This window comes from Algibacter sp., from assembly GCF_039977455.1.
In the GTDB taxonomy this organism is placed as follows: Bacteria; Bacteroidota; Bacteroidia; order Flavobacteriales; family Flavobacteriaceae; genus Algibacter_B.
Genome location: NZ_JBDWDG010000030.1, coordinates 1 through 57,671, shown reverse-complemented (window position 1 = coordinate 57,671; position 57,671 = coordinate 1). Strand labels below are relative to the sequence as shown.

The following is a 57,671-nucleotide window of genomic DNA, read 5'->3' as shown; positions in this document are numbered from 1 at the left end:
ATCATTTACTACATCAAAAATATTACTATCATTAAAGGTATCTAATAAAGGTAAGCCTAATGCATTCGTTTTAAAGGCATTTACCATGTTGTGACTTGCTAAGTGGAAACCACAACACCCGTATAAACCTGTTCCGTGAGGAGAGTTTAAACCTGTTACAAAACTTACTCGACCTACTGTTGTTCCATCATTTATAGAAAACTGTGCAGCCCAAATAGATTCTGAACCATTATCAAATCCATCCAAATAATTATTACCGTAATCTGCTTCTAATGCACCAGTAACATCATCTGCATAATCTACCACTTCTTGTAAACGAGACATGTTAATATTGGTAACTTGATGAGTTTCATTTTGCTCGTAAGCTTGATACAATCGTAGTTTAGCTAAATATGCAGCAGCTGCATTTCTATCTGCTCTACCAACTTGGTCTTGTGCTGGTGGCAAATTATTGTATGCAAATAAGAAATCGTCAGCTATAGTGTTCCATAAAGCATCATTATCTAAACGGTTATCAATTTCTAAAATTTCTTCCTGTGATAAACCCTCAGTGATATATGGAATTTTTTTGAATAACGTTTTTAAAACAAAATGAGAGTGAGCTCTTAAGAATCTAAGCTCAGCTTGTCTTGTTGTTTTATCTGCATAATCGGCATCTGGTATCTGGTTGATGACATCCAAAGCAAAATTAGCTCTAGAAATAGCAGCGTAATAGTTTGTCCAGGTTCTTGGTGCCATCCAATCTAAAGGATCATCAGCAACCGTTAAGTTATATTGCTCGTATCTATCCACAACATCAACATCACCACGTCCGCCGCCGCCTTTATAAGCGTCATCAGAACGTACACTTCCATATACCCACATACTAGTTAATGGTCCAACCATATCATCATTAGCAATTCCTGCATAAGCGGCTACCACTAAGGCTTCAGCATTTTCGGCAGTTGCTACATTTTCATTAGATAAAACACCTTCTGGTTCGTATTCTAAAAAATCTTCGGAACAAGCAAACAAAACCAATGTTGCCATAATTCCTGTTATTATTGTTTTTATATATTTTTTCATGTTTACCATTTTTAAAAGTTAATATTAAGTCCTAATGAAAGCGTTGTAGGAACTGGGATTCTATTTACATCTGTACGTTCTGGGTCGGCACCTATATAATCACTTGGAGTAAACCAGAAAAGATTTTCTCCTTGAAAATAAACTCTACAGCTAGTCATTCCACCTAATTTATTTGCTAATTCTTCAGAAAGAGAATAGCCAAATTGAAGGTTTCTTAATTTGAAATAAGAGTTATTTCTAAATAAATAATCAGAAATTCTTGTGTCGTTATTTGCTAGTGTTAAAGATGGAATACTTGAATTCGTGTTGGTTGGTGACCATGCATCTAAAACACCAAGCCCTGCATTTTCTCTACCTTGAACAAAATTATTCCAGAAAATATAAGGGTCTTGTCCTATTCTTCCTGTTACGCCAGAGCCAAACAATGATAAGTCAAAGTTTTTGTAGGCCATGTCAATTCTAATACCATACTCTAGATCTGGTAAGGTGGTTCCTAGGAAATCTCTATCTTCAACACCTATACTACCATTACCATCTAAATCTTTAAATTTAATTCCTCCTGGTCTTCCTGCCGGAACTTGAGTTGGACTAGAATCTACATCTGCTTGACTTTGGAATAATCCATCAGATTTATAACCAAAAATTGAAAATTGTGAGTGACCGATAATAGAATTATCAACAGTTCCAGGAAAAGCAGATACGACTTCTGCAGGTAATTCGGTAATCTCGTCCTTAAATGAGCCAAAGTTAGTTGCCACTGTAAACGATAAACCGTTATCCAATGTTTTAGAATACCCTAGAGATAATTCCCAACCTTTAACTTGGGTAGTTGCTCCATTTAAAGTTCTTAATTGACCTTCACCAATTGCCGATGCAATTGGAGGTATAGTTAAAATATCTGAGGTTTCTCTTGTGAAATAGTCAAAAGACCCAACAACATTATTATTAAATAATGTAAAATCTAGACCTAAGTTAATTTCTTTAGTAGTCTCCCATTTTAACCCAGCATTTGCTGCTTGAATAGATACAAATCCAGAAGGTAAATTACCTGTGTTATTTCCATTTAAATCGTACGCAGTACCAACATTGTAGAATGTATTAAAAAAGAATGTATCTCCTGTTGCTTGTAACTGATTTGCGCCATATCTAGATTCAAATAACCCAAAACGTGCAACATCGCCAATAGTTTGGTTTCCTACTTCTCCGTATCCCGCTCTAAACTTTAATGAATTTACAATGTCATTGTCATTCCAAAACTCTTCATTACTAATTCTCCAACCTACTGTTGCAGCAGGAAAAATACCGTATCTATTTTCTGGTCCAAATCTAGAAGACCCATCACGACGTAAAGTAAAAGAAGCTAAGTACCTGTCGTCGTATCCATAATTAATTTTACCAAACTGAGATAGTAAACGACTTCCTGTTGAAGATCCTGTGTTTGTTCTAGCTCCAGATGCAGCATCTAGTTGAAAGAACGATTCTGACTCTACGGCAAAACCATCTGCTTGAGCTGTAAAATTTTGAGAATCATCTGATATAGATTCTGTTCCTAATAAAACACCAAATTTATGTTTTTCGTTAAGTTCTAATTGGTAGCTTAATGTATTTGTAAAAACCAAACTTGTAAACTTGCTGTTTCCTTGTATTAGTCTATTATTACCTCTTGTAATAAATCCATTATTAACTTTAGTTTCAATATCTCTTCTGTTAAAATCACTATAATCTAAACCTAAACTTGTTCTAAAAGTTAAATTTTCAATAATATCAAATTCACCCCAAATATTTCCAAAGAAAGTTGTTCTGTCGGTGTTGTCCCAACGGTTTAAATATTGCATTAAAACAGGGTTGTTTCTGTCTGAATACCCCGAACCTAAAGGACCAGCAAAATCGCCATTAGCATCATAAACTGGTAAGGTTGGTGCTAAAGTAATAGCTAAACCTGGCGTTGGTGCGCTACCAACATCTGGAGATGCCAATGTTTCATCAGATGTAAACATTTGAGTATTAACACCTACTCTTAACCTATTATTAAATAGATTAAAATTAGAATTTAATTTTGCAGAAATTCTTTCGTAACCCGTGTATTTCAAAATCCCCGTGTTTCTTAAATGTCCGATATTAAGTAAATGAAAAGAATTATCAGTACCTCCAGAAACAGAAATTTCATTGTTATAAACATAACCAGTTTTATAGCTTTCATCTTGCCAATCTGTATCTCCAGCAGGAACGTTGGTGTCGCCTCCTACAAAAGGTTGTACAGTTACTCCGTTTAAAACAGGGTTGTTAAAATCTCCATTCCAATCGAAATTATATATTTCGCCATATCCACTATTGGGATCTGAACCATCATTAACCGAAGCTTGCCACAGTGCTTGTCCTCTTTGTTGGGCATTAAGCATGTCATACCGCTGTTGCTTTTCAGAAAGCACCGAAATATTTGAATTTATGCTTACTTTAAATTTTTCGCCTCCAGCTGCTTTTGCGCTGTTTTTAGTAGTGACAATAATTACACCATTACCAGCACGAGCACCATAAAGAGAGGATGCCGAAGCATCTTTAAGCACTTGTACAGATTCTATAGTACTTGGATTAATACTAGAGAAAACATCTTGCCTTACTGTAGGAACGCCATCAATAACAAATAAAGGATCATTATTACCTAAGGTTGTAGCACCACGAATTAAAATATTGCTACTAGCTCCTGTAGGGTCGCCAGATTTTTCAATAAATACTCCAGGAACTCTTCCTTGTAAACCTTGTATAGCACTACCGGAACTCATGCTAGCACCTTCAGTAGGTCCAAGCTCAACAACGGTGATTGCTCCTGTTACGTCTACCTTTCTTTCTCTTGCATATCCAGTAACAATAATTTCGTCAAGCGAAGCTGCATCTTCAGTTAGCACAACATCAATTACAGAACGTCCATTAATTTGAATTTCTTGAGTTTTATAGCCTACGTAACTAAAAACTAATGTCGCATTTGTATCGATACCATCCAAAACATAGTTTCCGTCAAAATCTGTGGCCGCACCTTGAGTTGTACCACTTACAATTACAGATACACCTGGCAAAGGCATACCATCTTCTAACGAGGTAACAGTTCCTGTAACCTGTGCTTGCACCCATAAGCTCATTAAAGCAAATACAGGTATAAAAAATAGTTGTTTTAATTTCATCATAATTTAATTTAGTTAATACTTAGTTTAGTTAATACTTAGGTTAGTTAAAGTTTAATTGGTGCACTTCAATGTTGTCAAGAATAAATTCTTGATTTTTGGCTTCAAGACTTAATTTTGTATAAGGTGTATTTGGAAAGAAAATTTCGGTTAATACCGTTTCACCATTATCATAAAATAATTCAATTGAAGTTTTGTCTAATAAAATAGTTCCTGATAAATTATTATTAGTTGAAGTTCTTCCAGCTAGAGTTTTTCTATGAGCAAATTTTTCAGAAAAGTTTGTTTTTCCTGATTTTTTTCTATCTATAAAAAACTCTTTTTTTGTGTTATCATACCCAAATAACAATTCCTCTCCTTTTTTGTTAGAGAGCTTAAATGTGTATATGGTTTCTTTTAAGTTTGAAATATTGAATTGAATTTCTGCGCTAGCCAAATCAATAGATGTAGCATCTATAATTTTTGTGTCACCTTTAATTGTTGTATTTTCTTTTTTATATTTCGTACTTCTGTAGTTTGTTAATTCTTCTACCGGGTTAGATAATAATCTATAGCCAGTTTCGTTTTTTTGAAGTTGTACTTTTCTAGCTATAGTCATAGCACTTCTCCAAGTTTCAGTTGGTACTTTCTGAGCGTAATCCCAATTAGACATCCAACCTAACATAAGTTTACTGCCGTCTTTTCTTGTAGCATTAGACCATGTCACACCTGCATAATTATCTCTTCCAAAATCTATCCAGTAATCATGTTTTTTACTAATTGCTGTTTCAAATTCTTCGTCCATAGTAAATGTAGTTCCATCAAAATCTCCTATAAAATATTGGGTAGCACTACCTCCATTTGGGCCGCCAGGATTAATACTTACAAAAAGTACCCATTTAGATTCATCGGTTCCAATAACTGGTAGTTTAAAGAGATCTGGACATTCCCATACACCGCCATGAGCACCAATACCTTGTCCGAATTCTGAAAGTAATTTCCAGTTTTTTAAGTCTTTGGATTCGTAAAACATGATTTTATCTCCAGCAGCAAGAGACATTATCCATTTATTTCTTTCATCATCCCAGGTAACTTTTGGGTCTCTAAAATCTTTTATTGTATTATTATCTATTACCGGATTATTCTCGTATTTAGTAAAGGTTTTACCCTCGTCATTACTGTATGCAATACTTTGGGTTTGTTTCCAATTATCATTTCCATCTAATTTTTTTGAACTGGTATATATGGCAACAATGGGTATTGCTTCATTTACTTCTCCTAAACCAGAACTGTTGCTAAAATCAACTACGGCGCTCCCTGAAAAAATAGTCCCTAATTCATCTGGATAAATGGCTATGGGCTGTTCGGTCCATGAAATCATATCTGTACTTATAGCGTGCCCCCAATGCATTGGGCCCCAAACATTACTATCTGGATGATACTGAAAGTATAAATGATAATATCCATTATAATAGAACATACCATTAGGGTCGTTCATCCAAGCTTTTTTTGGTGTAAAATGAAAGTTAGGGCGGTATAGATCTTCTTCTGAATAATTTTCATTTGTTAATTCATCAACATTTTGATTGGTTTCACTTTTACCTTTACATCCAATAATGAAGGTTAAAACCAAAAACATCAGAACTAAATTTGCTTTTTTTACTGTTTTCATATTGTTTATCTTACTTAATTAGTTTTTTACTTAACTCCTCTAAGGTTATTCCCTTGGTTTCTGGCATCATAAAAATTACAAATAGTAACTGAAACCCCATCATAATTGCAAAGAATAGAAAAACCATGCCCGCTCCTATTGTAGAGAATAATACAGGTACTAAAGAGGGGACAATAGCAGCCAGAATCCAGTGTACCGAACTTCCAAATGATTGCCCAGAACCTCTTAAATGATTCGGGAAAATCTCAGAAATAAATACCCATATTACTGTGCCTTGACCAATAGCATGTGCCGCTATAAACATGAATAGAAAAATGGGCATTACACTGCCTTCCCAGCTAAAAAAGAAGGCGGCAGAAACTAAACTTAATGAGATTATATAGCCAAAAGAACATATGTACATAAGTTGCTTTCGTCCTAATCTATCAATTAAATAAATACCTAAAAGGGTAAATAATAGGTTTGTTATACCTACGCCTATGCTGCTTAAAAGTGCAGAGCTTTCTTCAAGGCCTGCTTCTGCTAAAATTCTAGGAGCATAATAAAGCAGTGCGTTAATTCCTGATAATTGATTGAAAAAGGCAATTAAAAATGCTAGAGTTAATGGGAATCTATACTTCTTTAAGAAGATGTTTTCATTGGGTACCGTATTCTCCATTTCATCCTTAATTTCCATCATCAACTTTTCTGGATTCTGATCTGGATTAATAATTTTTAGGACACCTAAAGCTTCGCTAATTCTAAATTTAGTTAATAACCATCTAGGGCTTTTTGGAACAGTTAATACAAAAAGTGTATAAATAGCTGCGGGAATTGCTTCAACACCTACCATCCATCGCCAAGCATTTTCTCCTATGTTATTTAGCAAGTAATTGGATAGGAAGGCGACAAGGATTCCGAATACTATGTTAAATTGATACAAGCCAACTAGTTTTCCTCGGTCTTTGGCTGGTGCTATTTCAGAGATATACGCTGGAGCTGCTATTGTTGATGCTCCAACTCCTAAACCTCCAATAAACCTAAAAACCGCAAAAGTTATAGGGTCGTTAGCTAGAGCAGAGCCTAGTGCTGAGATTGTATATAAAACACCAATCCATACTAAGGTGCTTTTACGTCCTAATTTATTGGTGGGAATACCACCAAAAAAAGCACCTATTACTGTTCCCCAAAGTGCCATTCCAATTACTACAACGCCATGGAACATATCTGAAGAACCCCATAGTAATTGTAGTTTTTTTTCTGCGCCTGAGATAACTACAGTATCAAATCCAAAAAGGAAACCAGCCAAAGCTGCTGTAATAGACCAAATTAGTATCTTCTTATTCATGTGGTGGTGTTTAGTTAGTTCTAGTATGTGCAAATTACACGGAAAGGCATTTTTGTAGTGTTACATTTGTTTCAATATGTATTGAAATTGTATAGCTAGAATTTAATGATGTATAAATCGTTGTAATACAGCTAGTTGCGTGTATGTGTTTCTGGTGATAAAAAACTAAACTCTAATATTGTTACATAATTATTTCAAAATGGATACTTGTTTAGAAGTTTTTGAAATGAGAATTTGATAAAAATTACCCCTATATTTTGTTATTATCATTAATAACAGCTGTAAAGCTGTTGAATTACATAAAAAAAAGTGCGCTTTGTTTTAATAAAGCATTAAGTTGATAACATAAAAAAATTGAGGAGTATTAAGGTTATTAAGACGCTCTGTAAGCTTTGGGTGAATTATCGAATTTGTTCTTAAAACTTGTAGAAAAGTAATTAGGAGAAGAAAAGCCTGTTGCATAGGCTATTTCTGAAATTGTTAATTGGGTTTCTTGTAGAAGCGTTTTTGCTCTTTCAAGGCGTATATTTTGAATATAATCACTAATAGAAACGCCTAAAATAGCTTTGGTTTTTCGGTATAACTGTACTCTAGAGATGTTTAGTGTATTAGCTAAGTTTTCAACTGAAAATTTAGAATTATCTAAATTTTTGTTTATTATTTTGTTTATATTAGATAAGAACTCCTGTTCTATAGAGCCAAAACTATTATCTGTATTTATTTTGTGGATGTTGTTTACAAAGTAATAACGAAGCTTTTCTCTATTATAAATCACCGTTTTGATAGACTGTTGAAGAACAGCAAAGCTAAACGGTTTGGTTAGATATAAATCTGCGCCAGATTCCAATCCTTTTAAATAGGATTCTTTGTTGTTTAAAGCAGTAAGCATAATTAATGGAATATGAGATGATCTTAAGTCCTTTTTCAAAATTTCACATATTTCAAAACCAGTTTTGTCGGGTAAATTAATATCACAAATAATTATGTCTGGTACTATTTCATAAGCTTTTTCAATACCATCAGTCCCGTCAGACACATGTACGTGATACTCACTTATAAGTTTATTTCTTAAATATTTAATTAAGTCTGAATTATCTTCAATTATAAGTATAGAATATTGTTCTTTATCTTTTAGAGTATCAAGCTCTACAAACTCATTTTCTTCTATATCTGTATTAAAATTTAAAACAGAATTATCTATTAAATCGGGTTCGTAAACAATCTCATCGGAACTTAAATGTGCATTTCCTTTATAGAGTGTTAAAGTAAATTCTGTGCCATGTTTGCTTGATACATCAAGGGTTCCTTTATGCATTTCTACAAATTCTTTTGATAAATGCAAACCAATACCTGAGCTTACTTTGTTGTTGTTTGATGCCTGAAAAAATGCTTTAAAAACACTCTGTAGATCTTTTTTAGGTATGCCAATTCCGCTGTCTTTAAAATAGATTTTTACAAAGTTACTATCAGCTTCATTTACAATTTTAATGTGTATACTCCCATTATCTGGTGTAAACTTAAATGCATTGGATAATAAATTAAAATATACTTTATCCATTAAGTTTCTGTCAATGTATATTTTTAAATTTTCATCGTTAGTTTTAATTAAGAAATCGATATTTCGTTTTTGCGCTTCTCGCTCAAAATCTTTAAAAATTCCAGTTGAAAACTCATAAAGATTGGTTTCTGATGCTTTTAAAATAAATTTTCTGTCTTCAATTTTTCTAAAATCTAGTAGTTGGTTTATTAATCGTAATAGGCGTTTAGAATTATTATAAATCAGCCCGATTTCTCTTAAAAGTTTGTTGTCCTTAATCGTGTTATCTTCACTTAAAGATTCAATTGAAGATAAAATAAGTGTTATTGGTGTTTTAAATTCGTGTGATAACCCTGTAAAGAAATTTGTTTTGGCATTGTTACTTGCTTTTACTTCTTCGGCAAATTTCTTGATTTGATTACGCTGAGTAGTTATTTTTTTATTTTGAATTTCCAGCTTGCGTTTTTTCTTTTTAATGCTATAGGCTGAGTATATACTATAGGTTGCTAAAAGTAAACTTGTAATTAGAAAGCCTAATAGTACCCTTAGTATGTTCTTTTGGGTTGAAAATGTTTCTTCTTGTTTTCTTATTTTTTCTTGTTGTTCTTCTATTTCATTTTGATGTTTATTAATTTTATCATACTGGTTTTTCATTATCTCAGCATTTCTATAATCAATAACAGTCGTGTTTAATATGTTGTTTTTGGAAACGGTTTCATTTCGCAATAGTTTCATGGCAATTTTTATGGCTTCATCACCTCCCGTTGGATATAATATGGTGGCAGCCAACACCCCGTTTTGCACTAACTGAATGCCGTTATTTGGCCCATATAAACCATCAACACCAATAAATTTAATAGATTCCTCAACGCCCTTTGCTTTTGCAATTTTCCAAGTTCTATAGGCAATATCATCATTAAAGGCGTACACAAGGTTAATTGGTTTAATAGGTAACGAATCTAAAATTTGTGGTATTCTATATTCAATATCTTCATCGTTAATTGTGTATTCAACAGATATATTGGGTTCATTATTTATAATTTCATGAAACCCTAAATGACGTTCTATAACAGGTGAAGAATTATCACTTCCGCTAATTTCTAAAATCTTGGATTGTTTTTCATTTAAAGACGCAATATAATTGGCGGCATTGCGACCAACATCTAGGTTATTGGCACCAATAAATGCTGTGAATTTTTGGGAATTAATTTTTCGGTCAATAATAATGACTGGAATACCCTTATCATAAGCTTTTTCAATTACTGAAACTAATGGTTCTGGTCTTAATGGAGAAACTATAATCACATCAAACCCATTGTTTATCATAGATTCAATATGCAATTTTTGAAGTTCGATATCCTCGTTAGCCTGGAAAATAGTTAAGTCAATTTCTTCATTCAATGAAGCTTCAACTTCCATTTCATAATCCATGGCTTTTCTCCAATCATCTTTACTAATACACTGAGAAAAACCAATTTTGTGTTTTTTAGTTTCTCCGGTATTGGAACACCCAAAAATCACAAATAAACATATAAGAATAATTGATTTTAGAGTATTGGATTTAAGAATCTCCATAATTTATTAAGGTATTGGCAATAGTTTTAGAAACACAACTAGAACTTAAATATTAAACCAGTTTAGAGTGAAGTAGTTCTTGAGCTTAAATATACTAAAATTTTAACAAATAAAAATTGATTTAATGTGCTGAAAATCAGGTAATTAGAACGAATTTAATGTTGGGGTAAAATAAAATATGTGAAATCAATTAAGTCTCTTTTATATGGTGCTAAATAAAATAAAAAAACCCGCAAATAGTTGATTTACAGGTTTTTGTGTAATTTTATGATTATCTAGTACTCAAGGCGGGAATTGAAACCCTTAAATATGGTTGGTTGATTAACCCCAGTATAATAACGATTTGTGCTGTTAAATGTATATTTACAAAGGTTTTAAAGGTTTTTGTGAAATCTATAGTAATTTAATATTGTTTAAATCGGTTGACTAAATGCTGACTAATGGTTGACTAGTATCTGTATAATTAATATATTTGAGTGTTCAAATATTCTACATTATGGCAACTATTAAATTTTTACTTCAAAGTAAGTCTGACAATGCACCAATTTACTTAAGATTGTCTGTTAATCGAAAATTAGTAATTAAACGTAAAACGGGTTTATTTATAAATCCTAAAAATTGGAGTTTAGATAAATCACTACCAAAGCAAACAAGTGTTATTAATAAAAATCTTTCTACTGATTTAAAAGATTTGTCAAATGGCATAATTAAAAGGCTTAATGATGCAAATGCTAATGGTATTTCAATAAATGGTAATTGGTTGCAAGATGCTATTGATTTACATTTTAAACGTATAACCGAATACAAACAAAGTGATTTATTAACCGATGCTATTCAAGATATTATTGATAATGCAGAGGTTCGTAAAAACGCAAAAAAAGAACTCGGTTTGTCTAAAAGCCGAATTAACGCGTATAATTCTTTATTAAGTAAAATACTAGAATATCAAGGCAACCAGTCAATAAAAGTAAAGGAGGTTAATGTAAAATTCGCAAAAGACTTTTTAAAATATTTACTTAAAACAAAAGGTTATCAAAAAAGTACTGCCTTAAAAATTATTGCAGACTTGAAAACGGTTTGTTATGATGCAGATATAAATGGTATTGAAGTAAATGCCCAACTTAAAAGGATTGAAAGTACAAAGCCTAGTAATGATAATATTATTTATTTAACCCCCTCAGAACTCGAAAAAATAGAAAAAACGGAGTTATTATCGGATGCACTTAAAAACGCTAGAAAATGGCTTTTATTAGGTTGTAATATAGGGCAACGAGTAAGTGATTTATTGAAAATTGATAAAAGTAATTTTATAATCTTAGATGGTTTAGAAGTAATTGAACTTATTCAACAGAAGACAGGTAAAAAAGTTACGATACCAGTATTAGGTACAACAAGAAAAATTTTAGCAAATGGATTGCCTTATAAAATTTCAAGTCAAAAATTCAATAAGCATATTAAAGAGATTTGTAAACTTGCTGAGATTGACGAATTGATAAAAGGAAAAAAACTTAAAGTCTTAGAAAAGGGCAAAGGCAACAAACTAAAAAGAAAAATTGAGGGGGTTTATCCTAAACATGAATTAGTCGGTTCTCACGTTTGCAGACGCTCGTTTGCATCGAACTTATATGGAAAACTGCCAACGGCATTAATAATGCAAATAACGGCTCATAGTACCGAAAAAATGCTACTTAACTACATTGGTAAAGATAGTTTAGATTATGCCCAACAAATTGCAGATTATTACAAGTTACAGGTGCAAAAAGAGAAAAAAGAAACCAATCTAACAATAGTTAAAAAAGCTTCAAATCAAATTTAATTGAAAAAACAATTAAGAGGTTTCACAAAAGAAACCATAATAATAGTAGTAAAGCCAAGAAACATCTAGGTATCTAAAGTTGCGAAAAACAATACAAAACACTAGTAGTCAAGGCGTTAAATCGTGTTTAAATCTTTTACTTTCAATGGTTTTGTTCAAAACAATTGAAAAGTCAAATGGTAATTTAAAGTTTTGTCTGTTAAATCATATTAAATTTGTTTCAATAAAAAAAGGCAAAAGACTACCAATGTAAAATCTAATGCCCTTTGTAATGTAGGAGTTACAAAAGTACAAAAATTTACGGTAGTTCTTAAGTCTATTTAATAATCTTAAAATTATCGGAAATGAAACAAATTCAATTTGTACAAGTAACACCTGAACAACTTCAGAACGCTATTATTGAGGGCGTAAAAACTCAACTACAAGACCTTAAAAAGCATTTTCAACCCAAAGAGCCTAACGAGTATTTAACCCGAGTTGAAGTTGCCAAATTGCTTAAAATCGACCTTTCGAGTGTTCATAATTGGACTAAAAAAGAAATACTAACTTCTTATCAAATTGGTGGTCGCGTATATTATAAGCGCGCTGAGGTTGAAAATGCAATTGTTCAACTTAAAAAGTAGGTTTTAGTATGGCAACGATTAAACCTATTACTCACATTTTTTCAGAAATTAATGTGGGTAAATATAAGTGCGTTAAACATTACGAACTTACAGAAGTAATTAACGGAACTACTCAGTTTTCTGAACTAATAAACATTAGTAAAAATCAGCATTTTGCAAAGTCAATGCCTGTATATTGGTTTAAAGAAAGAAACGGTAACAAGTGGCAAAAGTTTTGTACTACTGGTCTTTTTAAAAGTGGCTTAACAAACATCTTTAAAGGTGATAAAGACCATAAAAAACACCTCATCGTTTTTAAATTTTCAGAAAATGCCAAAATTTTAAAGGCATACTTCTTTAAAGACTTTTATACAAAGGACTTAAGCAACGTTTTACAAACAATCAACCTCTAACATTGGAACAAAAAAGAGAGCCTTTAAAACGGCTCTCTTTTGATTTGTTCAAATGGTATTACGGCAACGTATTACCTATATCCAAATATAAGCATTTTAAAGGAAACCTCCTTCATATAATTATACTCATATAAGTATTAAAAATTAATACCAACCTAAAGAAATTGACTCAATTAGATACAATAGAATTTACAACTAAAACCGACTTTCTACAAAGTAGGGATTTGAAAAAATTCAATGTATCTAAAATTATTAAGCCTAATAAATTAAAAATTAAAAACTATACATTAATCGATCGAAGATTAGGCGTAAACAAAATAACTATTAATAAAACTTTTGGAACAATTAAAATAAATGTTAGTAGTAAGATTTTAAAAGACAATTATGCCAAAGGCATAAATATAAATACATTAGAACAATTACAATATGAAATAAATAATTCTGGTATTGAATTACATAAAGATTTTATTAATGACTGTCAAGTAATTAAGGCTGATGTAAAAAACGATTTGAAACTGAATAGTAGTGTAGATGATTATATTAACTCTCTTAATCAATTAATTGCACCGAAATTTACAAAAACTAAATACGATACTGGTATTGTCTTCAATGAAAAAATTAAAGCACAACCAATTAGGCTTACTGGTTATTCAAAAGAATATGAATTAAAACAAAACAAAAAATTCTATAGAGAATTGCCACACCTTTTAAATTTTTTCGATAATGTATTGAGATTGGAAAGCAGGCTACCAACAAAAGCCACAGTAAGTAAATATTTTAAAAGTAATAACTTAATTGAAATTCTAAATGCATCAAATATAAACTACCATATTTTAGATAAGGTAATAGACAAACAAACAAACTTTAAACCCTATATTAACACGAAGAAAATGACTAATAGTGAGGAAAAGAACTTTGCTCAAATATTTTATTTAAATGACTATTATAATGGTGATTTTGAAAACATTATGAAACACATTAAAAGCAAATTAGGTAAAAACACTAAAGCGACTTATCAAAGAAATATAGTAAGGAAATATTTATCTATGATAAACAATGCAGATAGTGATTACAATATTGAAAGGATTAAGGAGGTAAGACAGGCATTAAAAAGTAATTAATATTCATTTATTAAAAGAATCACTTCATCAAAATAGTCCTTTGAAAATTTACTTTTATTTAACTCGTACCCCCCCCCTTAGACAAAATAACACTTTAGTAGTTTAACACCGCACAATAATTTTTTTGAAACCTTGAAAATAAACAATAATTTTGTAAGTATTTGAATTTCAGTTTTTTAAATATTCTTAATTATTAAAACACACATAAATACACATAAAAAACATTAAAGTCTAAGAAAGGTGTAGAAGTAAATAAATTAAGCCTCAACTTATAATTATAGTTTTTTTCTTACTGCAAATAATATTACCTTTATTGTAAATTACAATAAACATGAGAGTTATAGCATTTTTTTTACTGATTAGTTTTTGTTCATATAGTCAAGATTTTAAAGATGAATTTGGTGTTTTTCATTATAAAGATATTGTCGAGGTTGATAAAAGTAAGGATGACATAAGAAAGATAATCAATAAGGCAGTAGCAATTAATTTCAAGGACTCTAATCATGTTGTCAAATTAGATACTGAAAATAATTTAATCGTAAAGTCTAACCTTAATACAAGAAAGGGGTTACTTGATTTTATAATGGACATTGAATACAAAGAAGGGAAGTATAAAATAGAATTTTATCAATTTCCGATAATAAAAACTGATTATAATTTAGATTCACCAATTGTGGATTCAACCACTTTCACAAAGGAGTTTTTAAGAAAAATTTGCGCAAATAAAATTGAGCAATCTAGAGAATCAATCAAAAAAATAATGACTAAGAGACTTGAGAGAGAGAGTTACTTTAATACAATGTACAAAAGGACAAAAAAAGAAGTTTCTTTGGTATATAGTCATGTTAAGCTTACAGTATCTGATTTAGCAAGTAAGATTAAGAATGAGGTGTTAAAAAAAGAAGTGAGCGACTGGTAAAGGTTAATGTTTGATATTATTAACAATCTTAAACCGATTCAGTTAACTGATTTTTACTGATTAATTATTTTATTCTGTAAGATTGATTAATCAATGTTTTTCAATAATTTTTATTTACTAGAATTAAAAGTAAACCAATACGCGCGCGCGCAAATGTTCAATTCTGTAAAGTGTTATTAGTTGAAGATAGTATTCTTTAGAACTCAGAATGTACACGCAATAAAAGTTTTTAATTAATGGAAAATGATTTTAAGAAATACAAACATAAACAGGATAAGCCATATTGGTATATAATAGAAAACTTAAAGTTTGGGTTTATATTACTAGTTTTTGGTTTTGTTGGTTATGGAGTATATAAACTTATTACGTGGATATTTTCATAAATTATGACACTATACGAGTTTAATATATTAGAACTAAACGAACGTATGAAAGCCGTAAACCAAAACGGTATATTTTTAGATAATCATGTTACAGAAAGAGAAAAATGCAACTTATATGCAATAGGGCTGTTTTTTGTAGAGGTGGTTTATAATTCTAAAAACAACGTCATTTCTGAAATAAGAAGTTTTAAAACTGGTGAATTACTAAATAAATATACTTTTGATTTTAGCAAAGGACTTTAAATTAAAATCCTTTTGAGGATTGCAAGTTTTATTAATTTTATATCTTTGAAATATGTAAGTATTTCTTACAAGTAATTATTCTAATAAATGAGTAAAACAATAATTTTTTCTGTTTATAGATATCAAATTCTGCCTATTTCAAATAATTTACAAACGAGAATTGATTTTAATTTCAATTCAATAGATGAGTTAATAAGTGAAAAGAATAATATTTTTAGAGAAGTTATTCTTAATCCTAAAACCAAATTTAGAGGAAAAGGATATAATGTGTTATCAAAATTTGAAGAGTCCTTTGATGATACATATTTTCTTAGAATGGGTGTTGAAAAAAAAGTAAATATTAGGGATAAAGACTTTGTCTCAAAAACAGAAAATGATTATCCAAACTCATTAGTTTATATCGACAATGCAAATGATAAACAATACTTATTAATAGAACATCAATCAGATGCTTTTTATAAGACTAGTGTTTTAAAAAATATTATAGAAAAGTCCATGCAGAATTACCTATATGAATACGGCCTAAGTGTTTATATTTCTAAAGTAACTTCAATTTCTGATTTTTGGGAAACAATTATGGAATACAAAGGGAGAATTAAATCTTTAAGATTTAATTTTATTAGGCCAAATATGAGTAATATATCAGGTAAAGCTGTTGAGGCAATAAAAATCCTTAAAAATGAATCTAACAGTCATAAAACTTTATTAGAACTTAATGCGCCTAAGAACGGAGTTTTAGAAAATTTAACCCCTGATAATCAAGACATAGAGGGTTTGGCAGAATATTGTTCTGATGGAGGAGGTACACCATCTATTAAAATCACTGGAGTCAGAAAAAGAATTAAAACGAATAAAAAAGAAATTACAATTGAATTAGACGAAGTTAATTTTAACAATCAACCATTGAAAAAAGTGCATAAATTTTTGGATTTATTTTTAAACAATTTAGATGACTAATACTATTAAAACATTATTTGCCAGTTTTGGTATTGCCACTTTATTGATAGCATTAGAGTATTTTTTAAAAAGTTCGTTTCTTTCAATATTTTTAAAAGATAATTTAGTAGGGTTGTTATTGACTTTACTTGCAATAAATACGGCTACTAGTACCGTTATCTCATCTAAATTAGAAGATATATCAGAACGAACAGGTGCGAATTTTGAAGATGTTATTAAAGAGGTCAGAGGCTCATTGATTGAGCAAATAGTTCTTATAGGTTTATCAGTTGTCTTATTAATTGTTTTGCATAGTAAATTGCTGGACTTAGGTACTTATTACATTGATATTATAATTAATATATTTTTAACTACTATTTTGGTGTATGCTATTGACATATTAAGAGATACAGGAGTTGCAATTTTTAATATAGTTATAGAATTAAATAGAAAGAGTTGATAAGAATTAAAATTTTATTGCTTATTTAAAAATTCAATATCAGATTTTATTTGGTGTGCTAATTCGGATGCAGAACTTAAGGCTAAAAGGATTTTTTTATTACCTAGCGTAATGTAAATTTTATTAGTGCTTGTATATGAAACCTCGATAACTTCTTCAAAATTTTCATTTTCTGTTTTAATTCCCTTGATTATGGTTTTTTTTGACATAATAATATATTTTAATGCTTAGTTTGATGCACTCATAGTTTTGATAAGCATTTTTAAGTTTGAATTTACTTTAGAAAGATATAAATATCTAGCAATCTACTAAAATGTAAATGAAAATTGTTTTTACATTGTTGTAAGAATAAAACAGTCTTTTTTTTCAAATAGTTGACTAAATGTTGACTAAATATAAAAAACAAAAACCGTAAAACTTTAACAATAAAGTAATTACGGTTTTTTAAAGTACTCAAGGCGGGAATCGAACCCGCACTCCGAAGAATCGGATTTTGAATCCGACGTGTCTACCAATTCCACCACTTGAGCAGTAATAGGACTGCAAAAATATAGTTTTTTTCGATATTATGTGCAAAAATACTAGTCATTATACATTTTAGATTAAAATAAATGCATAAATTTGCACCTCGTTAAAAATCAGCTAGTGTTTCCGCACTCTAAAACAACAAGTTAACTATGCCAATTGTAATTACAGAAGCCAAAATTTTTGCATGTACACAAAGTAAAGTACTAGGTGAAAAAATAGCCAAAGCATTTGGTGCTGAATTAGGTAATGTTATAACATCAACATATAGTGATGGTGAGTTTCAGCCTTCTTATGAAGAATCTATTCGAGGAACTCGTATTTTTATTATAGGTTCTACCAATCCTGGGCCAGAAAATTTAATGGAAATGTTGTTAATGATTGATGCGGCAAAACGAGCATCAGCAAGACATATTACTGCTGTGTTGCCTTATTTTGGTTGGGCAAGACAAGATAGAAAAGATAAGCCTCGTGTGCCTATTGCAGCAAAATTAGTTGCAAAAATGATAGAAGCGGCAGGTGCTACACGTATTATTACCATGGATTTACATGCAGATCAAATTCAAGGATTTTTCGAAAAACCTGTAGATCATTTATTTGCATCAACAATCTTTTTGCCTTATTTACAAAGCCTTAATTTGGATAATTTAACAATTGCATCACCAGATATGGGAGGTTCTAAAAGAGCTTATGCCTATTCTAAAGCCTTAAAAAGCGATGTTGTAATTTGTTATAAGCAACGCGCCAAAGCCAATGTCATTTCACACATGGAACTTATTGGTAATGTAGAAGGGAAGAATGTGGTATTAGTTGATGATATGGTTGATACAGCCGGAACATTAACAAAAGCAGCCGATTTAATGATGGAACGTGGTGCACTTAGTGTAAGAGCAATTTGTACACATCCTATTTTATCTGGTAAAGCTTACGATAACATTAACAATTCAAAATTAGAAGAACTTATAGTAACAGACTCTATTCCTGTAAAACCCTTAAGTAATAAAGTAAAGGTTTTAAGTTGTGCCGATTTATTTGCACAGGTTATGGAGAAAGTACATAATAACCAATCTATTAGTTCAAAATTTGTAATGTAACATTGCCGCAAAATCAAAGATTCACAATTTCAATTGAAATGAAATCAATGAGTATAGCGCCATAAACAAGAATATTAATTATTAAATTTAAATATAGAAAATGAAATCAATTACAATTAACGGATCTCAAAGAGAAAGCGTGGGCAAAAAAGCAACAAAAGCCTTACGTAATGCTGGTCAGGTTCCTTGCGTATTATACGGAGGAGATAAGCCAGTGCATTTCTCTGCACCAGAATTAGCTTTCTCTAAACTTGTATACACGCCTAATGCGCATACAGTTGTGATTAATTTAGAAAGTGGTGAGGTATTAAAAGCAGTACTTCAAGACATTCAATTTCACCCAGTAACAGACAGAATCTTACACGTAGATTTCTATCAGTTATTTGATGATAAAGAAATAGCTTTAGATATTCCTGTTCAACTTGTAGGTAACTCTAGAGGTGTTAAAAACGGTGGTGTTTTAAGAAGAAACAACCGTAAACTTCGTATTAAAGCTTTACCAGCTAACTTACCAGATTTTATAGAGATTGATATTACACCTCTTAAAATTGGAGATAAAGTTGCTATTGGCGATTTACCAAGTGGAGATTACACATTCTTACATTCAGATAATACAGTAGTATGTCAAGTAAGAACATCTAGAACAGCTGTTTTAGATGATGAGGATGATGAAGAAGAAGGAGCAGAAGGAGCAGAAGCACCAGCAGAAGCAGCTCAAGAATAAACATATTCTCAATAAAATAATAAAAGCATTCTGGATTTATTCAGGATGCTTTTTTATTGTTATTAATAAAGCCTATAAGTTTTGGGCGTTACCGCAAGGGTCGGGCTATTCAATACAAGTCCGCGCTCCTCCTACGTCGGGCTGTGGGCTTTCCTTTACTATCCTTAACGCGGTTAATTTGTTGAGTATAGTAAATATTGAAGGCTTCTTAACAGGACCATTACAAACTGTATAGTCACAATTGCCTAACATACGGTTTTAAAAAATCTTTATTTTTGGCATGTTTAATGTATTTTAGCTTCAAAAAATATGTGGCAATCTTTCTTAAATTTATTTAAAAAGAAAAATTATATAGAAGAACAAAATCCTATGAAAAAATTTTTAATCGTTGGTTTAGGGAATATTGGCGAAAAGTATGAAAACACACGTCATAATATTGGCTTTAAAGTATTAGATCACTTTGCAAGTCTTGAAAACCTAACCTTCGAAACCCAAAAACTAGGCGATGTAACTACCTATAAATTAAAAGGAAGAACCTTTTTACTATTAAAACCTAGTACCTACATGAATTTAAGCGGAAAAGCGATTCAGTATTGGTTAACAAAAGAAAAAATTCCTTTAGAAAACCTTTTAGTTATCACAGACGATTTAAACCTTCCCTTTGGTAGTATTCGTGTAAAAACAAAAGGAAGTGATGGCGGTCATAACGGTTTAAAAGACACTCAAAACACCTTAAACACCAATAAATATAATCGTTTCAGGTTTGGTATTAGCGATGCCTTTAGTAAAGGCAGACAAGTGGATTACGTGTTAGGAGAATGGACACCAGAAGAAACAGCAAAGCTTAAAGAGCGCTTAGATAAAGCATCCGAATTAATTAAATCTTTCGCATTGGCAGGTATAAATAATACTATGAATGCTTTTAATGGTAAATAAAAAAAGGAAGGTTTAAAACCTTCCTTTTTTTATTATTCTATAATTATTTTTTTAGTTGCTTGCCTTACCCCATCACTAATATTTAATATATACATGCCGGATTTTACATTGGTTAATTTTAAAGTTTCTTCAAAATTACCAACAGCGCTGTATAAATTGTTATAAATAACACGACCTCGTAAGTCTACAAGGTTTACATTTATACTATTTGATGAGTCTGAATTAAGTTTAATAGTAAACTCGCCTTTATTTGGGTTTGGGTAAACGACCAAGTTGTTAAACTCGAAGCTTGTAGTATGCAGCGGAATTAATTCTAAGGTACACACCTCTATAGACCAACTGTTTAAAGTGCCAATATCCGCTGCCCCCGAGTCGCCTAGGCCTAATATCCAATTTCCAGTAGCAGTTTCTCCATTCCATCCGCTAAGCGATGTCGATGGCGATTTCATCGTTAAGCCATCGCCAGTAAAATTACAGTTAAAATCGGAGCCATTATCATCAAAAGTAACCACTAAGTTACTGTCTTCACCTTGGCAAGGCGTATAAGATTCTAAAACGGTTATTAAATTATCTTCTGGACTTTGTAGGCCTAATAAAATGTCGCCAGGCCAGTTATGTGATATATCTACTGTAAGTTTAACGCCAGAAACAGTTCCTGTTGCAGGTACATTTACATAAGAGGTTTCGGAAAAATTACTCGTATTATCGGTTATGGTTATAGGTAAATTAGGGTCTGTAGAATTATATACCGTACACGTCTCTACAATACTATAACCAATAGCAAAGTCTTCGGTGTTTATTGCGAAAAATATATTGCCTTCTGCTTCCACCATTACCCTGCAAAAAGCCGATAATACATTAGGAACAACAATGTCGTGAGAGCCATCATTAGCTACATTGCTTGCCAAAACGGTATCGTAATTTAAACCGCCGTCTGTTGATAGTAATATGTTTACATTGGCAGTATTAACACCATTTGCTGTAGTGCCAGCTACATCCCAAGTTATGGTTTCGGTAGAGCCTTCAGTCCAACTAATATTTGTTGTGTTTTGCGAGGTCACTAAAAATGGACCAGCGGTTGTTGTGGTGGTAACCGTCATGCCATCTGTTGCTGTTTGTCCGCCATCCTCATTATTATCTCTTACGGTTAATTGGAAATTCATAGTTCTGTCAACCGATGCTAATTTCTCCCAAGTTGTTGATCCGGCACTCGTTTTTAGGTCTTGTAAATTAGGTATAAATCGTGTTTTATTTGTGGTGCCTTCAAAAGATCGCACCAAAGGCCCTGTAGTGTTAGTTTCTGCAGGTAAACCAGCATTTCCTAAATCGTATTGTTCCCAAGTGTAAGTATGTGATGTTGTACCATCGGTATCTGTTGATGCTCCTGTTAATTTATAAGGCGTAGAAATAGGAATGGTATAATTTGCTCCAGCATTGGCTGTAGGAGTATTGTTTTCTAAAACTGTTTCCTCACCACAAGTACTTGCACCGGCGGTAATATTATCCCAAATCATTTGAATACTTTTTTGATGAAAATAAGCATCACTTTGTGATTGTATATTTTGTGGCGAGCACAAACCAGCATAAGCCATTATTGTGCTACCGCTTCCTGGTTCATAGGCGCTACTTGCCTCCCTGTTACCTGAACAGTTATTCGTATTACCATTAAATGTATGTGAGGCTCCAAATTGGTGTCCCATTTCATGGGCTACAAAATCTATATCGTAAGCGTCTCCAACTGGTTGTGAAGACCCTGTAATACCCTTAGCTTTACTAGATGGTACGCACGGCGAGTTTGTAGAAGCTAAACCACCACCACCAGTGCTAAATGTATGTCCTATATCATAATCTGCAGATAAAATAGCATTGTCTATTTCCACTTGACTTTCATCAATTAAAAGTTCTGCATCGTCATTGGTAAAGTTATCAGAATCAATAAAAATAAGATCTGTATTATCAACCATAACCATTTTTACAGCTAAATCTTTTTGAAAAAGGGCGTTAACACGATTCATGGTAGTAACCATCGCTTGCAAAACAGCTTCTTTTTTCTGCTCTAAAGGATCGGTAGCGGTTAATCCTGCAGCTTGCCAATGAAATTCAGAATATTCAATGGTAGAAGCTAACGCTAATCTAAAAGTTCTTAGTTTACTATCGTTAGCATTAAGTAATTTTGCGCTAGTATGGGTTTCTTTTTCAAGCATTAAATTATCTGGTACGAAGCATTCAAACCCTTGTTTTAAAGCTGGTAAATCACCTTTTTTATAAGCTATGTACGTGTTGTTTTTAGTATAAGGATCAAGAAATTGAGTCCCCTTTCCTGTGCATAGTGTCATGGCGTGCAACCCTTGCGGAGTTACGCTAAAACTTATTGTCGATGATGGGTTTTTAATATTTTTGCCAATATAAGTTCTTATGTCTGGGTGTTTTTCTTGAAACGCTGGTTCTAAAATAGAAGACTCTTTAATACTGTATGCATCAAATCCACCTTCACTATTTGGGAATTCAATTATTTGATTTTCTGTTATTTTACCAGAACCGTTTTTTGAAGTAAGATTTAACTTGTTTTTCAGCTGGACAAGATCTAAAGAATAGTAAATCGATTTTTTAGGTTCGGTTTTTCTAATTATCTTTTTTCCGGTCGAAGCGTCCTTTTTAGAAATTTTAAACCACATATCACTAGTGTTTTGTGCAAAAACAGAAGTCGATAAAAGGGTGAAAAGTAGTAGGTGCAAACAATTTTTAAGGTAAAAATGCTTCATAATAGTTGAAATTAGATTTTTTACGGGGTGTTAAAAGTAGGATGTAAAAGTATCATTTGCAAAAAATTAACTCTCATTTTAAAATAACATATATTTGTTTATGAATTATTTATACGTGTTTTGTGTACTATTTGGCTTAGTATCCTGTAAAGCTAAAAGCAGTCTTAATACAGCTATAGCAGGCACGGTAGAGCGTGATATTTGTCCTGAAAATGGTGTTTGTACTTATGATATTATTGAAGATAAAGCACTTAAGGTTAAAATAGATAACCTAGGTAGTACTTATGTAGAAATGGTAGATAGTAACCGTTTTATAGTAAAATTTGAATACAAAAAGAACCAAAGCAGCAAGTATCAAGACAGTGGTTATAGGGAAGAGGTTTTTATAGAGCTGGATAAAAATAATCTTGAATTTGAAACCAATAATTTAAAATTTAAAAAGCTTTTTTTTGCTCGCTGGTGTTATTGCAAAGGCGAAACAGGATATTACAGAATTAATCAAGGAAAGTTAAGTATAATTAAGATTGATAAAAACAATTTTAAACTTCATTTAACTTTTACGGTAAATGAAGTTCCTCAAATTATAAATGAAATAAATCACACCTTTAGTTTACAATAGCTGCTTATAAATTTGATTTGAATGGCATTATAACTAGTTTTGTAGAAAAGAAAAAGCTTGAAAACAAGGCGTAATTTAAATTCCTTACCAAATAAATCAACAGTTGTAACTATTGGTACCTTTGATGGTGTTCATATTGGTCATCAAAAAATAATAAAGCGTTTAATTAAAACCGGAGAAGCAGAAGGCTTACAATCTGTAATACTTACCTTTTTTCCGCATCCGCGAATGGTATTGCAAAAAGACTCCAATATTAAATTAATTAATACTATTGATGAGCGCCATGATATTTTAGAGGATTCCGGACTAGATTTCTTGGTGATTAAAACCTTTACTCATGAGTTTTCTAGACTCTCAGCCGAAGATTTTGTAAAGCAAATTTTAGTTGAAAAATTAAATGCTAAAAAAGTTATTATTGGTTACGATCATAGGTTTGGCAGAAATAGAAATGCCGATATCAATAATTTAAAAGAATTTGGGGAAACCTATGGCTTTGAAGTCGAAGAAATTTCTGCTCAGGATATTGACGATGTATCGGTTAGTTCTACCAAAATACGAACTGCGCTAATAGAAGGCGATGTAGAACGTGCCAATACCTATTTAGGTTACCCATTTATGCTTACGGGTGCCGTAACAAAAGGGAAAGGATTGGGTAAACAATTAGGATTTCCTACGGCCAATATACAAATTAAAGAAGATTATAAACTTATACCTAAACAAGGGGCTTACATTGTTAGTTCTTTTATTAATGATATTGAGGTTTATGGTATGATGAATATAGGTATGAACCCAACAGTAAGCGGTAGTACACAAACCATTGAAGTCCACTTTTTTGATTTTGAAGCCGATATTTACAGCCAAACCATTAAAATAAATTTGCTAGATAGAATTCGTGATGAACAAAAATTTGATTCGGTTGAAGCCTTAAAACATCAATTAGCAATTGATAAGGCTACGGCACTGGCCTACTTTTCCAATAAGCATGCTAAATAATTGGCTATTTAAACATATAGATAATTCTGCTTTAATAGTGTTCAGAATTATTTTTGGTTTGCTTTGTTTTCTGGAATCTGTGGGGGCTATTTTTACAGGTTGGGTTAAACGTACCTTAGTTGACCCTAATTTTACATTTAATTTTATAGGTTTCGAGTTTTTACAACCCTTACCAGGAAATGGCATGTTTTATTACTATGCCATAATGGGCGTTTTTGGGTTGTTTGTTATGGTTGGTTATAAATACCGATTTAGTATTTTGGCCTTTACTTTAATGTGGTCGGCAACATACTTGATGCAAAAATCGTCATATAATAATCATTATTATTTATTGATGCTATTAAGTAGTATTATGGTGTTTTTACCAGCCAATACCTATGCCTCGGTCGATGCTAAATTGAATTCGAAAATTACCAGTTATTCCATGCCACAATGGTGTCGTTGGGTAATTATACTACAGCTTTTTATTGTATACACTTATGCGTCTGTTGCTAAATTATATCCCGATTGGTTAGATACCACCTTTATCGAGTTATTGATGAAGGGCAAAAGAGAGTATTGGTTAGTAGGTGAGTTTCTGCAGCAAAAATGGTTGCATTATGTATTGGCTTACGGCGGTATTTTATTTGATGGGTTAATTATTCCGTTGTTATTATTTAAACCAACACGAAAATATGCTTTTGTGGTTTCTATTTTCTTTCATTTATTTAATTCAATAATATTTCAAATAGGTATTTTTCCATATTTATCGCTATCGTTTTCATTGTTCTTTTTTTCATCCGAAAACATTCAAAAGATTTTTCTTAAAAAGAAACCCTATTATACTGCTGAAGCTATAACCATTCCGAAGTTAAAAACTACGTGGTTACTTGTGTTTTTAGTCTATTTTGTTATTCAAATGGGGTTACCATTAAGGCATCATTTTATTGAGGATAATGTGCTTTGGACAGAAGAAGGGCATCGATTATCATGGCGTATGATGCTGAGGTCGAAAAGCGGAAAAACTAATTATTGGGTAGAAAATAAAGATACAGGGCAACGTCATGTGGTTAATTTAAAACGTTATCTATCTAAAAAACAAATTAGGGCTGCAAGTTCTAAACCAGACGTAATGTGGCAGTTTGCTAAACACTTAAAGCAGAAATTTAAAGAAGATGGCGTAGATGTGGCAGTGTATATTGAGAGCAAAGTTAGTATTAACGGAAAACCTTATAAAACCTTTATAAATCCAGCTGTTGATATTGCAAATGTGGAGTGGGAGGTTTTTAAACATAGCGATTGGATTTTACCATTAAAGTAGAGTGATTATATATTCATTTTATTAAATTTGTCGCTTAAATTTTCATGTCATGTTACAAGTTGCTTTTATTAGAGAAAACAAAGGATTAGTAGTTGAAGGCTTAGCAAAACGAAATATAAATGCCGTCCAAATGATTAGTGACGTCATTACCTTGGATGACGATAGAAAACGTCTTCAAGCAGAATTAGATAATACTTTGGCTGAATCTAATAGTTTATCAAAAGAAATTGGAAATTTATTTAAGTCTGGTGCCGTTAAAGAAGCTAATGCTTTAAAGGAAAAAACAAGCGTTTTAAAAGAGTCTTCAAAAGATCTTTCAGACTTGCTCAATGCTAAGGTAGAAGCTTTAAATGAATTGCTTTATAAAATTCCAAACGTACCGCATAGCTCTGTTCCAAAAGGAAACTCTGAAGACGATAACGAAGAAATTTATAAAGAAGGAGATATTCCAACATTACATGATGGCGCCTTACCGCATTGGGAATTAGCAAAAAAATATGATATTATAGATTTCGAGCTTGGTAACAAAATTACAGGAGCAGGATTTCCAGTTTATAAAGGTAAAGGAGCACGATTACAGCGCGCATTAATTGCTTATTTTTTAGATAAAAATACTGCGGCTGGATATACAGAATATCAATTACCACTTATGGTAAACGAGGCGTCTGGTTTTGGTACAGGACAATTGCCAGATAAAGAAGGGCAAATGTACCATGTTACAGAAGATAACCTATATTTAATACCAACAGCCGAAGTGCCAGGAACTAACATTTTTAGAGATGTCGTTTTAAGCGAAAGTGAACTTCCGGTTGGTGTTACAGGGTACACACCATGTTTTCGTCGTGAAGCAGGAAGCTACGGTGCGCATGTAAGAGGTTTAAATAGACTGCATCAATTTGATAAAGTTGAAATTATACGTGTGGAACACCCAAGTCAATCCTACAAAGCTTTCGATGGTATGGTTGACCATGTAAAGGATATTTTAAAAGAATTAAAATTACCTTACAGAATTTTACGTTTATGCGGTGGCGATACATCTTTTGCTGCGGCTTTAACTTTCGATTTTGAAGTGTTTTCTACGGCTCAAGATAGATGGTTGGAAATTTCTTCAGTTTCAAACTTCGAAACTTTTCAGGCCAATCGATTAAAGTTGCGATATAAAAATACTGAAGGTAAAAATGAATTAGCGCATACACTAAATGGAAGTTCTTTAGCGTTACCTCGAGTTTTAGCCGGAATACTTGAAAATTACCAAACTGAAGAGGGGATTGTGGTTCCAGAAGTACTTCAGCCATATACTGGTTTTAAAATCATAAATTAAAGTAAAGGACTACATTTTTTAAGGTGTTAATAAGTTTTTATCGATAAAATGCATATTATTCATGCTGTTTAACGATTTTAGTGCGCTTTATTTCATTTTTAAAGGAATATTTTGCAAGTTCGCTTAACCTAATCTTATTAACCTACTGATTATGAAGAATTTTAAGCGTATTGTCCTACTAGTTACTTTAATTTTTGCAGCAGCTCAAGTATTATCTTCAGATTTCGAATTGTTTGAATCCGAAGATGCTTCAACAGTAATTGCAAGCAAATAGAAATTTAATTAAAAGTAATATTTTAAAAAAATAGTCGTTCTAATTAAATCAAATAAAAAGTTGTTAAGCTATTTTGTTTGTTATAAAGAATTTAAGACTGTCCCCAATCCGAGTATTTAGTTGACTAGTAGTTAATAGAAAATTATTTTTGATTGGTAAGTGCTCGATTTATCGGGCACTTTTTTGTTTTAACCCTAATCTACAGAGTTTTTCGAAGTAAAATAAATGAGTTGAATTAACGCCAAGTTCTATTTAGTAGCTAATTAATAACTCGATTATAGTACAATTTCAAAACATTACTTTTATTATATTTACCGTATGCGATATTTTTTAATTTTTTGCTTTTTTATTTCGGGTGTCTTGTATTCACAAAATGCTACGATAGCTAAAAATTATTTTGAAAAAGGAGAATTTGAAAAAGCATTAATTGAGTATAAAAAGCTGTATGCAAGATCATCTTCTAATATTTCTTATATTAATCAAATCATAAGTTCTTATCAGCAATTAGAACAGTATGATGCAGCCGAGAATTTTATTTTAGAATTAATGCAACGCGTTAAATATCCCGCTTTTATGGTAGAGTTAGGATATAATTATCAATTAAAAAATAATTTAGAAAAAGCTAATAAGTATTATAAAGAAGCCCTTTCTAAAATTGACGAAAAAGCAACTAATGTGTATGCGGTAGCCAGTAGTTTTCAAAGCCATTCGCTTTTAAACGAAGCCGTAATAGCTTATGAGAAAGCCATAATTTTAAATCCGGAATTTAATTTTAATGTTCAGTTGGCTCAAATTTATGGCGAGCTAGGAAATATTGAAAAAATGTTTAATAGTTATTTAAATTTTGCCGAATCTAATCCGATTGTTTTAAGAGATATTAAACGTGCTTTAAACGATTTTATTAGTGAAGATAGTTCCAATGCCAACAATGTGTTGTTACGCAAATTATTGCTTAAAAAAATGCAACAACAACCCAATACCCTTTGGAATGATTTGTTAAGTTGGCTTTTTATTCAACAAAAGGATTTAAAAAAGGCATTTGCTCAAGAAAAGGCTATTTATAAAAGGCAACCAGAAAGTTTAAGTCGGATTGAAGAATTGGCATTAATCGCAGCAAGCGATAATGAAAATGACGTGGCTCAAGATGTTTTTAATTATATAATTGAAACGGCTCCAGATGCTAAAACCAAGTTAAGGGCACATCAAAACTTAATTAAAATAGATTTAAAATCGGAGGCCAATTATGACGCTATCAAAAACAAATATTTAGAGCTGTTACACACTTATGGAGAACAACCAGAAACATTACAACTACAAATTGCTTATGGTCATTTTTTAGCGTTCTATTTAAACGAAACTAAGGCGGCTACCAAATTTTTAGAGTCCACTTTAAAGTTGCCTTTATCAACCTTAGAAAAAGCTCAAGTAAAGCTGGAGTTAGGTGATATTTTAGTTTTACAAGAAAAATTTAATAAGGCCTTAATTTATTATACTCAAATTCAGCGAAATCTTAAAAATAGTACCATTTCCCAACAAGCACGTTTTAAAGTCGCTAAAGCAAGTTATTATAAAGGCGATTTTAAATGGGCAGAATCGCAACTTAAAATATTAAAAGCATCAACATCTCAACTTATAGCTAATGATGCGCTCGACTTAAAACTTTTAATTTCTGATAATAAATATGAAGATTCCCTTCAAACCGCATTAAAGCTATATGCAAAAGCAGATTTATTAGCGTTTCAAAATAGAAATGATGAAGCCATAACATTGCTAGATAATATTTTAGAAGCACATAAAACGGAACCTATTATCGCCAAAGCCTTATATAAACAAGCCCAATTATTCGAATTAAAAGCACAGTACGACAAGGCGGTTGTAAATTATCAAGCTATAATAGATAATTATAAGGACGGTATTTTAATGGACGATGCACTTTTTCACTTAGCAGAAATATATCAAAAGCAATTGGACTTACCCGAAAAAGCAAAGGAGTTATACGAGCAAATTATTTTTAATCATGCCGATAGTATTTACTTTGTAGATGCCAGAAAACGTTACCGAACCTTGCGTGGCGACGCCATAAATTAATATGATAGTTGCAGAAACCAACAGGCTTCTTATTTTAAAATTCACCTTAAAAGACGCGCCTTTTTTTTTAGAACTTGTTAACTCGCCAAATTGGATAAAATATATTGGTGACCAAAACACTAAAACAGTAAAGGATGCTGAAGAAAGAATACGAGAAGGGCACCTTAAAAGTTATAAATCTACTGGGTTTGGCTTCTATAAGTTATTGCTTAAAGCGGAAAACAATAAACCTATTGGTACTTGTGGTCTCATAAAACGAGACACTTTAGATGATGTCGATATGGGTTTTGCAATGCTTCCACATTATGAAGGTATTGGTATTGGTTACGAAGCTTCAAAGGAAGTGATAAAACTAGCTAAACAGCGATTTAATTTAAAAAGACTTGTAGCTATAACAAATCCAGATAATAAAAATTCTATTAAATTAGTTGAAAAATTAGGCTTTACCTTTGAAAAGTGCGTAAAACCTTTTGCAGATGATGAAGAACTCCTGTTATTTGCAAAAAAAATATAAAACCATGATTATATATAACGTAACCGTAAATATTGACGAATCTATTCACCAAGAGTGGCTTATTTGGATAAAGGAACACATTCCAAAAGTTTTAGGAACAGGAAAATTTGAAAAAGCAACCTTAACCCAAGTTTTAGTAGATGAAGAAATGGGAGGGGTTACCTATTCTGTACAATACCGTTCATATTCTCGGGAAGCCTTAGATGCTTACTATAAAGAAGATGCCGATAGATTACAGCAAGAAGGATTAAAAAAATTCGCCGATAAAATGTTAGCATTTAGAACAGAACTTCAAATAGTGGACGAATACACGGTAAATTTTAAATAGCCTTCTACAATGATTTTTAGAAAAGCTACTCTAAACGATTTGCCAGAAATTATTGCCATGTATGCCGATGATGAACTTGGTAAAACTAGAGAGAAATTTCAAATACCATTACCCAAGGAATATCTTGAAGCCTTTAAAAACATAAGTGAAGATAAAAACCAAGAACTTATTGTAGTTGTTAACGAAACAAACGCCATAATTGGCACCTTACAACTTACATTTTTGCAATATTTAAACCGCTTAGGAAGCTTAAGAGCTCAAATAGAATCTGTAGTTATAAAGAGAGCATACCGCGGAAAAGGTTTTGGGAAATCCATGTTTACCTGGGCTATTAATAGAGCTAAAGAAAAAAATGCAGTAATAATTCAACTAACTTCAGATAAAAAACGGCCCGAAGCTATTAAGTTTTACGAAAACCTTGGGTTTACACCATCGCACGAAGGTTTTAAATTGCAGTTTTAAAAGTTTTGGCCAGCTTAAGCTTAGTCGAAAAGGTCTTTTGTATCTTTGTAAACTAAAAGGCAAACTCTGTGGCATACCATCCAAACAATAATCAAGTAAAAGCAAAAAAGCATTTAGGTCAACATTTTTTAAATGATGAGACTGTAGCCCAAAGAATTGCAGATACACTTTTATTAAAAAATTATAAAAATGTTTTGGAGATTGGTCCAGGAATGGGCGTGCTTACTAAATATTTGCTTAAAAAAGAATGTACTACTTTCGTTATTGAAATTGATACCGAATCGGTAGAGTATCTTCAAGCCAATTATTTAAACCTGGCACCGCGTATTATAGAAAAAGACTTTCTTAAATACGATTTAAACGAGGTTTTTAATCAAGAGCCGTTCGCTATTATTGGCAATTTTCCTTATAATATTTCAACACAAATCGTGTTTAAAACGCTAGAAATGCGCGATCAAATCCCCGAATTTTCAGGGATGTTTCAAAAAGAAGTTGCACAACGTATTTGCTCAAAAGAGGGTAGTAAGGTGTATGGTATTTTATCGGTATTAACACAAGCCTTTTATGATGCCGAATATTTATTTACAGTACCACCAAATGTTTTTAATCCTCCACCCAAGGTAGATTCTGGCGTTCTAAGACTTACTAGGAAAGCAGATTATACCTTACCATGCGATGAGAAATTCTTTTTTAAGGTGGTTAAAGCCGCATTTCAACAACGAAGGAAAACACTTCGTAACAGTTTAAAAACATTCAATTTATCCGATAATTTAAAAGCAAATAGTATATTTGGCAAACGTCCAGAACAATTAAGCGTTCAGGCCTTTATTGAGCTTACACAATTAATTGAAGCCGACGCATAAATTTTTTAAATCCTTCCATTTGTCAGAAGAAAACGAAAACATACAATTTCAATTAACTGATGAAATTATTGAGCAAGTCGAGCTTTTTATCGAAAAAGAAAGCGATAAAGAACTCAAAAAGTTCTTAGATGAGTTTCATTACGCTGATATTGCTGAAATTTTAGATGAGTTAAATCTAGAACAGGCTATGTATGTTATAAAGCTTCTAGATTCTGAAACTACTTCAGATATTTTAATGGAGCTGGATGAAGACAATCGAGAAAAAGTATTAAAAAACCTTTCAGCAAAGGAAATTGCAGAAGAAGTTGAAGAGCTCGATACCGATGATGCTGCCGATATTATTGCAGAATTATCAGAATCACGTCAAAAAGATGTTATTGCTCAAATTGAAGACGAAGAGCACAGAGCAGAAATCACCGAGCTTTTAGCTTATGATGAAGATACTGCCGGTGGACTCATGGCTAAAGAACTTGTAAAAGTTTACGAAACTTGGACTGTGGCAGGCTGTATGCGCAGAATTCGCGGTCAAGCTAAAGAAGTTACCCGTGTTCATTCTATTTACGTGGTTAATAAAGAAGAAAAGCTTATTGGTCGCCTGTCGTTAAAAGATTTAATAGTAGCTAAAAGCGACCAGAAAATTTCAGAAATAGTAAAAGTAAACGTGGACTATGTCAACGTAAACGAAGACGTCGAGGAAGTGGCCAGAATTATGGCAAAGTACGATTTAGAAGCCATTCCAGTTATTCAAAGCGACGATAATAAAATTCTTTTAGGTCGTATTACTATCGATGATATTGTAGATGTTTTAAAAGAAGAAGCCGACAAAGATTACCAAATGGCAGCTGGTATTACAGGCGATGTCGAGGCAGATGATAGTATTCTAGAACTTACCAGAGCGCGCTTACCATGGCTGTTTTTAGGATTATTAGGTGGTATCGGTGCCTTTTTAATCATGGAAGGATTTCAAAGCCTTTTTACAGGTGAAGCAGTCATACTTTTCTTTTTTACGCCATTAATAGCGGCTATGGCAGGAAATGTAGGCGTACAATCTAGCGCAATTATTGTGCAAGGATTGGCTAACGACGATGTTCGAGGTAGTGTAAATAGTCGTTTAATTAAAGAAATGCTTTTAGCAGCTCTAAATGGTTTTATACTAGCTGTATTTTTGTTTTTATTCGTTTGGGCAGTAAAAGGTGAAATTCTAGTTGCTTTTGCCGTTTCAGTATCACTAGTTGCAGTTATAATTATTGCAGGGCTTATTGGTACCTTTGTACCTTTGTTTTTAAATAAACGTGGTATCGACCCAGCCATAGCAACAGGGCCATTTATAACAACAAGTAACGATATTTTAGGGATTCTACTTTATTTCCTAATTGCTAAATCAATTCTAGGTATTTAATTAAAAGAACACCTTGTTATTATAGGAATCTAGTTACGCACTAATGCCTTTACTTGATTTAAGGAAAGGTGGATTTCAATTTTATTAAATTGAAAGTCGGAAGGGTTAAAAAACTTTGTAATTTTACAATATGAAAATACTACACCTCGATAGTAATCACGATTTATTAATCCATCAATTAAATGGTATAGGGTTCACTAATCATGAGGATTATAAGTCCTCAAAAGCACTAGTTGAAGCCACAATACATGAGTATGATGGCATCGTTATAAGAAGTCGGTTTTCCATAGATAAACAATTCTTAGATGCCGCAAAAAATCTAAAATTTATAGGTCGAGTAGGAGCAGGATTGGAAAATATAGATTGTGATTATGCCCAATCAAAAGGTATATATTTAATCTCAGCACCCGAAGGTAATAGAAATGCAGTTGGGGAGCATACACTTGGTATGCTTTTATCGCTCTTTAATAAATTAAACGAGGCCGATGCCCAAGTAAGACAAGGTAAATGGTTGCGCGAAGATAACCGTGGTATCGAGTTGGATGGGAGAACTGTAGGACTTATAGGTTATGGAAACATGGGGAAAGCCTTCGCTAAAAAACTTAAGGGTTTCGATGTTGAAGTGCTTTGTTACGATATTAAAAACAATGTTGGAGATGCTAATGCCAAACAAGTACCGCTTAGCGAATTTCAAGAAAAAGTTGAGGTTTTAAGTATGCACACGCCGCAAACGCCACTTACGTTAAACATGATTAATGCCGCGTTTATAAACCAATTTAAAAATCCATTTTGGTTTTTAAATACAGCAAGAGGTAAAAGCGTGGTAACAAACGATTTGGTTTCAGCATTAAAATCTAATAAAATTTTAGGCGCAGGATTAGATGTTTTAGAGTACGAAAAAGCATCTTTTGAAAGTTTGTTTTCTTCCAAAATGCCCGAGGCTTTTCAATATTTAATCAAGTCCGAAAAGGTTTTATTAACACCGCATGTTGCAGGTTGGACGGTTGAAAGTAAAGAAAAATTAGCACAAACTATTGTAGATAAAATTAAAGCTAAATTTTATTAACTTTATATACTTTCTAAATTTAGTATATATGCAGTCAAAAGCAACATCTGTACAACAGTATCTTGATGAATTACCAGAAGATCGCAAAGAGCCTCTTTCTAAATTAAGACTACAAATTTTAAAAAACCTTCCGGAAGGTGTCAAAGAGACTATAAATTACGGTATGTTAGGTTATGTAATTCCACATTCGGTATACCCAGATGGTTACCATTGTAACCCTAAATTGCCATTACCTTTCATGAGTTTGGCTTCTCAAAAAAATTTTATTGCCGTTTATAGTATGGTAATATATTCAAAAAAAGAAGTGATGGATTGGTTTGTTACAGAATATACTAAACGTTGTAAGTATAAGTTGGATATGGGGAAGAGTTGTATACGTTTTAAAAAAATGGACGATATTCCTTTCGATTTAATAGGCGAACTAACTGCAAAAGTAGGAGTCGATGAATGGATTGATATTTATGAGAGTGCGGTAAAAAAGAAATAATATTGCCCTTTTTTGAAGGGATGAAAAAATAAAGTTTATTATGAAAAAACGTGTAACAGGAATTGGTGGCTTATTTTTTAAAACTAAAGACCCTAAGGCAGCAAAAGATTGGTATAAAAAACATTTAGGCTTTAATACCGACGATTATGGTTGTACGTTTTGGTGGAAAGATGAAAACGGTAAAAAATGTTCTACGCAATGGAGCCCTTTTCCAGAGCATACTAAATATTACGAGCCTTCCAAAAAGGACTTTATGTTTAATTATCGGGTAGAAAACTTAAAAGAATTACTTAAAGTTTTAAAAGAAGAGGGCGTAACTATTGTGGGCGAAATAGAAGAATATGAATACGGTAAGTTTGGTTGGGTTTTAGATAACGACGGAAATAAAATTGAACTTTGGGAACCCGTAGATACGGCATTTTTGTAAATTCGTTTTTCAAAAAATAGCATGTGTCTTATATAGAAATTCTTCAATCTTACCATCTAACAGCATTACAATGGGCAGCCATTGGGTTTGCTGTTTTTTTGCTTGGCCTATCTAAATCTGGGATTAAGGGTATTGGCATAATAATCGTAGTTATTCTAGCCTTTGTATTTGGCGAAAAAGCGTCAACAGGTATTTTACTTCCCATGTTAATTTGTGCTGATATTTTTGCTGTTATTTATTATAACAGACATGCACAATGGGGTATTATTAAAAAACTAATCCCTTGGATGATTGTTGGTGTTTTAGTTGGGGTTTGGGTTGGAAATGATATCTCTTCATTGCTCTTTAAAAGGCTTATGGCCATTATAATTATTGGCTCTGTTGCTTTAATGTTTTATAATGAAAATAAAAAATCTAATAGTGTGCCAACAAATAAAGCATTTGGTGCTTCTATGGGTTTTTTAGCAGGTTTTACTACCATGATTGGCAATTTGGCGGGTCCTGTTTCAAATATCTATTTTATGGCAATGCGCTTCCCTAAAAACGAATTTATAGGTACCGCTGCCTGGTTATTTTTTATTATAAATGTGTTTAAACTGCCATTTCACATTTTCGTTTGGAAAACGGTGACTATAGATACTTTAGTTTTAAATTCAGTTTTAATTCCTGCGGTTATCATTGGTTTCTTTTTGGGTGCTCAAATAGTTAAGCTAATTTCCAATGTAAATTACAGGCGTTTTATTCTAATAGTAACTGCTATTGGAGGGGTTATTATGTTATTTAAATAAAATAACTAATATGTTGTGTAGCATTTAGTTGAAAAAATTGACCTATAGGTGTATAACAATTAATTTTTTTATTAATTTTATAGTTAAACCACAAACAAAATCATATAAATGTCCGATGAAAAAAAATTAAGCGATGACCTAAATGATATGTTAGGCGACGCAAAAGATGGCGCAAAAAAAGCTGCAGGAAAGGCAGAGGAAATTGCTGGAGAAGCTAAAGAAAAGGCTAAGGAGTTTGCAAGTGAAGCTAAAGAAGCGGCCTCTGAATTTACCGACGATGCTAAGGCTGTTTTAAGCAATGAAAAAAATATAGCTATTATTGCTCATATTACATTAATAGGGTGGATTATTGCTTTGGTAATGAACAATAGTAATAAATCTGAATTTGGTTCATTTTACATTAGGCAAATGTTAGGACTTATGATTGTTTCATTAATTTTAAATTTCGTACCAGTAGTGGGATGGATTTTAAATTTAGTAATGCTTATTTTATGGATAATGAGTTTAGTAGGCGCTTTAGGCGGTGAAAAGAAACTAACGCCAGTATTGGGTGAACATTTCCAAAATTGGTTTAAATCTTTATAAAAAAAATAATATTAAGCACTTGTAAATAATTAAAAAGAGGTCTTGTAAGGCTTCTTTTTTGCTTTTATAAACTTGCAAAAATGAACTGATTTAGTTTTAAAACCCGAAGCTTGCAAATACTTGCGTTAGGGATTGAACGGCGTGTTTGAGCTCGCCGACGTAGGAGGAAGCGAGTAGTGAATGCCCGACCCCTTTAGGGTAACGCCCAAATTAAAACCTTAATAAGAATTGCTTATTCTGTTTTGTTTTCTAGTTTACGTTCTAACTCCGCTTGAAATTCTTCCATAACGGGTTTTACGGTACTTTCGGGTAGGTCTGCAATACGAATATACATTAGGCCATCCACCGAGTTATTAAACAAGGGGTCAACGTTAAATGCAACCAATCGTGCATTTTGTTTAATGTATTTTTTTAGTAATACTGGCAGGCGTAATGCTCCTGGTTCTATTTCATCAATAAATTTATCAAATTTGTTTAAATCGGCTTCGGCTTCATCAAAAACAAAGTCTTTATCCGCATCTTTCAGTTTTACTTTAAATTCCTTTTTAGGGTGCACATATTGTGCAATATAAGGGTCGTAATAATGCGATTTCATAAACTCTACCATTAAGGATTTTGAAAAGTTTGAAAACTGATTACTTATACTTACACCTCCAATTAAGTATTTATGTTCTGGATAGCGTAAGGTGGTGTGAACAATACCTTTCCAAAGTAAAAATAAAGGCATTGGTTTTTGTTGGTATTCTTTTATTATAAATGCGCGCCCCATTTCAATGGACTCGCTCATCATTTTATGAAGTTCTGGTTCAAATCGAAATAAATCTTGCAAGTAAAACCCATTGATGCCAAATTGTTTGTAAATATTGGATCCTAGGCCCATTCTGTAAGCTCCGGCAAGTACTTTGCTGTCATTATCCCATAAAAACATGTGGTGGTAATAATTATCGAAGGTGTCTAAATCGATAGCTTCATTAGTACCTTCGCCAACTTCTCTAAAGGTAATTTCTCTTAATCTACCAATTTCGCGTAGCATATTTGGCATGTCTTTAGCTTGTGCCAAAAACACTTCGTAATTTTTACTTTGTAAAAGTCTTGCATCCTTTTCCCTTAGTGCATCAACTTCGGCTATCATTAATATATTATCAACCGGAGTAACAATGTTTTTAGGGGTTTTCGGGGTTTTTAAGGTTGAAGAGATATTGTTTAATATTTTTGATTTGTCCTCAAAAGCATTGGCCAACATATACGTTTTTCTGCGTAAAAATTCGGAAAACTCCTTTAGCGACCCATGTTCCTTTTGGTCGTTTACAGAAATGGGCTTGCCAATTCTAACCTTTATGGTTCTCCTTTTTTGTGTTAATACTTCCGATGGTAATTTGGCAGTTCTAAAGGTGTCGCTAATTTTAGAAAGTTTATAAAATAATTTACTGTTTTTAGCATGAAAATAAATAGGAACTACTGGTACTTCAGCTTTTTGTATGAGTTTCATGGCCGCTTCTTCCCAAGGTCTATCAACCACTAATTTTCCATCGCGATAGGTTGAAACCTCGCCAGCAGGAAATATGCCTAATGGATGCCCAGCTCTTAAATGTAATATGGAGTTTTTAAAACCTGCAATGCTCGATTTTACATCTTTTCTGTCTTCAAACGGATTAACAGGCATTATATAGGGCACTAAGGGCTCTATTCTGTGTAACAGAAAGTTAGCAATTATTTTAAAATCCTTGCGCTGTTCAAGCATTAATTTTAAAAGCAATATACCATCTATACCCCCGAGTGGATGGTTAGAAACAGTTATGTACGCCCCATCTTTAGGTAAGCGCTTTAAGTCTTCTTCTGGTATTTCAAATTTAATTTGAAACTCTTTTAAAATACTGTCCAGAAAGTTTAAGTCCTTAAGATGTTTATTGCGTTTATAGAATTTGTTTAAAGTAGATATTTTTAGAACCTTCATTAAAATCCAACCCATAAAAGTACCAATAAAACCGTATTTGTCAAGCTGAATGGCTTTGGCAACTTCTTTGGCACTAACTAACCCTATATCTTGTGGTTTACTCATGATGTAAATGTACTAAATAAACTATTTAGTTATAATTTGAACAGTTTGTGGAGTTAATTGTTTCAATAATATAGTTTTACCTTTTTCAATATTACTTATCGCAGCCTCGTCATAGTGCCTAATCGTGTACAGTGAGACATTTTCATGGCAAGATACTTTAAATTTTGCTTTTAAATTTTGTATTAAGGCTTCAAGGTTATTATAAATATTATCAACACAAACCGTAAAACTAATTGCCGAGTTTTGAATGACATCAACCTTCATTTTGTATTCATGTAAAAAATTAAAAATTTCACTTATATTCTCTTCTACAATGTATGAGAAATCTAAAGAAGAAAGGGAAATTAAGACTTGTTTTTTTTTTACTATAAAGCAAGGCATCATGGGCTCTAAAGTTTCATTTTTTCCTATTTGAGTACCCTTAGCTTCGGGGTTTAAAAAGGATTTTACATACAATGGGATTTCTTTTCCTTGAAGTGGTTGCAACGTTTTAGGATGAATAACAGATGCGCCATAAAAGGCTAATTCTATGGCCTCGCGGTATGATATTTTATTTAAAAGTTGAACGTGTTCAAAATAACGTGGATCTGCGTTTAAAACACCAGGAACATCTTTCCATATGGTTACGTTATTGGCATTTAAACAATAGGCGTAAATGGCTGCTGTATAATCGCTGCCTTCTCTTCCTAAAGTTGTTGTGAAATTGTTGTTGTCGCTGCCTAAAAAACCTTGGGTTATGTTTAAAATTGACCTATCGAAATTTGAAGATATAAGCTGTTGCGTAACTTTCCAGTTAACATTGGCTTGCCTGTAATAACTATCTGTTTTAATTTGGCTTCTTACATCTATCCAGTTATTTTTTATGTGTATCGTATTTAAATACGCACTAATAATAGTTGTAGATATAAGTTCTCCAAACCCAATAGATTGGTCGTAAACATAGTTGTAATCTGGCGATTTATTAGTTTTTAAAAAGTTATTTAGTTCATCAAATAAAACATTTACTTTTTTAAAAACATCATGGTTTACATTGTCAAATAGATCTAATAAAATAGCGTTATGATATTTTTTAACGTCTTGAAGCGAGCTTTGTAATTCGGTTTTATTATCGAAATAATTTTTAATAACAAGCTCTAAAGCATTGGTTGTTTTTCCCATAGCAGAAACCACCACGAGCGTGTTTTTATACCCCACTTTTTTTAAGACACTAGCTAGGTTTTTTACACCATTAGCATCTTTAATCGAAGCTCCACCAAATTTAAATACTTGCATGAAATCGTTTTATTAATCTATTTTAGATATGTAATTATTAATAGCTGCTTTATCAAGCCAAACCACATCCCAGTCTCTTAAAACCTTAGCACCTTTTTTTTCGTAAAAAGCAATTGCCTTTTCATTCCAATCTATAACCTCCCAATTAATGCGCTTTACGCCTAAATCGTGTCCGTATTTAACAACTGTATCCAAAAGGGCAGTACCTAAACCAGTTCCTCGCATAGCTTTACTAACAATTAAATCTTCCAAGTGAATAATTTTACCTTTCCAGGTGGAGTAACGGTTATATATTAAAGCTATACCTTCAATTTTAGAATTCACCTCGGCCACAAAGCAATGAAATGCAGGTTGTTTTCCAAATCCATCATTTTGTAAATCTTCTACAGTTACTTCAACGGCATCGGGTTCTTTTTCAAAAATGGCCAATTCATTTATTAAATGATGTACCTCTGGCATATCGCTTGCCTTTGCGTTTCTAATTTTAAATTCCATAATGTATTGTTAATAGGTCAAATATAGTTTAAAGTTGTTCATTTAAAAGTATATATATCTAACGAAAACGTTGTAGTTTATTAAAATTTTTGGATATTTGTGTAAACTAAAAAATTACTTCATGGCGCACAAAAAACAAACTTTAGGTGAATTTATTATTGAAAATCAATCATCCTTTAAATATTCTTCAGGTGAATTATCAAGTCTTTTAAACTCTATTCGATTAGCCGCTAAAGTTGTAAATCATGAAGTTAATAAGGCCGGTTTAGTGGATATTATTGGTGCAGCTGGAGATACTAATATTCAAGGTGAAGATCAGCAAAAGTTAGATGTTTATGCTAACGAAAAGTTTATTCAAACGTTAACAAAAAGAAATATTGTTTGTGGAATTGCAAGTGAAGAAGAAGACGATTTTATATCTATAAATAGTCAAGATGAAAATCATCAAAACAAATATATAGTTCTTATTGATCCTTTAGATGGATCGTCAAATATTGATGTTAATGTATCTGTTGGTACTATTTTTTCTATTTACAGACGCATTACTCCAGTAGGAACACCTGTAACCTTAGATGATTTTTTACAAAAAGGAAGTCGGCAGGTAGCAGCGGGTTATGTGGTTTATGGTACCTCTACTATGTTGGTTTATACAACCGGTGATGGTGTTAATGGCTTTACATTAAACCCAGCAATAGGATCTTTTTATTTATCGCACCCAAATATGGAGTATCCTGAAGATGGAAATATTTACTCGGTTAACGAAGGGAATTATATTCATTTTCCTCAGGGCGTAAAAAATTATATAAAGTATTGCCAACAGGAAGAGGGTGATAGGCCTTACACATCAAGATATATAGGGTCTTTAGTGAGTGATTTTCATAGAAATATGATAAAAGGAGGTATTTATTTGTACCCACAAAGTTCTAAAAACCCGCAGGGAAAGTTGCGTTTGTTATATGAATGTAACCCCATGGCCTTTTTAGCAGAACAGGCTAATGGAAAATCTAGCGATGGTTTTATAAGAACTATGGATGTTGAACCAACAGAATTACACCAACGTGTACCTTTTATTTGTGGTAGTAAAAATATGGTTGAAAAAGCTGAAGAGTTTATGCGAAATACGAAATAAGGATAAAACAACAATTTACTTTTAGATTTAAGATTATAACAGATACAGTGAATAAAAAAAATGCGAACCATAAGGTTCGCATTTTTTGTTATTAGGGTTCAGTAATAAAGTCGTTAATGATTAATAATTAAGCGTTTGGTTACTTTGATATTCTCACCTTCAAAACGCAACAGATAAACGCCGTTGCTTATTTTGGAAGTATCAAATCTTGTTGTATTATTTTTATGAATAAAGCTTTTAATTTGTCTGCCATTTAAATCTGTTATTGATACTAATCCGGGAGTTTTATTGTTAATATTTAGTTCGTTTTTAGTTGGATTTGGATAAATTTTAAGTTCTGATTTTGCTACATCTTTAATGGATAGCGACGCACAACTCGGATACGTGCGTCTATCTCTGCTGGCACTTAACCACGAACCAAAAAACCATGTTTGGTTAATCATTTCGGTAGGGAAGCCATCGCTGTTATTGGTTTGTAAAATGCGATTTTCGTTCTCATAAGTAGCGCCATCCCATTTCGTTTTTAGGGTTTCAATTAAAAAGTTGTTAGAGTCATAGGAGTAATTACTAATTCTATCATTCTCCCATGCCGAAGTATTCCATGTATCTGATTTTTTTGAGCTTAATAAATTACCCGTATAGTTATAAGTTTCTCGCGTATCATTTACCCAATTGCCGTTTGAATTATCCCTATGATATATAGTTACAATATTAAAAGTATCGTTTGGGTTATAAGTGTATTCGGTTTTGGTATTATTCATCCAAACCATATTTGTTTCATCCCAAGTTTGGGTAATATTTTCTGTGAGTAAATTTGAAGCATTGTAGGTGTTTAGTTCTCTATTGGATTGCTCCCAGGTATTATTAAGCCAATCGTAATTTATATATTGCGTTAGGTTAGTTCCTGTGTAAATAAATTCCGTTTTTAGTTGGTCTTCCCAACTACTTGTTTCTTCATTCCAAAGCTGATTAATAGACTCTACAGGTAAATCATTAGAGTTGTAAGTTAATGTAAGGAAAGAAGCATTTTCAAGCATCCCAGAGCCTCCAAAATCCATAAATTTAGATAAGCCCTCTGTTGCTAAGCAATTACTATTAAAGGTGAATGTAGTTTGAGATATTAGGTTCCAATTGGTGCCATCCCAAGTGTCGTTTTCCCAAACTTCGGGTATATGTATAAAGTTGGTTTCCGATTGCGAGAAACCTTCAGTAATTATCAATACAAGTAATAAAAGGTAAGTATGTTTCATTTGGATGGGTTTAATAGGTTATACTTTATTTTAGTGATGTCAATCTAGTTTAAAAAGGCCGCGTAAATTTTTTGTAGAATCTTTGCTTTTAATTGTAGTTTGTTTTTTTGCAATTGTGGTTGGCGTTGTATTGTTTTGCTTTTGTTCTGTTTTTGCTTCTGAAATTCTAGTTGCTGTTCTTTGCCTTCTGTTAACTGTTATTTTTTCAGTTGTCTCTTTTGCAACAATAGATTCAACTTTTTTATCTTCAACGTTTTTAGTTGTCAAAACATATCCGTTACTTTTTCTATAGACAATGGTTTTTAATAATTCTATAGATGGGTTTATAGCTTTAGTATTTATAGCATTATATATTGCAATGGCCTCACTGTATTTTTTTTGTTCTTCGTAAATTAAGGCTAGTAATAGACTTTCTTGGGGTGTCGATATACCATTTTGATTTAAAGGGTTATCCTCAATACTTTTTTTTACATCGCGTTCAGCCTTATTTAAATCGCCTATATAATAGTAATACTGGCCACGATTAAAATAACTATAATAATTAGGCACCATAGCAACGGTTTGGTTTAGTTGATCAATTCTAGAAGAGTCAATTTTTTTAGTTCGGATTTCCTGTAGTAAGTGTCGTTTTTTACTTTCTATTATATCAACGTATGCATCACAAACATTAGCAAGCTCATATTTGAATTTTTGGTTTAAATCGCGTCTTACTTGTTGGCCGGTAATAAATTTTTTGGTTTTATCTGCTTCATTAATTTGAGAGTCTATTAAATCTGCATAAGTAATCATGTGTTTAGCAAAACAGGCATTGTAAATATTATCGGCTAGTTGCCTGGTGTTTTGTTCGGCTTCAATACATGCGCAGATATCTGTTTTATAGTTGCTTTCGTAATTTTGAGAATAACTATTTAAACCCCACAAGAGAATCATTAAAAATATAAACTGTTTCATAATACCACATTTTATTCTTCTTCTTTAGTTCCAACTACCATCTGCTTTACATAAAGCGCACAGTATTTTAATGCTTTTTTAGATTTGTTTAAATTTAAGGTTGCACGTCCTTTGTTTATAAAAGATGCACCACTATTGGCTATGTCGTCTATAACATCTGGTAAAACTTCCCAAAGGCTATCTACGTCCGTTTGGGCGCTTTCAAGAAGTTCATTTTCTAAATCGGCAGGAATTTCAATGCCAACTTGTGTTAAGCTGTCATGCACAAATACTTTGTGATATAAATTATAGGATAAATCCACAAATTTATCGGCGCTTTCTATTTTTGAAGATCGCTTGGGTTTTAACTGTCTTTTGTTTTGGGAAAAACTTTGTATTGGCATGATAAAAAAGAAGCACAACACAACAGGTAAAAATGTACTGTTGAGGGATTTCATGGTCGTAAGTAATTAATTAATAGCCTTATAAATATACATTATAAAGCTGAAAAAGACTATGTTAAATTATTATTTGTAAGTATTTTGTTATTAATTGTGGTGGATTTTAAAAGTTTATAGAAGGTTATTCTTTAGCTTATTTGTATTTTTAATTCTTAAACCAAGCTTTAAATTATACTTTATTCTTAAAGTTGTACCTATGAGGAAAACATTGTTTTATTTTATTGTTCTATTTTCTTCACTTGTATTTTCTCAGCAAAACGAGTTAGATTCCATAAGTCATATTATAGAAAACTACAAACAGTTTGATACCACTTACGTTAATTTAAGAACGCACTTCTCGAAAAGAACCTTGTCCTTACGCCCTCAAGATACTTTCCAAATTGATTTTGCTAAACAAACCCTTAAAGTATCAGAAGCAATAGGTTTTAACAAGGGTATTTTAGATTCTTACCAAGTTATTGGTGTAGTGCATCAATATATTCTTTCTAATCCTTACATAGCGCTAGATTATTATCATAAAGCCATGGATGTTGGAAGTTCAGATCCTTCTTTACAAATTGCATCTCTAAAATTGAATAGTTATCTAGGGGTACTGTATTATGAATTAGAAGAATTTAAAAAGGCTATCCCATATTTTAAAAAGATAATTAAAAAGCATCCTAGTTTTGGTTCTTACGAAACCTTGGGTAATATTTATGGTGAATTAAAAAAGAACGACTCTGCCCTTTACTATTTAAATAAGGCTTTGGTATTAGAGCGAAAAGCTAAAAACTACATTTATTTAAGCCATACGTTAAGCAATTTGGCGTTGATTAAAAGTAGAATACAACAATCTGATAGTGCCAAGGTTAATATTGAAGAAAGTCTAGCATTATTAAATAAGCATAACTTAGAATTGGTAAGGATACCGGTGTATCTTAATGCTTCCGAGGTTTATATGAATAATTCAGACTTACAGAATGCTGAAAAATATGCTTTAAACGCGTTATCTTCAAAACAATCTTTAAGAAACGCTAGCCTTGAAAAAGCGATTTGGGAAACTTTATATAAGATTTACAAAAAGCAGGAAGATTATAAACAAGCGCTTTATGCCCAAACAAAATTTACTTTTTTAAAAGATAGTCTTATAAATAATAGTAAAAAATTAGAACTGTCAAGAAAACAAATTCAATTTGAAGCCGATAAAGAAAAATTGTTGGCACAGAACGAAATAGAGCGCCAAAAAAACCTTGCTAACTCTGCAATAGCAACAGGATTTATATTGTTATTTTCTGGCTTAATAGGTTTTCTGTTTTTTAAGAAGAAGCAAAAATCAGACTTTAACGCAAAAGTATCAGCTACGGAATTAAAGGCCTTACAGGCGCAAATGAATCCGCATTTTATATTTAATTCCCTAAACTCGATTAATAGTTATATTATACAGAATGATACAGAATCGGCTACCAGCTATTTAACTAAGTTCTCTAAACTAATTAGAAAAACACTAGAAAATTCAACTGAAAAAGAGGTTTTACTAAAGGACGATATTGAGGTTCTAAAAAATTATTTAGAAATTGAGCAAAAACGACTCAATAAAATTTTTACTTATTCTATTATAGTTAGTGACACTATTGATGTTAATAACACCTTAATTCCACCTTTAATTTTACAACCTTTTTTAGAGAATAGTATATGGCATGGTATAGCACAAATGGAAAATTCTGGTCACATTGGTATTGAGTTTAAAAAAGAAAACAACATGCTATTTTGCACTGTAGATGATAATGGTGTGGGCAGAAAACAAACTATTAAAGATCCCAAGGAGAACACCTCTTTAGGTATAACTTTAACCAAAAACAGAATTGATATTATAAATGCGCAGAATAAAACTAAAGGAAGCCTTCGTATAATTGATAAGGAACAAGGTGTGAGGGTTGAAGTTAAACTGCCATTAAAATTTGAATTTTAATCATGGTAAAAACCATTATAATAGATGATGAGCAGCATTGCACCGATGCCGTTTTAAAATTAACATCAAATTACCCCGATGTTTTTAAAGTTTTGGGTACGTTTAATACGGTTGAAGCAGGAATTGAAGGCACTAAAGCATTACAACCAAAATTAGTGTTTCTAGATGTTGTGATTGGGAATCAAACAGGATTTGATTATTTAAAACAAATTGAAAATATAAATTTTAATGTCATTTTTACAACGGCTTTTGAAAGCTATGCGGTTGAAGCCTTTCGGTTTAGTGCTTTAGATTATTTATTAAAGCCTATAGATAAGGATGACTTTCATGAGGCTGTTTTAAAACTTCAAAAAGTGGTTGAAACGACGCATTTAAAAAACAAAATAGATGTACTGTTTCATAATTTAAAAGTGAAAAATGCATTAAAAAGAATTAGTATAGCAACATCAGATGGTTATGTTTTTGTTGAGGTTTCAGATATTTTGTACTGTAATGCCGATGTTAATTATACTCACATTTTTACAAAGCAGGGTAATAAAATAACAACTTCTAAAACATTAAAGACTTTTGATAAACTACTTTGTAATAATCAATTTTTTAGGGTGCATAACTCGTATTTAGTGAATTTGAATTATGTAACCAAGTATACCAAAGGCAAAGGCGGTTATGTTACGATGGAGGATAATAAAAATATCGATGTTTCTATACGACGTAAAGAGGAATTTATACAGCGTTTTATTAAAATATCATGACAAAAAAAATGCGAACTCCTCAGTTCGCATTTTTAATTAAAATATTATTGAAATTACATAGCAACTAAATCGCCAGTAACATCTTTAGAAGGTAAATTAGATTTACCCATTAAATATAAATCTACCTGTCTTGCAGCTTCTCTACCTTCAGAAATGGCCCAAACAATTAATGATTGTCCGCGACGCATATCACCAGCAGTAAATATTTTTGGAATATTTGTTTGATACTTTCCGTATTCTGCTTTATAGTTAGTACGTGCATCTTTTTCAATTCCTAATTTATCAGCTAATGTGCTTTCAGGACCAGTAAAACCAAGGGCTAATAAAGCTAAATCACATGGCCATGTTTTTTCGGTGCCAGCAACTTCTATCAATTGAGGACGTTGTCCAGGAACCATTTTCCACTCGACATTAACAGTTTTAAGTGCTGTTAATTTGCCGTTTTCATCTTTAATAAATTCTTTAGTGTTTATTAACCAATTACGCTCAACACCCTCTTTGTGAGACGATGATGTTTTTAATTGTAATGGCCAAAATGGCCAAGGTGTAGTTGGCGAACGATGTCCTGGTGGCTTTGGCATAATTTCAAAATTAACTACCGATTTTGCACCTTGACGATTAGATGTTCCTATACAATCTGAACCTGTATCACCACCACCAATTATAATTACGTTTTTATCGGTTGCCAATACTTGATCTTTAACTTCTTTACCAAATACTACTTTGGTTTGTTGTGTTAAGAAATCCATAGCTTGAACAACACCATCTGCATCAATACCAGGTGTTGGAAGGCTTCTTCTTTCTGTAGCCCCACCACAAAGTACTATCGAATCGAATGCTAATAAATCTTTTACATCATAATTAACACCAACATTTACGTTAGTTTTAAATGTAATGCCTTCTGCTTTTAAAATTGCGATACGACGGTCTATAATTTCCTTTTCCATTTTAAAGTTAGGAATACCATAACGTAATAAACCTCCAACTTCATCATCACGTTCAAAAACAGTTACTGTATGTCCAGCTCTATTTAATTGTTGTGCGGCAGCTAAACCAGCAGGTCCAGAACCTACAACAGCAATGGTTTTACCCGTTCTTGTTTTTGGTGGTTGAGGTTTAATCCAACCTTCTTTAAAGGCGCGCTCAACAATATTTTTTTCAATATTTTCAATAGATACAGGGTCTTCAATAATACCTAATACACACGATTGCTCACATGGTGCAGGGCATAAACGACCTGTAAATTCAGGGAAGTTATTTGTTGAATGTAGTAGCCATGACGCTTTTTGCCACTCTCCTTGATGTACCATGTGGTTAAAATCAGGAATTAAATTTCCTAATGGACAACCACTATGGCAAAACGGAATACCACAATCCATACAACGTGATCCTTGTTTTGTTATTTCTTCTTCAGAAAGAGGTTGAGTAAACTCTTTATAATGCTTTACACGATCTTCTACAGGCTTGTAGCTCTCATCTTGTCTTTCAAATTCTTTAAATCCAGTTACTTTTCCCATGACACTATGCTGTTGTTAATTCTTCTACCATTGGTTCTTCTGTCTCTAAACGTTTTAAGGCACGTTTGTATTCTATTGGCATCACTTTTACAAAATTACCAAGACTAGTATCCCAATCTGCCAATAATTTTTTAGCAAGACTACTGTCCGTATAAAGTGCGTGTTTTTCAATAGTTTGTTTTAATTCGTTTGCATCTTCACTTGTAATATCTTCAAACTCTATAGTTTCAGTATTACATAATCCGTTTACAAATTTGTTATTAGGATCGTATACATAAGCAATACCACCACTCATACCTGCAGCAAAGTTTCGTCCTGTTTTACCAAGAACTATTACTTTTCCTCCTGTCATGTACTCACAACCGTGATCTCCAACACCTTCAACGACTGTAGTTGCTCCAGAGTTTCTTACTGCAAAACGTTCGCCTGCAATACCATTAATGTAAGCTTCACCGGCAACGGCTCCAAATAAACATACATTACCAACAATGATGTTGTTTTCAGCTATAAAATCTGCTTTTGCAGGTTTTTTTACAATTAGTTTGGCTCCTGATAATCCTTTACCTAAATAATCGTTTGTGTTACCTTCTAAAATAAATGATAAACCATGTGCTCCAAATGCTCCGAAACTTTGTCCTGCCGAACCTGTAAAGTTAATATTCAAGGTGTCTTCAGGTAATCCTAAATGACCATATATTTTAGAGATTTCGTTACTTACAATAGCACCTACGGTACGGTTTATGTTATTTATAGGATAAGCAAGCGTCATTTTCTCTTTTCGATATAAAGCTCTATGAGAATCTTTAAGTATTGTAAAGTCTAAAACGTTTTCTAGGTTATGGTCTTGGCCTTCTGTATTTCTTACAGGAAGTTTGTTGTAAGTTGAAGGTCTGTGCAATATACTTGATAAATCTAAGCCTTTTGCTTTATAATGTTTAATAGCTTTATTAGCATTAATTTTATTGGTTTGACCAACCATTTCTGCTAACGTTCTAAAGCCTAGTTGCGCCATAATACCTCTTAATTCTTCAGCAATGTAGTAGAAGAAATTAATAACGTGTTCTGGTGTTCCTTTAAAGTTTTTACGTAATTCTTTATCTTGAGTTGCAATTCCTACTGGACAAGTATTTAAATGACACTTACGCATCATAATACATCCTGAAGCCACTAAAGGTGCAGTTGCAAAACCAAATTCTTCGGCTCCTAATAATGCGGCAATTGCAACATCACGTCCTGTTTTTAATTGGCCATCACATTCTACAACAATTCTACTTCTTAAGTTGTTTAAAACTAAAGTCTGTTGCGCTTCAGATAAACCTAGTTCCCAAGGTAAACCAGCATGTTTTAATGAGGTTAAAGGAGAGGCTCCTGTTCCACCATCATACCCTGAAATTAATACGACATCAGCTTTTGCTTTGGCTACACCGGCTGCGATTGTACCTACACCAACTTCCGATACTAACTTTACGTTAATTCTAGCTTCGCGATTTGCATTTTTTAAATCGTAAATTAATTGCGCTAAATCTTCAATAGAATAGATATCATGATGTGGTGGCGGTGAAATCAACCCTACAAAAGGTGTTGAGTTACGTGCCGAGGCAATCCAAGGTAAAACCTTTTCACCTGGTAGTTGTCCACCTTCACCAGGCTTAGCTCCTTGAGCCATTTTAATTTGAATTTCTTTGGCGCTAGAAAGGTAATGTGATGTTACTCCAAAACGTCCCGATGCAACTTGCTTGATAGCAGAGTTACGGCTATCGCCATTAATATCTTTTTGAAAACGTTTTCTGTCTTCTCCACCCTCACCAGAATTAGATTTTCCTCCAATTCTATTCATAGCTATAGCTAAATTCTCATGTGCTTCACGAGAAATAGAACCATAGGACATGGCTCCGGTTTTAAACTTTTTAACAATTTCTGTCCATGGCTCTACTTCATCTAAAGGAATAGGGTCTAGGTTATCAAACTCAAATAAACCACGAATGGTCATTAAGTTTTCAGATTGTTCGTTTATGGCTTTTGCGTAAACATCGTAACTTGCCTGATCACTTAATCTAACAGCCTGTTGTAGTTTTGCAACAGTTGTAGGATTAAATAAGTGACGCTCACCATTACGTCTCCATCTATAATCTCCACCAATATTTAAACCTAAGTTTTTATCGATAGCATTATCTGGATACGCTTGTTTATAACGTTGGTCAATTTCTTTTTCAATTTCATATAAACCAATACCTTCTATTCTTGAAGCGGTGTATGGGAAATATTTTTCAACAAATTGAGAATTGAAACCAACTATTTCGAAAATTTGAGAACCTCTGTACGAGTGCAGTGTAGAGATCCCAATTTTGTTCATTACTTTTAAAATACCTTTTCCAATAGCTTTATTGAAATTATCGACTGCTTTTTGCTCGTCCATACCAGTTATGAAGCCTTCTTTAACTTGCATTCTGATAATTTCGTTAACCATATAAGGGTTTATTGCACTAGCGCCATAACCAAATAAGGTTGCAAAATGATGTGGTTCACGAGGTTCTGCCGATTCAATAATAATATCGAAATAAGAACGCTTGCGTAAACGATTCAGTTGATGATTGATATAAGAACACGCTAATAACGCTGGAATTGGAGCAAAATCTTGATTTACACCTCTATCAGAAAGAATAATGATATTTGTTTTTCTTTCTAAAGCTTTTTCAATTTGAATGATGATATCGTCAAGAGCATCTTCTAAACCATTCATACCCTCAATTTTAGGGTATAGCATTTGAATAGTTTCGGTTTGGAAACCATCAATATCAATAGTTCTAATTTTTTCTAAATCGCCGTTTGATATAACGGGATTCTGAATTCTTAGTTTACGACATTGTCTTTCAGTAATACTAAAAATGTTTCTGTCCTTACCAAGATTTAAACTAATATCTGTTACAATTTCTTCGCGAATTCCATCTAAAGGTGGGTTTGTTACCTGTGCGAATAATTGTTTAAAGTAGTTTGAGATTAATTGAGGCCTATCTGAAAGTACAGCTAAAGGCGTATCAATTCCCATCGATCCTAAAGCTTCTTTTCCAACTTGAGCCATTGGCGTAATTACCTCTTGAATATCTTCAAAGGTGTAATTGAATAAACGCTGACGCGTTTTAATATCAATAGTTTCAATTGGACAAGTTTCGCTAGTGTAAGGCACGTCTTTTAAATGTAAACGTGTTTTATCTAGCCATTCTTTATATGGTCTTTCTGAAACTATTTTGCTTTTTATTTCCTCATCTTCAATAATTCGACCATCGTTCATGTCCACTAAGAACATTTTTCCTGGCTCTAATCGACCATGTTCTTTTACATCTTCAGGAGCCACTTCTACAACTCCAATTTCTGATGACATAATTAATTTTCCGCTTTTTGTAACCGTGTATCTTGAAGGTCTTAAACCGTTACGGTCTAATAAAGCACCAATGTAATCGCCATCTGTAAATGGTACCGATGCTGGTCCGTCCCAAGGTTCCATTATACAAGCATTGTACTCGTAAAATGCTTTACGCTCTTCAGACATTGTAGCGTGTTTTTCCCAAGCTTCAGGAATCATCATCATCATAATTTCTGGTAATGATCGTCCTGTGTGTGTTAATAATTCAACCACCATATCCATAGAAGCAGAATCTGATTTTCCTGGTAAAATTATTGGGAATAATTTGTCTATTTGCGGTCCGAAAACATCACTTTTCATGATTTCTTCACGAACACGCATTCTACTTACATTACCACGAAGGGTGTTAATCTCTCCATTTTGACACATGTGACGAAATGGTTGAGCCAATTCCCAAGTAGGCATGGTATTAGTTGAGAAACGCTGGTGTACTAAGGCCAAACGTGTAACTAAATCTATTTGTTGTAAATCGGTATAATATGGCCCAATATCTTCAGGCATAATAATACCTTTATATATTAAAGTTGTTGTTGATAAGCTAGGAACATAGAAATAACCACTTTCAGAAATTTTAGAGTTTCTAATAGTGTGTTCAGTTATTTTTCTAGCAGCGTATAATTTGGCTTTAAAAGTGGCCTCATCAATAGCTTCGGTTTTACCAATAAACAGTTGCTCTATATTAGGTTCAGATGCTAATGCAATTTGCCCTAATTGTGTAGAATCTACAGGTACTTTACGCCATCCTAAAATGGAAAGTCCTTGCGCTTCAACTTCCTTTTCAAAGGTCGTTTTACAAAAAACATATTGATTGTCTACCTTAGGTAAAAATACCATACCAACGGCATATTCTCTTTGTTCTGGAATATCAAAATCACAAACGCGTTTAAAATAGTCGTGAGGGATATCAATTAGTAATCCAGCGCCATCACCGGTTTTTCCATCTGCACTTACACCGCCACGGTGCTCTAATTTTACCAAAATTTCTAATGCATCATGAATAATTTGATTTGTTCTCTCTCCTTTAAGATTACAAATAAAACCTGCACCACAGTTTTCGTGTTCAAATTCTGGCAAATAAAGTCCTTGCTTCTTAATCATAGTCAACAATAAATTAATTTAAAAACTTGAGTTGAAAAGCTAAGATACGTTCTACAATTTGAATTACAATAAAGTGTAATTATTATTTCGATTTTAGAAGACATTAGGAGATAAAAATAATTATATAACAATATTACTCCGCTTTTTTAATGAATATTCAAACCGTAAAATTTTGTTAATATATACGTATATCTGAATTTTTGTTAATGATTTATTTAATAAATGGAAATTATTGTATTGAATTCCGGAAAATACTGACAATAATTCAATTATTCTTGTTGTTGATAATTCAAAATTTCAATAATTTAATCAAACACCCCTAAAAAAACAGGGTAAAAAATAGAATATCAATAAAAGTATCTCAATTACCCCTATTTTTTATGGGGGTTAAAATATTTTCACATAGTTTAGCCTCGTTCTTAAGGAAAATTAGGTCTATAAAATTTAAGAAAACTAACTAACCAAAAATTAGATCTAAGAAATTAAATAACTTAAAAATAAAACAATGATGAAAAAAATTATTACACTTTCAATGCTTTTTGTAGCTACAGCGTTATTCGCACAAGAAGAAACTCCAAAACTATCTATTAGTGGTAGTGTTGATGCATATTACAGAGCAAATCTTACTGCTCCTAATGATGAGAATGCAATTGCACCTGGCTCATCTTTTGCCAACTTACCTGGTTTTGCTTTAGGTATGGCGAATGTTATAGCTTCTTATGAAGGAGAAAAAACAGGTTTTGTTGCAGATTTAGTATTTGGCCCTAGAGGTACAGACGCCATTTTTGCTTCTCCAATGTATTCTGCAAGTGGTAATATCGTTAATCAATTATATGCTTACTGGAATGTTAGTGATGCTGTAACTTTAACAATGGGTAACTTTAATACGTTTTTAGGGTATGAAGTTATTTCTCCAACAGCTAACTTTAACTATAGTACGTCTTACTTATTCTCTTATGGACCATTTTCTCATACGGGTTTAAAAGCTGATATCGCTTTATCGGATGATTTTAGCTTAATGTTAGGAGTAATGAATGATACTGACTTAACAGAATTTAACCCAACTGGTGATTATGCTTTTGGTGCACAATTAGGATTTAAAGGTCAATTCTTGAATTTCTTATTAGACCCTTCTTTTACTGAAATTGATTTTACTGGTGGATTTGATTTATCTGATAGCTTTTTCTTAGGAATAAATGCTGCTCATCTAACTGTTGAAGATGACGGTGGTACATTTACAGGTGTTGCTTTATACCCGCAATTAGCTACTTCAGATGCATTTAGTGTTGGATTAAGAGCTGAATATTTTTCAGAAACTGAATTTTTTGGAGCTATAGGAACTAGTGATGCTGATGGTGAAAACTCTGTTTTTGCTGTAACATTAACTGGTAGCTATTCAGTAGAGAATTTAACTATTAAGCCTGAATTAAGATTAGATAGTGCAAGTGAGGAATCTTTTATTGATAACGATTTAGCAGCTTCTAAAAGTTTAGGTTCTTTTGTTTTAGCAGCAATCTACTCTTTCTAAGAGAAAAAATAAAAAAAAGAGAATATTGTAGCAAGTTCTCTTTACATGGAGAACTTGCTTTTTTTATTAACTAACCAAAAAATTTTATTATGTCTATATTAAATATGCCCCTTTTAATTCAAGATACTGCCGCAATAGAAGGCGATATGGGAATGCTATGGATGCTTATCTCAGGTATCTTAGTATTCTTTATGCAAGCAGGATTCTTTTTAGTTGAGTCAGGAATGACAGATTCTAAGAATGCTGTAAACATAGCCATGAAAAACTTCCTTGATATAGCTGTTGGTTCTTTAGCCTTCTGGTTTATTGGATATTCTTTAATGTACGGTGCCGATATGGGCGGAGGTTTCTTCCACTGGGGAGGATTTACGTTTTCTCAAGGTGCTGCCGATTTATTCTTCCAAACAGTATTTGCTGCAACTGCTGCAACTATTGTTTCTGGTGCTGTAGCCGGAAGAACAAAATATACAACTTATGCTATTTTTAGTATTGTATTAACTGCTTTTATTTACCCTATCGCTGGTGGTTGGGAATGGAATGGTGGTTGGTTAAACAACACTGATGGTATTATGCCTGCTGAATTTATCGATTTTGCTGGGTCGTCTATTGTTCACTCTGTAGGTGGATGGGCTGCACTTGTGGCTGCTTGGATGGTAGGTCCTAGAATCGGAAAATTCTTAGATGGTAAGCCTGTTGAAATGCACGGTCATAACCAAATGTATGCTACTTTAGGTGTATTTATTCTTTGGTTAGGATGGTTTGGTTTTAACGGTGGTTCTCAATTAGCTTGGGGTGGCGATGATTCTGTTGCTGCGTCTCAAGTTGTATTAGTAACTAACTTAGCTGCTTCTGCTGGTGCTTTAGGTGCTTTACTTTTAACTTGGTTTAAAAATGGAAAACCAAATTTAGGAATGACTTTAAATGGATCGCTTGCTGGTTTAGTAAGTATTACTGCTGGTTGTGGAAACATGAGCGAAGGTGGTGCTGTATTAGCCGGTCTAATAGGTGGTATTCTTGTAGTATTTGCTATTGGATTTGTTGAAAAGAATTTAAAAATTGATGATGCCGTTGGTGCCATTTCTGTACACGGTGTTTGTGGTGCTTGGGGAACTTTAGTAATAGGTCTTTGGGGGATTGATGGTGATGCAGGAATTGGAATCTTTAATGGTGGTGGTGCTGCACAGTTAGGCGCACAAGCTATTGGAGTTTTAGCTTATGCAGCTTGGGCCATTGGTTTATCTTTTATTTTCTTATTTATAATGAAGAAAACAATTGGATTAAGAGTTACTGAAGCTGAAGAAATTGCAGGTCTTGACTGGACAGAGCATGGTTCTATCGCTTACCATGGTAAGAGACAAAGAGAGATTGAAGAGTAATCTTTTAAACAACAAAATAAAAACCAAAAGGTGCCTTAATAAAATAGGGCGTCTTTTGGTCTTTAATATAGACCCAATTAATAATACTGTTTATGGGTAATTATAACGAAATAAAAATTTTTCCTATTTTAACAAACTAAACAATATATAAGTTAATGAATTATGAAAAAAATTGAAGCAATTATTAGAAAATCAAAATATCGTGTTGTTAAAGAAGCTTTGCATGAAGTGGGTGTTAACTTTTTTTCTTATTGGGATGTAACCGGTCTTGGAAATGAAAAAACAGGACATGTTTACAGAGGTGTATCATATAGTACTAGTGATATTCAACGTAGACATTTATCAATCGTTGTGAATGATGATTTTGAAGAAATAACTATTAAAACACTGTTAGATTCTGCTAGTACAGGAGAAGTTGGAGATGGTAAAATATTTGTCTCTGATGTCAATGAGTGTTATAGAATAAGGACAGGAGAAAAAGGTGTTGACACTTTAAAATAAAAATCGTTTAAAATTAATATAATGGAAGGATTACTAACAACTAATAATGTATGGATGATGATCTGTACAGCGCTCGTTTTCTTTATGCATACTGGATTTGCATTTTTAGAAATTGGGTTAACTAGACAAAAAAATACAATAAACATATTATTTAAAAACATATTTATTATTACCGTTGGGTTATTGCTTTACTATATAGTAGGGTTTAACTTAATGTATCCAGGTTTTGCCGAAGATTCTTCAGGGATTTTAGGTTTTGCAGGATTTGGATTTGATGCGCCACTAACTGCCGAAGGTGCTTTAGACTTAACATATAATGAAGGCTATACCTATTGGACAGATTTCTTATTTCAAGGAATGTTTGCTGCTACGGCTGCAACCATTGTATCTGGAGCTGTTGCAGAACGTATGAAAATTGGAGCATTTATGCTTTTTACTGTAATTTATGTTGGTATTATTTATCCAATAGCTGGATCTTGGAAATGGGGTGGCGGATTTTTAGACCAAATGGGATTCTATGATTTTGCCGGTTCTACATTAGTACACTCTGTTGGTGGATGGGCGGCTTTAGTTGCGGTTTACCTACTAGGTTCTCGTATCGGGAAATTTGATAAAGAAGGGAAACCACAAGCTATTCCAGGACATAACATACCATTAGCAACTGCTGGTGTTTTAATTCTTTGGTTAGGATGGTTTGGGTTTAATGGAGGTTCTGTACTTTCTGCCGATCCAGAATTAACATCATTAACCCTAGTTACAACATGTTTAGCTGCCGCATCTGGTGGTGTAATTGCAGCATTTGTTAACTTTTTAAAATATAAGAATTTAGATTTAACTATGTTCTTAAATGGTATTTTAGGTGGATTAGTTGGTATTACTGCTGGTGCCGATGTTATGACTCCAGAAAGTGCTATTATTATAGGAGGAATTGCAGGTGCGCTTATTGTATTTGCTGTTGCTTTTGTAGATGCTATCAAATTAGATGACCCAGTTGGTGCTGTTGCAGTACATTTAATTTGTGGTATTTGGGGAACTTTAGCTGTTGGAATCTTTTCAACAAACCCAGAGCATTCATTTTTAGTACAGTTATTAGGAGTTGCTTGTTATGCAGCAATTTGTATTATATCGTCATTCTTAATATTCTTTGTTTTAAAG

Annotated in this window: 49 protein-coding genes and 1 tRNA gene (1 of these 50 running past the window's edge); 34 read left to right on the top strand and 16 right to left on the bottom strand. The window is 32.5% G+C overall.

The window, feature by feature from the left end; translation table 11 throughout:
• The 5 genes from ABJM36_RS14710 to ABJM36_RS14690 form a co-directional block, all read right to left on the bottom strand.
• Positions 1-1,065 carry the 5' portion of a RagB/SusD family nutrient uptake outer membrane protein gene (locus ABJM36_RS14710; protein ID WP_348452259.1) on the bottom strand. The gene continues 684 nt to the left of window position 1, outside the view, so 1,065 of the gene's 1,749 nt are visible here — the first part of the coding sequence; the start codon lies at positions 1,063-1,065; its stop codon lies beyond the left edge, outside the window.
• 11 nt (positions 1,066-1,076) lie between these two features.
• The gene (locus ABJM36_RS14705; RefSeq protein ID WP_348452258.1) at positions 1,077-4,244 is read right to left on the bottom strand and encodes a TonB-dependent receptor; all 3,168 of its coding nucleotides are present in this window, start codon (positions 4,242-4,244) and stop codon (positions 1,077-1,079) included.
• Positions 4,245-4,284: 40 nt separating this feature from the next.
• Positions 4,285-5,892, bottom strand: coding sequence for a glycoside hydrolase family 32 protein (locus ABJM36_RS14700; protein ID WP_348452257.1), 1,608 nt, complete (start codon positions 5,890-5,892; stop codon positions 4,285-4,287).
• 10 nt (positions 5,893-5,902) lie between these two features.
• On the bottom strand, positions 5,903-7,246 hold the full coding sequence (locus ABJM36_RS14695) for a sugar porter family MFS transporter (protein WP_348452268.1): 1,344 nt from the start codon (positions 7,244-7,246) through the stop codon (positions 5,903-5,905).
• Positions 7,247-7,592: 346 nt separating this feature from the next.
• Complete coding sequence (locus tag ABJM36_RS14690) at positions 7,593-10,331, bottom strand: substrate-binding domain-containing protein (RefSeq protein ID WP_348452256.1); 2,739 nt, start codon at positions 10,329-10,331, stop codon at positions 7,593-7,595.
• A gap of 496 nt (positions 10,332-10,827) precedes the next feature.
• Here ABJM36_RS14690 and ABJM36_RS14685 point away from each other — a divergent pair, with 496 nt between their 5' ends.
• From ABJM36_RS14685 to ABJM36_RS14650, 8 genes are all read left to right on the top strand, one after another.
• Entirely contained in the window at positions 10,828-12,147 is a 1,320-nt protein-coding gene (locus ABJM36_RS14685; protein WP_348452255.1) for a phage integrase SAM-like domain-containing protein, read from the top strand.
• 344 nt (positions 12,148-12,491) lie between these two features.
• Positions 12,492-12,770: a helix-turn-helix domain-containing protein gene (locus ABJM36_RS14680; protein WP_348452254.1), complete on the top strand. Its 279-nt coding sequence runs from the start codon at positions 12,492-12,494 to the stop codon at positions 12,768-12,770.
• An 8-nt stretch (positions 12,771-12,778) separates the two neighbouring features.
• The gene (locus tag ABJM36_RS14675) at positions 12,779-13,162 is read left to right on the top strand and encodes a hypothetical protein (protein WP_348452253.1); all 384 of its coding nucleotides are present in this window, start codon (positions 12,779-12,781) and stop codon (positions 13,160-13,162) included.
• 224 nt (positions 13,163-13,386) lie between these two features.
• Positions 13,387-14,283: a phage/plasmid replication protein gene (locus ABJM36_RS14670; protein ID WP_348452252.1), complete on the top strand. Its 897-nt coding sequence runs from the start codon at positions 13,387-13,389 to the stop codon at positions 14,281-14,283.
• Positions 14,284-14,614: 331 nt separating this feature from the next.
• Positions 14,615-15,202 (top strand): hypothetical protein, encoded by a 588-nt coding sequence (locus ABJM36_RS14665; protein ID WP_348452251.1) that lies wholly within the window; start codon positions 14,615-14,617, stop codon positions 15,200-15,202.
• Between the two features lie 386 nt (positions 15,203-15,588).
• Positions 15,589-15,828, top strand: coding sequence for a hypothetical protein (locus tag ABJM36_RS14660; RefSeq protein ID WP_348452250.1), 240 nt, complete (start codon positions 15,589-15,591; stop codon positions 15,826-15,828).
• 87 nt (positions 15,829-15,915) lie between these two features.
• Positions 15,916-16,785, top strand: a complete 870-nt coding sequence (locus ABJM36_RS14655; protein ID WP_348452249.1) for a hypothetical protein — start codon at positions 15,916-15,918, stop codon at positions 16,783-16,785.
• Positions 16,778-17,224: a hypothetical protein gene (locus ABJM36_RS14650; protein ID WP_348452248.1), complete on the top strand. Its 447-nt coding sequence runs from the start codon at positions 16,778-16,780 to the stop codon at positions 17,222-17,224. Before ABJM36_RS14655 ends, ABJM36_RS14650 begins: the two co-directional genes overlap by 8 nt.
• A gap of 14 nt (positions 17,225-17,238) precedes the next feature.
• Here the strand turns inward: ABJM36_RS14650 and ABJM36_RS14645 are convergent, their stop codons facing one another.
• Positions 17,239-17,433: a hypothetical protein gene (locus tag ABJM36_RS14645; RefSeq protein ID WP_348452247.1), complete on the bottom strand. Its 195-nt coding sequence runs from the start codon at positions 17,431-17,433 to the stop codon at positions 17,239-17,241.
• Positions 17,434-17,674: 241 nt separating this feature from the next.
• Positions 17,675-17,754: transfer RNA gene (locus ABJM36_RS14640), tRNA-Leu, on the bottom strand.
• A gap of 147 nt (positions 17,755-17,901) precedes the next feature.
• Here ABJM36_RS14640 and ABJM36_RS14635 point away from each other — a divergent pair.
• The 3 genes from ABJM36_RS14635 to pth all read left to right on the top strand — a co-directional run bounded on the left by ABJM36_RS14635 (position 17,902) and on the right by pth (position 20,503).
• Complete coding sequence (locus tag ABJM36_RS14635; RefSeq protein WP_348452246.1) at positions 17,902-18,843, top strand: ribose-phosphate pyrophosphokinase; 942 nt, start codon at positions 17,902-17,904, stop codon at positions 18,841-18,843.
• A 100-nt stretch (positions 18,844-18,943) separates the two neighbouring features.
• The gene (locus ABJM36_RS14630; RefSeq protein WP_348452245.1) at positions 18,944-19,567 is read left to right on the top strand and encodes a 50S ribosomal protein L25/general stress protein Ctc; all 624 of its coding nucleotides are present in this window, start codon (positions 18,944-18,946) and stop codon (positions 19,565-19,567) included.
• A 309-nt stretch (positions 19,568-19,876) separates the two neighbouring features.
• Positions 19,877-20,503, top strand: coding sequence for an aminoacyl-tRNA hydrolase (gene pth / locus ABJM36_RS14625; RefSeq protein ID WP_348452244.1), 627 nt, complete (start codon positions 19,877-19,879; stop codon positions 20,501-20,503).
• A 32-nt stretch (positions 20,504-20,535) separates the two neighbouring features.
• Here pth and ABJM36_RS14620 read toward each other — a convergent pair whose 3' ends face one another.
• Positions 20,536-23,265, bottom strand: a complete 2,730-nt coding sequence (locus ABJM36_RS14620; RefSeq protein WP_348452243.1) for a reprolysin-like metallopeptidase — start codon at positions 23,263-23,265, stop codon at positions 20,536-20,538.
• Positions 23,266-23,365: 100 nt separating this feature from the next.
• Between ABJM36_RS14620 and ABJM36_RS14615 the strand changes: the two genes are divergently transcribed.
• The 16 genes from ABJM36_RS14615 to ABJM36_RS14540 all read left to right on the top strand — a co-directional run bounded on the left by ABJM36_RS14615 (position 23,366) and on the right by ABJM36_RS14540 (position 36,779).
• The gene (locus tag ABJM36_RS14615) at positions 23,366-23,884 is read left to right on the top strand and encodes a hypothetical protein (protein ID WP_348452242.1); all 519 of its coding nucleotides are present in this window, start codon (positions 23,366-23,368) and stop codon (positions 23,882-23,884) included.
• 57 nt (positions 23,885-23,941) lie between these two features.
• Positions 23,942-24,877: a bifunctional riboflavin kinase/FAD synthetase gene (locus ABJM36_RS14610; RefSeq protein WP_348452241.1), complete on the top strand. Its 936-nt coding sequence runs from the start codon at positions 23,942-23,944 to the stop codon at positions 24,875-24,877.
• A complete protein-coding gene (locus tag ABJM36_RS14605) occupies positions 24,867-26,177 on the top strand; it encodes an HTTM domain-containing protein (RefSeq protein WP_348452240.1) in 1,311 nt (436 codons plus the stop codon). Before ABJM36_RS14610 ends, ABJM36_RS14605 begins: the two co-directional genes overlap by 11 nt.
• 49 nt (positions 26,178-26,226) lie before the next feature.
• On the top strand, positions 26,227-27,498 hold the full coding sequence (gene serS, locus ABJM36_RS14600; RefSeq protein ID WP_348452239.1) for a serine--tRNA ligase: 1,272 nt from the start codon (positions 26,227-26,229) through the stop codon (positions 27,496-27,498).
• Positions 27,499-27,649: 151 nt separating this feature from the next.
• Positions 27,650-27,772 carry a hypothetical protein gene (locus tag ABJM36_RS14595; protein ID WP_348452238.1) on the top strand — a complete coding sequence of 41 codons (123 nt, stop codon included), beginning with the start codon at positions 27,650-27,652 and terminating at the stop codon, positions 27,770-27,772.
• Between the two features lie 360 nt (positions 27,773-28,132).
• Positions 28,133-29,860, top strand: coding sequence for a tetratricopeptide repeat protein (locus ABJM36_RS14590; protein ID WP_348452237.1), 1,728 nt, complete (start codon positions 28,133-28,135; stop codon positions 29,858-29,860).
• A gap of 1 nt (position 29,861) precedes the next feature.
• Positions 29,862-30,374, top strand: a complete 513-nt coding sequence (locus ABJM36_RS14585; RefSeq protein WP_348452236.1) for a GNAT family N-acetyltransferase — start codon at positions 29,862-29,864, stop codon at positions 30,372-30,374.
• Positions 30,375-30,378: 4 nt separating this feature from the next.
• Entirely contained in the window at positions 30,379-30,702 is a 324-nt protein-coding gene (locus ABJM36_RS14580; RefSeq protein ID WP_348452235.1) for a DUF4286 family protein, read from the top strand.
• Positions 30,703-30,711: 9 nt separating this feature from the next.
• Complete coding sequence (locus tag ABJM36_RS14575) at positions 30,712-31,164, top strand: GNAT family N-acetyltransferase (RefSeq protein ID WP_348452234.1); 453 nt, start codon at positions 30,712-30,714, stop codon at positions 31,162-31,164.
• Between the two features lie 68 nt (positions 31,165-31,232).
• Complete coding sequence (rsmA, locus tag ABJM36_RS14570) at positions 31,233-32,027, top strand: 16S rRNA (adenine(1518)-N(6)/adenine(1519)-N(6))-dimethyltransferase RsmA (protein ID WP_348452233.1); 795 nt, start codon at positions 31,233-31,235, stop codon at positions 32,025-32,027.
• Positions 32,028-32,046: 19 nt separating this feature from the next.
• On the top strand, positions 32,047-33,426 hold the full coding sequence (gene mgtE / locus ABJM36_RS14565) for a magnesium transporter (RefSeq protein ID WP_348452232.1): 1,380 nt from the start codon (positions 32,047-32,049) through the stop codon (positions 33,424-33,426).
• Positions 33,427-33,556: 130 nt separating this feature from the next.
• Complete coding sequence (locus tag ABJM36_RS14560) at positions 33,557-34,492, top strand: 2-hydroxyacid dehydrogenase (protein ID WP_348452231.1); 936 nt, start codon at positions 33,557-33,559, stop codon at positions 34,490-34,492.
• A 28-nt stretch (positions 34,493-34,520) separates the two neighbouring features.
• Entirely contained in the window at positions 34,521-34,979 is a 459-nt protein-coding gene (locus ABJM36_RS14555; RefSeq protein WP_348452230.1) for a DUF1801 domain-containing protein, read from the top strand.
• 40 nt (positions 34,980-35,019) lie between these two features.
• On the top strand, positions 35,020-35,406 hold the full coding sequence (locus ABJM36_RS14550; RefSeq protein WP_348452229.1) for a VOC family protein: 387 nt from the start codon (positions 35,020-35,022) through the stop codon (positions 35,404-35,406).
• 23 nt (positions 35,407-35,429) lie between these two features.
• A complete protein-coding gene (locus ABJM36_RS14545) occupies positions 35,430-36,194 on the top strand; it encodes a sulfite exporter TauE/SafE family protein (RefSeq protein WP_348452228.1) in 765 nt (254 codons plus the stop codon).
• A gap of 108 nt (positions 36,195-36,302) precedes the next feature.
• Entirely contained in the window at positions 36,303-36,779 is a 477-nt protein-coding gene (locus ABJM36_RS14540; protein WP_348452227.1) for a YtxH domain-containing protein, read from the top strand.
• Between the two features lie 232 nt (positions 36,780-37,011).
• On the opposite strand, the gene ABJM36_RS14535 is transcribed toward ABJM36_RS14540, so the two are convergent.
• From ABJM36_RS14535 to ABJM36_RS14525, 3 genes are read right to left on the bottom strand one after another with little or no spacing between them, the layout of a single operon-like run.
• On the bottom strand, positions 37,012-38,838 hold the full coding sequence (locus tag ABJM36_RS14535) for a lysophospholipid acyltransferase family protein (RefSeq protein ID WP_348452226.1): 1,827 nt from the start codon (positions 38,836-38,838) through the stop codon (positions 37,012-37,014).
• A gap of 21 nt (positions 38,839-38,859) precedes the next feature.
• Positions 38,860-40,110: an aspartate kinase gene (locus tag ABJM36_RS14530; protein ID WP_348452225.1), complete on the bottom strand. Its 1,251-nt coding sequence runs from the start codon at positions 40,108-40,110 to the stop codon at positions 38,860-38,862.
• Positions 40,111-40,122: 12 nt separating this feature from the next.
• On the bottom strand, positions 40,123-40,605 hold the full coding sequence (locus ABJM36_RS14525; RefSeq protein ID WP_348452224.1) for a GNAT family N-acetyltransferase: 483 nt from the start codon (positions 40,603-40,605) through the stop codon (positions 40,123-40,125).
• Between the two features lie 121 nt (positions 40,606-40,726).
• Here ABJM36_RS14525 and fbp point away from each other — a divergent pair, with 121 nt between their 5' ends.
• Positions 40,727-41,734, top strand: coding sequence for a class 1 fructose-bisphosphatase (fbp, locus tag ABJM36_RS14520; protein ID WP_348452223.1), 1,008 nt, complete (start codon positions 40,727-40,729; stop codon positions 41,732-41,734).
• 113 nt (positions 41,735-41,847) lie between these two features.
• Here the strand turns inward: fbp and ABJM36_RS14515 are convergent, their stop codons facing one another.
• From ABJM36_RS14515 to ABJM36_RS14505, 3 genes are read right to left on the bottom strand one after another with little or no spacing between them, the layout of a single operon-like run.
• Positions 41,848-42,984 carry a T9SS type A sorting domain-containing protein gene (locus ABJM36_RS14515; protein WP_348452222.1) on the bottom strand — a complete coding sequence of 379 codons (1,137 nt, stop codon included), beginning with the start codon at positions 42,982-42,984 and terminating at the stop codon, positions 41,848-41,850.
• Between the two features lie 39 nt (positions 42,985-43,023).
• Positions 43,024-43,935 (bottom strand): tetratricopeptide repeat protein, encoded by a 912-nt coding sequence (locus ABJM36_RS14510; protein ID WP_348452221.1) that lies wholly within the window; start codon positions 43,933-43,935, stop codon positions 43,024-43,026.
• A gap of 11 nt (positions 43,936-43,946) precedes the next feature.
• Positions 43,947-44,372: a hypothetical protein gene (locus ABJM36_RS14505; RefSeq protein WP_348452220.1), complete on the bottom strand. Its 426-nt coding sequence runs from the start codon at positions 44,370-44,372 to the stop codon at positions 43,947-43,949.
• A 199-nt stretch (positions 44,373-44,571) separates the two neighbouring features.
• Between ABJM36_RS14505 and ABJM36_RS14500 the strand changes: the two genes are divergently transcribed.
• Positions 44,572-46,323 (top strand): histidine kinase, encoded by a 1,752-nt coding sequence (locus ABJM36_RS14500; protein ID WP_348452219.1) that lies wholly within the window; start codon positions 44,572-44,574, stop codon positions 46,321-46,323.
• Between the two features lie 2 nt (positions 46,324-46,325).
• Positions 46,326-47,075: a LytTR family DNA-binding domain-containing protein gene (locus ABJM36_RS14495; RefSeq protein ID WP_348452218.1), complete on the top strand. Its 750-nt coding sequence runs from the start codon at positions 46,326-46,328 to the stop codon at positions 47,073-47,075.
• A gap of 53 nt (positions 47,076-47,128) precedes the next feature.
• Here the strand turns inward: ABJM36_RS14495 and ABJM36_RS14490 are convergent, their stop codons facing one another.
• Complete coding sequence (locus tag ABJM36_RS14490; protein ID WP_348452217.1) at positions 47,129-48,592, bottom strand: glutamate synthase subunit beta; 1,464 nt, start codon at positions 48,590-48,592, stop codon at positions 47,129-47,131.
• 4 nt (positions 48,593-48,596) lie between these two features.
• Positions 48,597-53,111, bottom strand: coding sequence for a glutamate synthase large subunit (gene gltB, locus ABJM36_RS14485; protein ID WP_348452216.1), 4,515 nt, complete (start codon positions 53,109-53,111; stop codon positions 48,597-48,599).
• A gap of 508 nt (positions 53,112-53,619) precedes the next feature.
• On the opposite strand from gltB, the gene ABJM36_RS14480 reads away from it, so the two are divergent.
• From ABJM36_RS14480 to amt, 4 genes are all read left to right on the top strand, one after another.
• Positions 53,620-54,639, top strand: coding sequence for an outer membrane beta-barrel protein (locus tag ABJM36_RS14480; protein ID WP_348452267.1), 1,020 nt, complete (start codon positions 53,620-53,622; stop codon positions 54,637-54,639).
• 89 nt (positions 54,640-54,728) lie between these two features.
• Positions 54,729-56,015, top strand: a complete 1,287-nt coding sequence (locus ABJM36_RS14475) for an ammonium transporter (RefSeq protein ID WP_348452215.1) — start codon at positions 54,729-54,731, stop codon at positions 56,013-56,015.
• A gap of 162 nt (positions 56,016-56,177) precedes the next feature.
• Positions 56,178-56,516: a P-II family nitrogen regulator gene (locus ABJM36_RS14470; RefSeq protein ID WP_348452214.1), complete on the top strand. Its 339-nt coding sequence runs from the start codon at positions 56,178-56,180 to the stop codon at positions 56,514-56,516.
• A gap of 21 nt (positions 56,517-56,537) precedes the next feature.
• A partial coding sequence (amt, locus tag ABJM36_RS14465; protein WP_348452213.1) for an ammonium transporter occupies positions 56,538-57,671 on the top strand: 1,134 nt, incomplete at its 3' end.

Bases quoted from the DNA above. Each gene is read 5' to 3' on its own strand.
- ABJM36_RS14665 (WP_348452251.1), top strand. From the start codon at position 14,615: ATGAGAGTTATAGCATTTTTTTTACTGATTAGTTTTTGTTCATATAGT.
- ABJM36_RS14630 (WP_348452245.1), top strand. From the start codon at position 18,944: ATGAAATCAATTACAATTAACGGATCTCAAAGAGAAAGCGTGGGCAAA.
- ABJM36_RS14470 (WP_348452214.1), top strand. From the start codon at position 56,178: ATGAAAAAAATTGAAGCAATTATTAGAAAATCAAAATATCGTGTTGTT.
- fbp (WP_348452223.1), top strand. From the start codon at position 40,727: ATGGCGCACAAAAAACAAACTTTAGGTGAATTTATTATTGAAAATCAA.
- ABJM36_RS14655 (WP_348452249.1), top strand. From the start codon at position 15,916: ATGAGTAAAACAATAATTTTTTCTGTTTATAGATATCAAATTCTGCCT.
- ABJM36_RS14650 (WP_348452248.1), top strand. From the start codon at position 16,778: ATGACTAATACTATTAAAACATTATTTGCCAGTTTTGGTATTGCCACT.
- ABJM36_RS14685 (WP_348452255.1), top strand. From the start codon at position 10,828: ATGGCAACTATTAAATTTTTACTTCAAAGTAAGTCTGACAATGCACCA.
- ABJM36_RS14680 (WP_348452254.1), top strand. From the start codon at position 12,492: ATGAAACAAATTCAATTTGTACAAGTAACACCTGAACAACTTCAGAAC.
- ABJM36_RS14620 (WP_348452243.1), bottom strand. From the start codon at position 23,265: ATGAAGCATTTTTACCTTAAAAATTGTTTGCACCTACTACTTTTCACC.
- serS (WP_348452239.1), top strand. From the start codon at position 26,227: ATGTTACAAGTTGCTTTTATTAGAGAAAACAAAGGATTAGTAGTTGAA.
- ABJM36_RS14540 (WP_348452227.1), top strand. From the start codon at position 36,303: ATGTCCGATGAAAAAAAATTAAGCGATGACCTAAATGATATGTTAGGC.
- ABJM36_RS14505 (WP_348452220.1), bottom strand. From the start codon at position 44,372: ATGAAATCCCTCAACAGTACATTTTTACCTGTTGTGTTGTGCTTCTTT.
- ABJM36_RS14525 (WP_348452224.1), bottom strand. From the start codon at position 40,605: ATGGAATTTAAAATTAGAAACGCAAAGGCAAGCGATATGCCAGAGGTA.
- ABJM36_RS14575 (WP_348452234.1), top strand. From the start codon at position 30,712: ATGATTTTTAGAAAAGCTACTCTAAACGATTTGCCAGAAATTATTGCC.
- ABJM36_RS14515 (WP_348452222.1), bottom strand. From the start codon at position 42,984: ATGAAACATACTTACCTTTTATTACTTGTATTGATAATTACTGAAGGT.
- pth (WP_348452244.1), top strand. From the start codon at position 19,877: ATGTGGCAATCTTTCTTAAATTTATTTAAAAAGAAAAATTATATAGAA.
- ABJM36_RS14645 (WP_348452247.1), bottom strand. From the start codon at position 17,433: ATGTCAAAAAAAACCATAATCAAGGGAATTAAAACAGAAAATGAAAAT.
- ABJM36_RS14595 (WP_348452238.1), top strand. From the start codon at position 27,650: ATGAAGAATTTTAAGCGTATTGTCCTACTAGTTACTTTAATTTTTGCA.
- ABJM36_RS14530 (WP_348452225.1), bottom strand. From the start codon at position 40,110: ATGCAAGTATTTAAATTTGGTGGAGCTTCGATTAAAGATGCTAATGGT.
- ABJM36_RS14675 (WP_348452253.1), top strand. From the start codon at position 12,779: ATGGCAACGATTAAACCTATTACTCACATTTTTTCAGAAATTAATGTG.
- ABJM36_RS14580 (WP_348452235.1), top strand. From the start codon at position 30,379: ATGATTATATATAACGTAACCGTAAATATTGACGAATCTATTCACCAA.
- ABJM36_RS14660 (WP_348452250.1), top strand. From the start codon at position 15,589: ATGACACTATACGAGTTTAATATATTAGAACTAAACGAACGTATGAAA.
- ABJM36_RS14690 (WP_348452256.1), bottom strand. From the start codon at position 10,331: ATGGAGATTCTTAAATCCAATACTCTAAAATCAATTATTCTTATATGT.
- ABJM36_RS14605 (WP_348452240.1), top strand. From the start codon at position 24,867: ATGCTAAATAATTGGCTATTTAAACATATAGATAATTCTGCTTTAATA.
- ABJM36_RS14560 (WP_348452231.1), top strand. From the start codon at position 33,557: ATGAAAATACTACACCTCGATAGTAATCACGATTTATTAATCCATCAA.
- ABJM36_RS14700 (WP_348452257.1), bottom strand. From the start codon at position 5,892: ATGAAAACAGTAAAAAAAGCAAATTTAGTTCTGATGTTTTTGGTTTTA.
- ABJM36_RS14510 (WP_348452221.1), bottom strand. From the start codon at position 43,935: ATGAAACAGTTTATATTTTTAATGATTCTCTTGTGGGGTTTAAATAGT.
- ABJM36_RS14705 (WP_348452258.1), bottom strand. From the start codon at position 4,244: ATGATGAAATTAAAACAACTATTTTTTATACCTGTATTTGCTTTAATG.
- ABJM36_RS14635 (WP_348452246.1), top strand. From the start codon at position 17,902: ATGCCAATTGTAATTACAGAAGCCAAAATTTTTGCATGTACACAAAGT.
- ABJM36_RS14585 (WP_348452236.1), top strand. From the start codon at position 29,862: ATGATAGTTGCAGAAACCAACAGGCTTCTTATTTTAAAATTCACCTTA.
- ABJM36_RS14490 (WP_348452217.1), bottom strand. From the start codon at position 48,592: ATGGGAAAAGTAACTGGATTTAAAGAATTTGAAAGACAAGATGAGAGC.
- ABJM36_RS14475 (WP_348452215.1), top strand. From the start codon at position 54,729: ATGTCTATATTAAATATGCCCCTTTTAATTCAAGATACTGCCGCAATA.
- ABJM36_RS14550 (WP_348452229.1), top strand. From the start codon at position 35,020: ATGAAAAAACGTGTAACAGGAATTGGTGGCTTATTTTTTAAAACTAAA.
- ABJM36_RS14500 (WP_348452219.1), top strand. From the start codon at position 44,572: ATGAGGAAAACATTGTTTTATTTTATTGTTCTATTTTCTTCACTTGTA.
- ABJM36_RS14535 (WP_348452226.1), bottom strand. From the start codon at position 38,838: ATGAGTAAACCACAAGATATAGGGTTAGTTAGTGCCAAAGAAGTTGCC.
- ABJM36_RS14555 (WP_348452230.1), top strand. From the start codon at position 34,521: ATGCAGTCAAAAGCAACATCTGTACAACAGTATCTTGATGAATTACCA.
- ABJM36_RS14480 (WP_348452267.1), top strand. From the start codon at position 53,620: ATGAAAAAAATTATTACACTTTCAATGCTTTTTGTAGCTACAGCGTTA.
- ABJM36_RS14495 (WP_348452218.1), top strand. From the start codon at position 46,326: ATGGTAAAAACCATTATAATAGATGATGAGCAGCATTGCACCGATGCC.
- ABJM36_RS14615 (WP_348452242.1), top strand. From the start codon at position 23,366: ATGAATTATTTATACGTGTTTTGTGTACTATTTGGCTTAGTATCCTGT.
- gltB (WP_348452216.1), bottom strand. From the start codon at position 53,111: ATGATTAAGAAGCAAGGACTTTATTTGCCAGAATTTGAACACGAAAAC.